This window comes from Zoogloea sp. (assembly GCF_023150065.1).
Taxonomy (GTDB): Bacteria; Pseudomonadota; Gammaproteobacteria; order Burkholderiales; family Rhodocyclaceae; genus Zoogloea.
Map to the genome: position 1 here is coordinate 55,756 of NZ_JAKLLN010000001.1, position 56,251 is coordinate 112,006.

General features: G+C 67.2%; 51 protein-coding genes and 1 tRNA gene (2 of these 52 running past the window's edge). 37 read left to right on the forward strand and 15 right to left on the reverse strand.

The features are described from left to right. Positions 1-1,077, forward strand: the 3' portion of a protein-coding gene (gene guaB, locus L6Q67_RS00265) for an IMP dehydrogenase (RefSeq protein WP_296563422.1). The gene continues 384 nt to the left of window position 1, outside the view; 1,077 of the gene's 1,461 nt are visible here — the last part of the coding sequence; its start codon lies off the left edge, out of view; its stop codon occupies positions 1,075-1,077. 160 nt (positions 1,078-1,237) lie between these two features. Continuing rightward, entirely contained in the window at positions 1,238-1,957 is a 720-nt protein-coding gene (locus tag L6Q67_RS00270) for an ABC transporter ATP-binding protein (protein ID WP_296563425.1), read from the forward strand. 9 nt (positions 1,958-1,966) lie between these two features. On the opposite strand, the gene hpnE is transcribed toward L6Q67_RS00270, so the two are convergent. From hpnE to hpnC, 3 genes are read right to left on the reverse strand one after another with little or no spacing between them, the layout of a single operon-like run. After that, positions 1,967-3,292 carry a hydroxysqualene dehydroxylase HpnE gene (gene hpnE / locus L6Q67_RS00275; protein WP_296563428.1) on the reverse strand — a complete coding sequence of 442 codons (1,326 nt, stop codon included), beginning with the start codon at positions 3,290-3,292 and terminating at the stop codon, positions 1,967-1,969. Next, the gene (gene hpnD, locus L6Q67_RS00280) at positions 3,289-4,125 is read right to left on the reverse strand and encodes a presqualene diphosphate synthase HpnD (protein ID WP_296563430.1); all 837 of its coding nucleotides are present in this window, start codon (positions 4,123-4,125) and stop codon (positions 3,289-3,291) included. Before hpnD ends, hpnE begins: the two co-directional genes overlap by 4 nt. A 5-nt stretch (positions 4,126-4,130) precedes the next feature. Continuing rightward, positions 4,131-4,952, reverse strand: coding sequence for a squalene synthase HpnC (gene hpnC / locus L6Q67_RS00285; protein ID WP_296563434.1), 822 nt, complete (start codon positions 4,950-4,952; stop codon positions 4,131-4,133). Between the two features lie 78 nt (positions 4,953-5,030). Between hpnC and L6Q67_RS00290 the strand changes: the two genes are divergently transcribed. The 3 genes from L6Q67_RS00290 to L6Q67_RS00300 are packed head-to-tail and all read left to right on the forward strand — an operon-like array spanning position 5,031 to position 9,240. Continuing rightward, on the forward strand, positions 5,031-5,684 hold the full coding sequence (locus L6Q67_RS00290; protein WP_296563437.1) for an ABC transporter ATP-binding protein: 654 nt from the start codon (positions 5,031-5,033) through the stop codon (positions 5,682-5,684). Beyond that, positions 5,681-8,173 carry an FtsX-like permease family protein gene (locus tag L6Q67_RS00295; RefSeq protein WP_296563439.1) on the forward strand — a complete coding sequence of 831 codons (2,493 nt, stop codon included), beginning with the start codon at positions 5,681-5,683 and terminating at the stop codon, positions 8,171-8,173. The genes L6Q67_RS00290 and L6Q67_RS00295 overlap by 4 nt, the downstream gene beginning before the upstream one ends. Further along, entirely contained in the window at positions 8,173-9,240 is a 1,068-nt protein-coding gene (locus tag L6Q67_RS00300) for a lipocalin-like domain-containing protein (RefSeq protein WP_296563442.1), read from the forward strand. Before L6Q67_RS00295 ends, L6Q67_RS00300 begins: the two co-directional genes overlap by 1 nt. A 114-nt stretch (positions 9,241-9,354) precedes the next feature. Here the strand turns inward: L6Q67_RS00300 and L6Q67_RS00305 are convergent, their stop codons facing one another. Beyond that, a complete protein-coding gene (locus L6Q67_RS00305; protein ID WP_296563444.1) occupies positions 9,355-10,506 on the reverse strand; it encodes an ABC transporter substrate-binding protein in 1,152 nt (383 codons plus the stop codon). A 226-nt stretch (positions 10,507-10,732) separates the two neighbouring features. Here L6Q67_RS00305 and clpB point away from each other — a divergent pair, with 226 nt between their 5' ends. From clpB to L6Q67_RS00395, 18 genes are all read left to right on the forward strand, one after another. After that, a complete protein-coding gene (gene clpB / locus L6Q67_RS00310) occupies positions 10,733-13,312 on the forward strand; it encodes an ATP-dependent chaperone ClpB (protein ID WP_296563446.1) in 2,580 nt (859 codons plus the stop codon). Positions 13,313-13,491: 179 nt separating this feature from the next. Beyond that, a complete protein-coding gene (locus L6Q67_RS00315; protein WP_296563449.1) occupies positions 13,492-14,439 on the forward strand; it encodes a dialkylrecorsinol condensing enzyme in 948 nt (315 codons plus the stop codon). Then, the gene (locus L6Q67_RS00320) at positions 14,429-15,565 is read left to right on the forward strand and encodes a beta-ketoacyl-ACP synthase III (protein WP_296563452.1); all 1,137 of its coding nucleotides are present in this window, start codon (positions 14,429-14,431) and stop codon (positions 15,563-15,565) included. Before L6Q67_RS00315 ends, L6Q67_RS00320 begins: the two co-directional genes overlap by 11 nt. Next, positions 15,565-15,960, forward strand: coding sequence for a hypothetical protein (locus L6Q67_RS00325; RefSeq protein ID WP_296563455.1), 396 nt, complete (start codon positions 15,565-15,567; stop codon positions 15,958-15,960). Before L6Q67_RS00320 ends, L6Q67_RS00325 begins: the two co-directional genes overlap by 1 nt. Next, positions 15,957-16,943 carry a BtrH N-terminal domain-containing protein gene (locus L6Q67_RS00330; protein WP_296563460.1) on the forward strand — a complete coding sequence of 329 codons (987 nt, stop codon included), beginning with the start codon at positions 15,957-15,959 and terminating at the stop codon, positions 16,941-16,943. Before L6Q67_RS00325 ends, L6Q67_RS00330 begins: the two co-directional genes overlap by 4 nt. Further along, the gene (locus L6Q67_RS00335; protein ID WP_296563463.1) at positions 16,943-17,872 is read left to right on the forward strand and encodes an ABC transporter ATP-binding protein; all 930 of its coding nucleotides are present in this window, start codon (positions 16,943-16,945) and stop codon (positions 17,870-17,872) included. Before L6Q67_RS00330 ends, L6Q67_RS00335 begins: the two co-directional genes overlap by 1 nt. Next, on the forward strand, positions 17,872-19,041 hold the full coding sequence (locus L6Q67_RS00340) for an ABC transporter permease (RefSeq protein ID WP_296563467.1): 1,170 nt from the start codon (positions 17,872-17,874) through the stop codon (positions 19,039-19,041). Before L6Q67_RS00335 ends, L6Q67_RS00340 begins: the two co-directional genes overlap by 1 nt. 7 nt (positions 19,042-19,048) lie before the next feature. Then, a complete protein-coding gene (locus L6Q67_RS00345) occupies positions 19,049-19,318 on the forward strand; it encodes a phosphopantetheine-binding protein (RefSeq protein ID WP_296563470.1) in 270 nt (89 codons plus the stop codon). After that, the gene (locus L6Q67_RS00350) at positions 19,315-20,391 is read left to right on the forward strand and encodes a beta-ketoacyl synthase N-terminal-like domain-containing protein (RefSeq protein WP_296563473.1); all 1,077 of its coding nucleotides are present in this window, start codon (positions 19,315-19,317) and stop codon (positions 20,389-20,391) included. Before L6Q67_RS00345 ends, L6Q67_RS00350 begins: the two co-directional genes overlap by 4 nt. Further along, the gene (locus tag L6Q67_RS00355) at positions 20,388-20,993 is read left to right on the forward strand and encodes a hypothetical protein (protein ID WP_296563475.1); all 606 of its coding nucleotides are present in this window, start codon (positions 20,388-20,390) and stop codon (positions 20,991-20,993) included. Before L6Q67_RS00350 ends, L6Q67_RS00355 begins: the two co-directional genes overlap by 4 nt. Then, positions 20,986-22,017, forward strand: coding sequence for a methyltransferase (locus tag L6Q67_RS00360; RefSeq protein ID WP_296563478.1), 1,032 nt, complete (start codon positions 20,986-20,988; stop codon positions 22,015-22,017). Before L6Q67_RS00355 ends, L6Q67_RS00360 begins: the two co-directional genes overlap by 8 nt. A gap of 110 nt (positions 22,018-22,127) precedes the next feature. Beyond that, positions 22,128-22,610: an OmpA family protein gene (locus tag L6Q67_RS00365; protein WP_296563481.1), complete on the forward strand. Its 483-nt coding sequence runs from the start codon at positions 22,128-22,130 to the stop codon at positions 22,608-22,610. 93 nt (positions 22,611-22,703) lie between these two features. Next, the gene (locus L6Q67_RS00370; protein WP_296563485.1) at positions 22,704-24,125 is read left to right on the forward strand and encodes a PLP-dependent aminotransferase family protein; all 1,422 of its coding nucleotides are present in this window, start codon (positions 22,704-22,706) and stop codon (positions 24,123-24,125) included. Positions 24,126-24,211: 86 nt separating this feature from the next. Then, positions 24,212-25,570 (forward strand): cytochrome c oxidase accessory protein CcoG, encoded by a 1,359-nt coding sequence (gene ccoG / locus L6Q67_RS00375; protein WP_296563488.1) that lies wholly within the window; start codon positions 24,212-24,214, stop codon positions 25,568-25,570. A 36-nt stretch (positions 25,571-25,606) separates the two neighbouring features. Continuing rightward, complete coding sequence (locus L6Q67_RS00380; protein ID WP_296563491.1) at positions 25,607-27,283, forward strand: nitrite/sulfite reductase; 1,677 nt, start codon at positions 25,607-25,609, stop codon at positions 27,281-27,283. Continuing rightward, a complete protein-coding gene (locus tag L6Q67_RS00385) occupies positions 27,280-27,774 on the forward strand; it encodes a DUF934 domain-containing protein (protein ID WP_296563494.1) in 495 nt (164 codons plus the stop codon). The genes L6Q67_RS00380 and L6Q67_RS00385 overlap by 4 nt, the downstream gene beginning before the upstream one ends. 75 nt (positions 27,775-27,849) lie before the next feature. Beyond that, positions 27,850-28,638 (forward strand): hypothetical protein, encoded by a 789-nt coding sequence (locus L6Q67_RS00390; protein WP_296563498.1) that lies wholly within the window; start codon positions 27,850-27,852, stop codon positions 28,636-28,638. Further along, positions 28,635-29,621 carry a hypothetical protein gene (locus L6Q67_RS00395; RefSeq protein ID WP_296563500.1) on the forward strand — a complete coding sequence of 329 codons (987 nt, stop codon included), beginning with the start codon at positions 28,635-28,637 and terminating at the stop codon, positions 29,619-29,621. Before L6Q67_RS00390 ends, L6Q67_RS00395 begins: the two co-directional genes overlap by 4 nt. Positions 29,622-29,642: 21 nt before the next feature. Here L6Q67_RS00395 and L6Q67_RS00400 read toward each other — a convergent pair whose 3' ends face one another. From L6Q67_RS00400 to L6Q67_RS00435, 8 genes are all read right to left on the reverse strand, one after another. Further along, positions 29,643-31,832, reverse strand: coding sequence for a bifunctional diguanylate cyclase/phosphodiesterase (locus L6Q67_RS00400; protein ID WP_296563503.1), 2,190 nt, complete (start codon positions 31,830-31,832; stop codon positions 29,643-29,645). Then, positions 31,832-32,605, reverse strand: coding sequence for an MBL fold metallo-hydrolase (locus tag L6Q67_RS00405; protein ID WP_296563505.1), 774 nt, complete (start codon positions 32,603-32,605; stop codon positions 31,832-31,834). Before L6Q67_RS00405 ends, L6Q67_RS00400 begins: the two co-directional genes overlap by 1 nt. A gap of 30 nt (positions 32,606-32,635) precedes the next feature. After that, positions 32,636-34,252 carry a PAS domain-containing methyl-accepting chemotaxis protein gene (locus L6Q67_RS00410; protein WP_296563508.1) on the reverse strand — a complete coding sequence of 539 codons (1,617 nt, stop codon included), beginning with the start codon at positions 34,250-34,252 and terminating at the stop codon, positions 32,636-32,638. Positions 34,253-34,467: 215 nt separating this feature from the next. Beyond that, positions 34,468-35,100: a response regulator transcription factor gene (locus L6Q67_RS00415; protein ID WP_296563510.1), complete on the reverse strand. Its 633-nt coding sequence runs from the start codon at positions 35,098-35,100 to the stop codon at positions 34,468-34,470. After that, the gene (locus tag L6Q67_RS00420; protein WP_296563513.1) at positions 35,097-36,683 is read right to left on the reverse strand and encodes a PAS domain S-box protein; all 1,587 of its coding nucleotides are present in this window, start codon (positions 36,681-36,683) and stop codon (positions 35,097-35,099) included. Before L6Q67_RS00420 ends, L6Q67_RS00415 begins: the two co-directional genes overlap by 4 nt. Before the next feature lie 53 nt (positions 36,684-36,736). Next, a complete protein-coding gene (locus L6Q67_RS00425; RefSeq protein ID WP_296563516.1) occupies positions 36,737-37,654 on the reverse strand; it encodes a response regulator in 918 nt (305 codons plus the stop codon). 185 nt (positions 37,655-37,839) lie between these two features. Continuing rightward, positions 37,840-38,484, reverse strand: coding sequence for a response regulator transcription factor (locus L6Q67_RS00430; RefSeq protein ID WP_296563519.1), 645 nt, complete (start codon positions 38,482-38,484; stop codon positions 37,840-37,842). Beyond that, positions 38,481-40,412, reverse strand: a complete 1,932-nt coding sequence (locus tag L6Q67_RS00435) for an MASE4 domain-containing protein (RefSeq protein WP_296563522.1) — start codon at positions 40,410-40,412, stop codon at positions 38,481-38,483. Before L6Q67_RS00435 ends, L6Q67_RS00430 begins: the two co-directional genes overlap by 4 nt. Before the next feature lie 325 nt (positions 40,413-40,737). On the opposite strand from L6Q67_RS00435, the gene L6Q67_RS00440 reads away from it, so the two are divergent. Both L6Q67_RS00440 and L6Q67_RS00445 read left to right on the forward strand, forming a co-directional pair. Next, positions 40,738-41,643 carry a lytic transglycosylase domain-containing protein gene (locus L6Q67_RS00440; protein ID WP_296563526.1) on the forward strand — a complete coding sequence of 302 codons (906 nt, stop codon included), beginning with the start codon at positions 40,738-40,740 and terminating at the stop codon, positions 41,641-41,643. 71 nt (positions 41,644-41,714) lie between these two features. Further along, entirely contained in the window at positions 41,715-43,148 is a 1,434-nt protein-coding gene (locus tag L6Q67_RS00445) for an aldehyde dehydrogenase family protein (RefSeq protein WP_296563533.1), read from the forward strand. A gap of 93 nt (positions 43,149-43,241) precedes the next feature. Here L6Q67_RS00445 and L6Q67_RS00450 read toward each other — a convergent pair. The 3 genes from L6Q67_RS00450 to trxA form a co-directional block, all read right to left on the reverse strand. Further along, positions 43,242-43,326, reverse strand: a tRNA-Leu gene (locus L6Q67_RS00450). A 177-nt stretch (positions 43,327-43,503) separates the two neighbouring features. Then, complete coding sequence (gene rho / locus L6Q67_RS00455; protein ID WP_296563536.1) at positions 43,504-44,763, reverse strand: transcription termination factor Rho; 1,260 nt, start codon at positions 44,761-44,763, stop codon at positions 43,504-43,506. A gap of 172 nt (positions 44,764-44,935) precedes the next feature. After that, on the reverse strand, positions 44,936-45,262 hold the full coding sequence (trxA, locus tag L6Q67_RS00460; RefSeq protein WP_296563546.1) for a thioredoxin TrxA: 327 nt from the start codon (positions 45,260-45,262) through the stop codon (positions 44,936-44,938). A gap of 338 nt (positions 45,263-45,600) precedes the next feature. On the opposite strand from trxA, the gene fdxA reads away from it, so the two are divergent. From fdxA to leuD, 12 genes are all read left to right on the forward strand, one after another. Further along, positions 45,601-45,924: a ferredoxin FdxA gene (fdxA, locus tag L6Q67_RS00465; RefSeq protein ID WP_296563549.1), complete on the forward strand. Its 324-nt coding sequence runs from the start codon at positions 45,601-45,603 to the stop codon at positions 45,922-45,924. A 231-nt stretch (positions 45,925-46,155) separates the two neighbouring features. Beyond that, positions 46,156-46,602 carry a CBS domain-containing protein gene (locus L6Q67_RS00470; RefSeq protein ID WP_296563552.1) on the forward strand — a complete coding sequence of 149 codons (447 nt, stop codon included), beginning with the start codon at positions 46,156-46,158 and terminating at the stop codon, positions 46,600-46,602. A 224-nt stretch (positions 46,603-46,826) separates the two neighbouring features. Next, on the forward strand, positions 46,827-48,509 hold the full coding sequence (locus L6Q67_RS00475; protein WP_296563556.1) for a long-chain-fatty-acid--CoA ligase: 1,683 nt from the start codon (positions 46,827-46,829) through the stop codon (positions 48,507-48,509). Between the two features lie 282 nt (positions 48,510-48,791). Next, positions 48,792-50,456, forward strand: a complete 1,665-nt coding sequence (gene ilvB / locus L6Q67_RS00480) for an acetolactate synthase large subunit (RefSeq protein WP_296563558.1) — start codon at positions 48,792-48,794, stop codon at positions 50,454-50,456. 19 nt (positions 50,457-50,475) lie between these two features. After that, a complete protein-coding gene (gene ilvN, locus L6Q67_RS00485; protein ID WP_296563561.1) occupies positions 50,476-50,811 on the forward strand; it encodes an acetolactate synthase small subunit in 336 nt (111 codons plus the stop codon). 80 nt (positions 50,812-50,891) lie between these two features. Next, entirely contained in the window at positions 50,892-52,031 is a 1,140-nt protein-coding gene (aroC, locus tag L6Q67_RS00490; protein ID WP_296563564.1) for a chorismate synthase, read from the forward strand. A gap of 85 nt (positions 52,032-52,116) precedes the next feature. Continuing rightward, complete coding sequence (locus L6Q67_RS00495; RefSeq protein WP_296563567.1) at positions 52,117-52,359, forward strand: YdcH family protein; 243 nt, start codon at positions 52,117-52,119, stop codon at positions 52,357-52,359. Between the two features lie 73 nt (positions 52,360-52,432). Further along, positions 52,433-53,590 (forward strand): MFS transporter, encoded by a 1,158-nt coding sequence (locus L6Q67_RS00500; RefSeq protein WP_296563568.1) that lies wholly within the window; start codon positions 52,433-52,435, stop codon positions 53,588-53,590. A 23-nt stretch (positions 53,591-53,613) separates the two neighbouring features. Then, complete coding sequence (locus L6Q67_RS00505) at positions 53,614-54,456, forward strand: M48 family metallopeptidase (RefSeq protein ID WP_296563573.1); 843 nt, start codon at positions 53,614-53,616, stop codon at positions 54,454-54,456. Positions 54,457-54,490: 34 nt separating this feature from the next. Next, entirely contained in the window at positions 54,491-55,900 is a 1,410-nt protein-coding gene (gene leuC / locus L6Q67_RS00510) for a 3-isopropylmalate dehydratase large subunit (RefSeq protein ID WP_296563591.1), read from the forward strand. Between the two features lie 16 nt (positions 55,901-55,916). After that, positions 55,917-56,054, forward strand: a complete 138-nt coding sequence (locus tag L6Q67_RS00515; protein WP_367171612.1) for an entericidin A/B family lipoprotein — start codon at positions 55,917-55,919, stop codon at positions 56,052-56,054. Beyond that, positions 56,055-56,251: the beginning of a 3-isopropylmalate dehydratase small subunit gene (gene leuD, locus L6Q67_RS00520; RefSeq protein ID WP_296563593.1), read on the forward strand. Its footprint extends 442 nt past the window's final position; only the first 197 of its 639 coding nucleotides appear in the window; it begins with the start codon at positions 56,055-56,057; its stop codon lies beyond the right edge, outside the window.

Sequence of the window (56,251 nt, forward strand, 5' to 3'; positions counted from 1 at the left end):
ATCGGCATCGTCACCAACCGCGACACCCGCTTCGAGACCAATCTCGATCAGCCCGTCTCCGCCATCATGACCCCCCAGGCCCGTCTGGTCACGGTCAAGGAAGGTGGCAGCCTCGATGAAGCCCGTGCCCTGATGCACAAGCATCGCCTCGAGCGCGTGCTGGTGCTCAACGACGCAGGCGAGCTGGCCGGCCTCATCACCGTCAAGGACATGATGAAGTCCACCGAGCACCCGCTCGCCGCCAAGGACAGCCTGGGCCGCCTGCGCGTGGGCGCTGCCATCGGCGTGGGCGCCGGCACCGAAGAGCGTGCCGAGCTGCTGGCCGAGGCCGGTGTGGACGTGATCGTCGTGGATACCGCCCACGGTCACTCGCAGGGTGTGCTCGACCGGGTCAATTGGGTCAAGAAGAACTTCCCGCAGGTCGAAGTCATTGGCGGCAATATTGCCACGGCGGCGGCGGCCCTGGCGCTGGTCGAAGCCGGCGCCGATGGCGTCAAGGTCGGCATCGGCCCGGGCTCCATCTGCACCACCCGCATCGTTGCCGGTGTCGGCGTGCCGCAGATCACCGCGGTGGACAACGTGGCCACGGCGCTGGCCGGTTCCGGCGTGCCGCTGATTGCCGACGGCGGCATCCGCTACTCGGGTGACATCTCCAAGGCCATCGCCGCGGGGGCCAATGTGGTCATGCTGGGCGGCCTGTTTGCCGGCACCGAAGAGGCGCCGGGCGAGACCGTGCTGTTCCAGGGCCGTTCCTACAAGTCCTACCGGGGCATGGGTTCCCTGGGCGCCATGCAGCAGGGCGCGGCCGACCGTTACTTCCAGGAGAACGACGGCAACGTGGACAAGCTGGTGCCCGAAGGCATCGAAGGTCGCGTGCCCTACAAGGGCGCCGTGACGGCGGTGATCCACCAGCTGATGGGCGGCCTGCGCGCTTCCATGGGCTACGTGGGCTGCGCAACCATCGACGAAATGCGCTCCCGCGCCGAGTTCGTCGAGATCACCTCGGCCGGCATCCGTGAATCCCACGTCCACGACGTGCAGATCACCAAGGAAGCACCGAACTACCACGTGGATTGAGGCATTTAGGTCTCGTGGCAGGCAAAGGGCAGCCTTCGGGCTGCCCTTTGTACGTCCGGGTTGCGTCCTGGCGTCATCCGCCGGTTGTCGGCGGTGGGCATCATGACGAGGATCCCGGCGTTTCGCTGAACCTATTGCCCTGGGCACACTCCACATCACCATGCTGACCCGAACCTCCCAAGACTCCACCTCTGCCGCCGCCGCCCTCGATCCGGTGGTCGAGGTGAGCGGCCTCTCCCGTGCCGTTGCCGCCGATGACGGCAGCACCCTGCGCATTCTCGACGACGTGTCCTTCCGCATTCTGGCGGGTGAGGCGGTGGCCATTGTGGGTGCCTCCGGCTCCGGCAAGTCCACCCTGCTTGGCCTGCTGGCCGGGCTGGACGAGCCGAGCGGCGGCAGCGTGACGATCCGCGGCCAGAATCTGTTTGCCCTCGATGAAGACGGGCGTGCGGCCCTGCGTGGCGCCTGCGTCGGCTTCGTCTTCCAGTCCTTTCAGCTGCTCCCGGCGCTCACCGCGCTGGAGAACGTGATGCTCCCCCTGGAGCTGGCCGGTCGCGGCGATGCCCGCAAGGAGGCTGAGCTGTGGCTGGGGCGGGTCGGGCTTGGCGCGCGTCTGGGGCACTATCCGCGCCAACTGTCGGGCGGAGAGCAGCAGCGGGTGGCGGTGGCCCGCGCCTTTGCGCCCCAGCCGGCCCTGGTACTGGCGGATGAACCCACCGGCAACCTGGACGTGGCGACCGGCGATGCGGTGATCGAACTGATGTTCTCCCTCAATGCCGAGGCCGACACAACGCTGGTGCTGGTGACCCACGACAACGCCCTGGCCGCCCGCTGTGGCCGGACGCTGCGCCTGGCCGGGGGGCGGCTGGTGGAGGGGTGAGGGAGGGCCTCAGCCCATCAGCAATGAGCCTTCCTTCAGCCCGCAGCGTTTGAGGATGCTGCGGGCTGTGCCAACGCCACTGCGCACGGCGGCCTCGAGGGTGGCGGGGTAGGAAGAGTCCACGTAGTCGCCGGCCAGCCAGATGCCCGGCTCCGGTGTGGCGGCAGCGGGCCGGACCAGGCCCGGCGTGCACGCAAAGGTGGCGCGCTTTTCGGTAATGGTCTTTGACCACCTGAGCGGGGGCAGGGGGCCCAGTGCATGCTGCAGCTCGGCCACCAGCGCGATCTCGAGCGCCTCCCGGCCGATCTCCTGGTGTGCTCCCCGGGCGCTGATCACCACCCCCACCAGGCCTTCCGGGCCGCCGAGGGCTGCCCGGTCGAAGGCCCACTGACCGTATCCACCGTCCAGACCGATCATCGGCTCGGGAAATTTCACCGGCCCTTCGAAGGCCAGCCAGCTGGTGACGATGGGCTCGTGGTGCAGGGCGTCGATGCAGGCCACCACCGGGGCCATGGCCGGCAGGCCGGCCACCAGCGGGGCGACGTGATAGGGCGCGGTGGCGATGACCACCTGATCGTAGCGGGTGGACCAGGGGTCACCGTCCAGCCGATAGCCACCCTCATGGGCTTCGATGGCCTTGATGGGCTCGGCGGTGCGCACCTGATGGCCGCGCATGGCCAGCCAGCGGGACGCGGGTACCGGAAACAGCTCGGAGAGATCGACCCGCGGGATCAACAGGTCGGAGGCCGAGGCCGCCGCGGCCAGGCTGTCTTTCAGAACGGTGGCGAAGACCTGGGCCGAGGCCTGATCCACCGGCGTATTGAGGGCCGCCACGCACAGGGGTGCCCAGATCAGGCGCGTGAGGGTGTCGGTCTGGCCGCTGTCCGCCAGCAGCCGGGAAACCGGCCGGTCGGGCTCGACGCGGTAGGCCTGGCGTTTGAGCTGGCTCATCAGACGGGCCATGGCACGCTTGTCGGCCCAGCTCAGGCCCTTGGCCCGCAGCAGGCCGATGGCCAGGTGCAGCGGGGCGGGCAGAGGGGCGGCGCGGAGTTCGCACAGGCCGGGGTAGACCAGGGCCAGGCGCCGTGTTTCCAGGACGTTGGGGCGCACCCCCACCAGGCGCAGCATGCGCAGGGTTTCGTCGTAGGCGCCGAGCAGGATGTGCTGGCCGTTGTCCAGCCCGTAGTCGAGCTTTTCGACCACCCGGGCGCGGCCGCCCAGGGTGCGGGAGGATTCAAACAGGCTGACCCGCGCGCCGCCCCGGGCCAGGGTGACGGCGGCCGCGAAGCCGGCGTAGCCGCCACCGATGACGGCCACCTGGGGCGTGGCGCTCATCCCTTGAACCAGGTGGTGCCGGCCAGCCAGATCTTGCGCAGCGGGGTGAGGGAGGTGCGCCGGTCGAGCACCAGGAAGCCGTCGGCCTCGATCTCGTCGAGCAGGCTGCGATAGATGGCGGCCATGATCAGACCCGGGCGCTGGGCCTTGCGGTCTTCGTCGGGCAGCTGGGCAAAGGCCTGGTCGTAGAACTGGCGGGCCCGGGCAGCCTGGAACTGCATCAGCTCGCGGAAGGCGTCGGAGTGCTGACCGTCGAGGATCTGCCGCGCCGGCACATTGAAGCGCTGCAGTTCGTCGATGGGCAGGTAGATGCGGCCACGCCGGGCGTCCTCGCCCACGTCGCGGATGATGTTGGTGAGCTGGAAGGCCAGGCCCAGATCATGGGCGTACTTGAGGGTCTGGCGGTTGGTGTAGCCGAAGATCTCGGCCGACAGCAGGCCCACCACGCTGGCCACCCGGTAGCAGTAGAGGTGCAGGGCCTTCCAGTCCAGGTAGCGGGTCTGCTGCAGGTCCATCTGCATGCCGTCGATGATCTCGAGCAGCTGCTCCCGGGGCAGGTTGAAGCGCTTGCCCACGTCCTTGAGGGCCTGGCCGACCGGGTGCTGGGGCTCGCCGTCAAAGATCTGCGCTACCTGGTGGCGCCACCAGTCGAGCTTGGTCTGGGCGATCTGCATGTCGTGGCATTCGTCCACCACGTCATCCACCTCCCGGCAGAAGGCGTAAAGGGCCGTGATGGCCTGGCGCCGCTCGGGGGGCAGGAACATGAAGCTGTAGTAGAAGCTGGAGCCGCTGCTGGCGGCTTTTTCCTGGCAATAGGCGTGGGGGTCGCTCATGGGAGTCACCGTGTGGCGGCGCGCCAGGCGAGGCGCAGCCAGTCTTTCTTGCCGAGCTTGGGCCGGCGTGCAAACACGTCGTAGCCGTTGGCTTCGATCCTGTCGAGGATGGCGAGCCCGCCCTGGACCACCAGGCGCAGCTCCCAGCCGATGCGGCCGGGCAGGCGTCGGGCGAGGGGGGCGCCTTCGTTCATCATCTGGCGGGCGCGCTGGATCTGGAAGTCCATCAGCGCGGAAAAGTTGTGGGTCACCTGGCCGCCGGCGATACAGGCCTCGGTGACGCCGAAGCGCTCCATGTCAGCCTGGGGCAGGTAGATGCGCTGCTTCTGCCAGTCCACCGCCACGTCCTGCCAGAAGTTGATCAGCTGCAGGCTGGTGCAGATGCGGTCGGACAGGGCCAGGTTGTCGGGGCTGTCGGCCTTGTAGAGGCATAGCAGCAGCCGGCCCACCGGGTTGGCGGAGCGGCGGCAGTAGTCGCAGAGCTCGGCAAAATCAGCGTAGCGGGTCTTGCCCACGTCCTGGCTGAAGGCGTCGAGCAGGTCGCGGAACAGGCCGGCCGGCAGCTTGAAGGCCCGCATGTTGCGCCCCAGGCGCTCGAAGATCGGCACCAGGCTGGGGTCGTCAAAGGGGCGCTGTTGCTCGATGGCCAGCAGGGCCCGGCGGTAGTCGTTGAGGCGCGCCAGGCGCATCACCGGCACGGCATCGCCTTCATCGGCGATGTCATCGGCGCTGCGGGCAAAGGCATAGATGGCCTCGACTGGCTCGCGCAGGTGCGCGGGCAGCAGAAAGGAGGCCACCGGGAAGTTTTCGTAGTGGTCGACGGGCATGGGCGCGCGGAGTATACCCTGCGCGGGTTAAGGCGCCGACCTTGGGAACCGACTGTTCCCGCTCTCCTCTGATACGCCATGCTCGAAATACAAAATCTGTCCCGCCACTTCAATGGTCGCGTGGTGCTGCGGGAGGTGTCACTGCAGCTTCAGCCCGGTGAATATGTGGCCATCGTTGGTGAATCGGGGGTGGGCAAGTCCACCCTGCTCAATCTGGTGGCCGGCCTGGACCGGCCCGATGGCGGCCGCCTGTGCCTGGACGGGGAGGACTACGGCCAGCTCGACGAGGATGCCCTGACCCGCCTGCGCCGGGACAAGCTGGGCTTCGTCTTTCAGGCCTTTCATGTGCTGCCCCACCTGACGGTGAGTCAGAACGTGGCCCTGCCCCTGTGGCTGCAGGGCCTGGATGCGGCCGCGGCGGCAGTGCCGGCCAGCCAGCTGCTCGACGCGGTGGGCCTGGCGGAGCGCGCCGACAGCTGGCCGCGGGAGCTCTCCGGCGGCGAGATGCAGCGCGTCGCCATTGCCCGGGCCCTGGTGCATTGCCCGCGTCTGGTGCTGGCCGACGAGCCTACCGGCAACCTGGACCCGGCCAACGGCGGCAAGGTGCTGCAACTCCTGGCCACGCGCATCCGCGAGGCCGGCGCCATCGGCATCCTGGTCACCCATTCCCTCGAGGCGGCGGCTACCGCCGACCGGGTGCTGCGACTCACGCCGGAAGGCCTGTGCCCATGAGGCTGGCCCCGGTGTTCCTCGGCTCCCTGGCCCGGCGCCGTATGGCCACCCTGTTCTCCCTGGTGGCCATCGTGCTGGGCGTGGCCCTGGGCATGGCCGTGCAGGCCGTGCACGAGGCCGCCCTGAGCGAGTTCGGCCGCGGCCTGCGCACCCTGGCCGGCCAGGCCGACCTGCAGGTGCTCGGCCCGCGCGGGGGCTTCGACGAAGCGCTCTATCCCCTGCTGGCCGCAGCCCCGGAAGTGGCCGACGCCAGCCCGGTGGTGGAAGTCGATGCCCGCCTGGCGGGGCGGGAAGAAAGTCTCAGCATTCAGGGTGTGGATCTGTTCTCCCTGGCCCGGGTCACGCCCCGGCTGTTGCCCCGGGCGGCCGACGAGGGCGAGCGCTTCGCGGCGCTGGCCGACGACGCCCTGTTCCTCACCGAGGGCGCGCGCCAGGCCCTGGGCGTCAAGGTGGGGGAGGTACTGCACTTCCAGGCCGGCGCGGGCCGGCTGGCCCTGCGGGTGGCCGGCGATCTCCCCGGGCTGGACGACGGGCAACGCCTCGCGGTCATGGACATCGCCGGCGCCCAGTGGCATTTCGGCCGACTCGGGCGCTTGACCCGCATCGACCTGCGCCTGCGCGAGGGTGTGGCGCCCGAGGCGGCCCGCGCGGCCCTTCAGGCCCGGCTGCCGGCCGGGGTGGTGGTGGCGCTGCCCGAGGCGGCTGAGGACGAGGCCGCCAACCTGTCCCGGGCCTATCGGGTCAATCTGACCCTGCTGGCGGCCATTGCCCTGCTCACGGGGGGCTTCCTGGTGTTCTCGGCCCAGGCTCTTTCCGTGGTGCGGCGGCGCACCGAGTTTGCCTTTCTGCGGGCCGTGGGCCTGGCCCGGCGCACCCTGTTCGGCTGGCTGCTGGCCGAGGGGGCGGTGGTGGGGCTGCTTGGCGGGCTGCTCGGCGTGGCCCTCGGCCATGCCCTGGCCTGGGGCGCGCTGGCGGTACTGGGCGGCGATCTGGGGGCCGGCTACTTTTCGGGGCTCAGCCCGCGACTGCAGTTCCAGCCCGGGGTGAGCGCGCTGTATGTGCTGCTGGGCATGGTCGCCGGTCTGGCGGGCGCCTGGCTGCCGGCCCGTGAGGCCGCCACCGTCTCGCCGGCCCGGGCCCTGAAGGCCGGCGACGAGGCCAGCGTGGGCGGCGGGCAGGGCCATCCGCGCCTGGGCCTGGCCGTGCTGGTGGCAAGCCTGCCCGCCTGCCTCATTCCACCGCTGGAGGGGCTGCCCCTCGGGGGCTATCTGGCGGTGGCCTGTCTGCTGGCCGGCGGCGTGTTGCTGCTGCCGGCCCTGGCCGCCGTGCTGGCGCGCCTGCTGCCTCAAGACGGCCCCGTTTCTGCGCGTCTGGCTGCCGCTCGCCTGTCGGCGGCGCCGGGCCACGCGGTGGTGGCGGCTGCCGGGGTGCTCACCAGCGTGGCCCTGGCGGTGGCCATGGCCATCATGGTGGCCTCCTTCCGGGATTCGGTGGACCAGTGGCTGGGCCAGATCCTGCCTGCCGATCTTTATGTGCGCGCGGGCCGGGCCAGCGGCAGCGGGCATCTGGATGAGGCCCTGCAGGCCCGCATCGCCGCGCAGCCCGGCGTGGGCCAGGTGGACTTCATCCGCCACGACACCCTGCGCCTCATCAGCGGCCAGCCGCCCGTGGCCCTGATCGCCCGCCCGGTGGCGGCAGACGGCAGCGACCTGCCCCTGGTGGCGCGGGCGGGCGGCGCGGGCACGCTGCCGCGCGTCTGGATCTCCGAAGCGCTGCAGGATCTCCTGGGCTGGTGGCCGGGCCAGCAGGTGGCGCTGCCCCTGGCCGGCCGCAGTGTGCCGGTGGCGGTGGCCGGCGTGTGGCGCGACTACGCCCGCCAGACCGGCGCGGTGATGATCGGTCTGGCCGACTACCGGCAGCTCACGGGAGACAGGCTGGCCAACGATGCGGCGGTGCATCTGGCCTCCGGCGTCCGGGCGGACGATATTGCCGATGCCCTGGCCAGCCTGGCTGGCCCCGGCGCCCTGGAGATCGCCCGGCCCGGTGAGATCCGCGCCATCAGCCTGCGTATCTTCGACCGAACCTTCGCCGTCACCTACCTGCTCGAGGCAGTGGCCGTGGCCATCGGCCTGGCCGGCGTGGCGGCCAGCTTTGCAGCCCTGGCAGCGGCGCGGCGACGGGAGTTCGGAATGCTCCGCCACCTGGGCCTGACCCGTCGCCAGATCGGCGCCATGCTGGCCCGGGAAGGGGCCCTCGCCGCGGGGGTGGGGGTGCTCGGTGGCATGCTGGTCGGCGGGGCCATCGGCCTGGTGCTGATCGAGGTGGTCAATCGCCAGAGCTTCCACTGGAGCATGGACCTGCACGTGCCCTGGCTGTCCCTGCTGTTCTTCGGCGCCGGGCTGGTGGCCCTGGCCGCGGTGGCGGCGGTGCTGGCCGGCCGGCAGGCCATGGGGCAGAGCGCTGTGCTGGCCGTGCGGGAGGACTGGTGATGCAGCGCCGCCGCTTTCTGCTCGCCCTCGCCGGCCTCGCTGCCGCACCCGCCGGCGCCGTGGAGTTTGCTCCGGTGCTGCCCGGCCGTCGCCTGGCCTTCCCGGCCGATCACGGTGCCCACCCGGATTTCCGCACCGAATGGTGGTACGCCACCGGCTGGCTCAAGCTCCCGGACGGCAGCCCGCTGGGCTTCCAGGTCACCTTCTTCCGGGTGCGCACCGGCCTGGGTGAAGGCAACCCCAGCGCCTTCGCCCCGCGCCAGCTGGTGCTCGCCCACGCCGCCATCGCCGACCCGCGCCTGGGCCGCCTGCGCCACGACGAACGTTCGGCCCGCGTCGGCCCGGGCCATGCCGGCTTCGACACCGGCACCACCCGCGTCTGGCTGGGCGACTGGCGCTTCGAACTGGGCCCCGGGGGCTACCACGCCCGCGTCCAGGGCGCGGATTTTGCCTACCAGCTCGACCTGCAACCCGACGGCCCGCCGCTGCTGCAAGGGCAGGCCGGCTTCAGCCGCAAGGCCGCCGACCCGCGCCACGCCAGCTACTACTACAGCCGCCCCCAGTTACGGGTCAGCGGCCAGCTTACTCTCGACGGCACCGCCCAGCCGGTCACCGGCCAGGCCTGGCTCGACCACGAATGGTCCAGCGAACTGCTCCCCGAAGGCGCCCAAGGCTGGGACTGGATCGGTCTCAATCTGGACGACGGCAGCGGGCTGATGGCCTTCCGTCTGCGCGACGCCACCGGCAAGGCCCTGTGGTCCTCCGCCACCCTGCGCCCCGCCGGCCAGAGCGGGCAGGTGCTGCCACCCGAGGCCGTGCATTTCACCCCCCTGCGCCAATGGCACTCCCCCCGTTCGGGCATCGACTGGCCAGTGGCCTGGCGGGTGCAGGTGGGTAGGCGCCTGCTGGAGCTGCAGCCTTTGATCGATGACCAGGAACTCGACAGCCGACGCTCCACCGGGGCGATCTACTGGGAAGGGGCGGTGCGGGCGCTGGAAGGCGGGCGCGAGGTGGGGCGGGGGTATCTGGAGATGACGGGGTATGGGAAGCGGATTCGGGTGGGGTAGGGCGGGGAATGCTGCGGCCTGAGCTTCGTCTGGAAGCGGAACGGCGCAATTAGCAGACCATCATCCCTCGATGAAGATAAAAGGAGCATTGGGCGCTTGCGCTAGCCTTGATGCTCAGAACATCAGCCTGCACCCCCGCCCGACAATACTGATATCCACAAAGTTCGACCCGGTGTGCCGGGTGGGGGAGAAGTCCACCGTGTAGCCGCCCACGTCGTAGCCCTTGAGCCCATCGAGGGCCTGGACGAGTTTGGGGCGGGTGGGGGTGGGGCCGGCGCGGCGGATGGCTTCGAGGACGACCCGGGTGGTGACGTAGGCTTCCAGGTGGAAGATGCTCGGCCGGGTGCCGGGCTCGCCGAATTTGGCCATGTCTTCATGGAAGCGCCGGACGACCGGGATGGCGCTGTTGCCGAGGTTGGGCATGACCTGGGAGATGACTACGCCGCGGGTGGCTTCTTCGCCGGCCACCTGGCACAGGGTCTCGGCGTTGCCGTACGAAGCGGTGGCGAGCTGGGCGGGCAGGCCGCCATTGCCGCTCCGGTAGGCCTTGAGGAATTCGCCGGCCAGCTGGGCGGGGATCACCATGTAGATGATGTCGGGCTTGGCGGCGACCAGGGTCTTCACGGCGCCGGGGAGGTCGGCCTTGCCACCCAGGGGCAGGGCGACCCGGGCGACGATCTGCTGGGATCTGCCGCGGAACAGGGATTCGAGGGTGTTCAGGCCGGCGGTGCCGAAGGGGATGTCGGCATAGGCCACGGCGACGCGCTGCTGGCCGGTGGTGGTGGCGTGTTCGGCGAGCTTGCGGTATTGCTCCAGATCGCCGGCGCGCACGTGGTAGACGTAGGGATTGACGGGGGTGCGCAGGGGTTCGGCGCCGGGGATCACGCCTATGACCGGAAACTTCTGGGTTTCGGGAAACTGTTCGGCCAGCAGGCGTGTCATGGCCGGGGAGCCGACGGTCATCAGCGCGGCCAGGGCGTCGGAGGCGGCGGCTTCGCGGAAGCGGGCGAGGGCGGTGTCGGCCTTGTACTCGTCGTCCAGGTTGCGCAGCACCAGCTGCTTGCCGTGGATGCCGCCAGCGGCGTTGGCGGCCTTCAGGGCCACGCGGATGCCGGTGTTGTATTCGCTGGCTTCCCGGGTGGCGGGGCCGCTGAGGGGGGCGACGTGGGCGAGGGCGATCTCGCCGGCAGCGGGGGCGGCCTGGGCGAAGGCTAGGCTGGCACCCAGCATGCCTGCACGGAGCAGGGCGCTGCGGATTCTTGTCATTGTCTCGTCTCCTTGGGGCGCACGGAGCCCGGGCGTGGCGGGCGATGGCGGCGGGGCTGGCGGATGCCCCTGTTGTTGTCGGACAGCCCCGCATCATACTTTTGTTAAAGACATTTGCGTATGCCGCCGGGCGGGCCGGCAGATGCCCCGGCGGCATTCACCGCCTTCGACTTGAAAGCCCGGTTTCACCCCCCATGTAGGCCTCAGACCAGAATCCGGAGGCCTTATGCGCTACGACAAGTTCACTACCAAGTTCCAGCAAGCCCTCAGCGAAGCCCAGAGCCTCGCCGTGGGCAACGATCAACAGTTCATCGAGCCCCAGCACCTGCTGCTGGCCTTGCTGGCCCAGGATGACGGCAGCACCGCGTCCTTGCTGCAGCGGGCCGGGGCCAATGTGGGCGGCCTGAAGGCGGCGCTGATCAAGGCGCTGGAGCGCCTGCCCAAGGTGCAGGGGCACGGCGGCGACGTGTCGGTGGGACGCGATCTGGGCAACCTGCTCAACCTCACCGACAAGGCCGCCCAGCAGCGCGGCGACGAGTTCATCGCCAGCGAGATGTTTCTGCTGGCCTTGGCCGACGACAAGGGCGAGACCGGCCGCCTGCTGAAGGAAAACGGGCTGACCAAAAAGGCGCTGGAGCAGGCCATCGACGCCGTGCGCGGCGGCCAGAATGTGGGCAGCGCCGATGCCGAGAGCCAGCGCGAGGCCCTCAAGAAGTTCTGCGTGGATCTCACCGAGCGCGCCCGCCAGGGCAAGCTCGACCCGGTGATCGGCCGCGACGACGAGATCCGCCGCGCCATCCAGATCCTGCAGCGCCGCACCAAGAACAACCCGGTGCTGATCGGCGAGCCGGGCGTGGGCAAGACGGCCATCGTCGAGGGCCTGGCCCAGCGCATCGTCAATGAGGAAGTGCCCGAGACCCTGAAGGGCAAGCGCGTGCTGGTGCTCGACATGGCCGGGCTGCTGGCCGGGGCCAAGTACCGGGGCGAGTTCGAGGAGCGCCTGAAGGCGGTGCTCAACGACATCGCCAAGGACGAAGGCCGCATCATCCTGTTCATCGACGAGATCCACACCATGGTGGGCGCCGGCAAGGCCGAGGGCGCCATCGACGCCGGCAACATGCTCAAGCCGGCCCTGGCCCGCGGCGAGCTGCACTGCATCGGCGCCACCACCCTGGATGAATACCGCAAGTACATCGAGAAGGACGCCGCCCTGGAGCGCCGCTTTCAGAAGGTGCTGGTGGATGAGCCGACGGTGGAGTCCACCATCGCCATCCTGCGTGGCCTGAAGGAGCGCTACGAGCTGCACCACGGCGTCGAGATCACCGACCCGGCCATCGTCGCCGCGGCCGAGCTGTCCAACCGCTACATCACCGACCGCTTCCTGCCCGACAAGGCCATCGACCTGATCGACGAGGCGGCGGCGCGCATCAAGATGGAGATCGACTCCAAGCCCGAGGTGATGGACAAGCTCGAACGCCGCCGCATCCAGTTGGAGATCGAACAGCTGGCGGTGCAGAAGGAGAAGGACGAAGCCTCCCAGAAGCGCCTCGGCCTGATCGAGGAGGAGATTACCCGCATCAAGAAGGAGTACTCCGATCTGGAGGAAATCTGGAAGGCCGAGAAGTCGGCGGTGCAGGGCTCCGCCCACATCAAGGAAGAGATCGACCGCATCAAGGCCGACATCGCCCGCCTGCAGCGGGAAGGCAAGCTCGAGAAGGTGGCCGAGCTGCAGTACGGCCAGCTGCCCCAGCTCGAAGCCCAGCTCAAGAAGGCCGAAGCCAGCGGCGACGCCAGGCCGGCCAACAAGCTGCTGCGCACCGAAGTGGGCGCCGAGGAGATCGCCGAGGTGGTGTCCCGGGCCACCGGCATCCCCGTGTCGAAGATGATGCAGGGCGAGCGCGACAAGCTGCTGAAGATGGAGGCCCACCTGCACAACCGGGTGATCGGCCAGGACGAGGCCGTGCGCCTGGTGTCGGACGCCATCCGCCGCTCCCGCGCCGGCCTGTCGGACGAGAACCGGCCCTACGGCTCCTTCCTGTTCCTCGGCCCCACGGGCGTGGGCAAGACCGAGCTGTGCAAGACCCTGGCCGAGTTCATGTTCGATGCCGAGGATCACCTGATCCGCATCGACATGAGCGAGTTCATGGAGAAGCACTCGGTGGCCCGCCTGATCGGGGCGCCTCCGGGCTATGTGGGCTACGAGGAGGGCGGCTACCTCACCGAGCAGGTGCGGCGCAAACCCTATTCGGTGATCCTCTTCGACGAGGTGGAGAAGGCCCACCCGGACGTCTTCAACGTGCTGCTGCAGGTGCTCGACGACGGCCGCATGACCGACGGCCAGGGCCGCACGGTGGACTTCAAGAACACCGTGATCGTGATGACCAGCAACCTGGGTTCGCAGATGATCCAGCAGATGTCCGGCGATGATTACCAGATCATCAAGCTGGCGGTGATGGGTGAGGTGAAGACCTACTTCCGGCCCGAGTTCATCAACCGGATCGACGAAGTGGTGGTCTTCCACGCCCTCGACGAGAAGAACATCGCCTCCATCGCCCGCATCCAGCTGGGTTACCTGGAGAAGCGTTTGGCCAAGCTCGACATGCACCTGGACGCCAGCGATGCAGCCCTGACCGAACTGGCCCGTGCCGGCTTCGATCCGGTCTTCGGCGCCCGTCCGCTCAAGCGCGCCATCCAGGAGCACATCGAGAACCCCCTCGCCAAGCGCATCCTGGAAGGGCAGTTCGCCGCCAAGGATACGATCCGGGTGGACTGCGACAACGGCAGGATCGTGTTCACCAAGGTCTGATCGCCGGCCTTTGAATACGCCGCCGCCCGGTCTCCCCGGGCGGCGGCGTGGCTTTGGGGCGCCGCGGGGCGGCGGCAAGATTGCCGGCTGACATGCCCAGGCAATAGAATGCGGCTATTGAAACGCGCCCTCAGATCTCCCCAGTGTCGAACGAATCGCATCACGCTGCACCCAGGCCCATGAAGCGTGCGCTGGTCGTCGTTTACACACAGACGGGCCAGCTGTCCGCCATTGCCGAGCGCCTGATCGAACCCCTGGTGGCCGAGCCCGGCATCGCACTGCGGGTGGCGCAGCTCCAGCCCCGGGCGGCGTTTCCCTTTCCGTGGCCGTTCTTCCGCTTTCTCGATGCCTTTCCCGAATCGGCGCTGATGCGCCCCGGCGAGATCGCACCCCTTGAACTCCCCGCCGACGAATCCTACGACCTGGTCATCCTGTTCTACCAGGTGTGGTTCCTTGCCCCCAGCCAGCCCGTGGCGGCCTTCCTCCTCGGTGACGAGGGCCCCCGCCTGCTGCGCAACAAGCCGGTGGTCACGGTGGTGGCCTGTCGCAACATGTGGATGATGGCCCACGACCGGGTCCGGGCACGGCTGGCCGAGATCGGCGCCCGGCACCTGGACAACGTGGTGCTCACCGACCGCGCCCCCACCCTCGCCACCCTGCTCACCACGCCCCTGTGGTTGCTCACCGGGCGCCGCCAGCCGGTGCCCTGGCTGCCCGCCGCCGGCGTGGCCGAGGACGACATCCGGCGCAGCATCCGCTTTGGCCGGGCGCTGCGCGACGCCCTGCTGGACGATCGGGAGCAGGGCACGGCGCCGCTGCTGTCCGGGCTTGGCGCCGTTCAGGCCCGCCCCGAGCTGCTCGTCAGCGAACGGGCCGGCAGCCGCAGTTTCCGCGTCTGGGGTACCCTGCTGCACTGGGCCGGGCGGCCTGGCGCCTGGCAGCGCCTGCCCCTGCTGGCCTTGTACCTGGTCTTCCTGGTGGCCATCATCCTGACGGTGGTCCCGGTCTCCCTCGCCTTACAGGCGTTTTTGCGTCCCTTCCTGCGCCGCCATCTCGACGCGGTGAAGGCATCCTACGAGCAGCCCTCGGGCTCCGGCCTTGAACGCCTTGCCCACTATGATTTCTGACGTCTTCATCACCGGTTCGGCCGCCTATCTGCCCCTCGAGCCGGTTCCCAACGAGCGCATCGAGTCCATCCTCGGCATGGTCGGCGGCAAGCCCTCCCGGGCGCGGCGCATCGTGCTGCGCAACAACGGCATCAAGACCCGCCACTACGCCCTCGACCCCCTCACCCGGGAGCCGGTGATGACCCACGCCCGGCTCACCGCAGAGGCCATCCGCGCCCTGGGCGATGTCGGCCCGGTGGATTGCCTGGCCACCGGCACTTCCCATGCCGACCAGCTCCTCCCCGGGCATGGGGTGATGGTCCATGGCGAGCTGGGCTGGCCCCAGCTGGAGGTGGTGTCCCTGGCGGGCATCTGCCTGTCGGGTACCGCCGCCCTCAAGTACGCGGCCATGAGCGTGGCCTCCCGCAGCGCCCGGCGCGCCATCGCCACGGGTTCGGAGCTGGTCTCGCCGGTCATGCGGGCGAGCCATTTCGAGGCCGAAAGCGAACACCTGGCCCGGGAGATGGAGGCGCGCCCCGAGATCGCCTTCGACAAGGAATTCCTGCGCTGGATGCTCTCCGACGGGGCCGGCGCCCTGCTGCTGGAGCCGACGCCCCGGCCGGGGCAGGTTTCGCTCCGGGTGCACTGGATCGAGCTGTTCTCCAACGCCCACCGCCTGCCCGCCTGCATGTATGCCGGCGCCGAGAAGGAATCCGACGGCGGCCTGCGGGGCTGGGTGCGTTTCCCGGTGACCGACTGGGCCTCCCGTTCCATCTTCTCCCTCAAGCAGGATGTCCGGCTGCTCAACGAACACGTCGCTCCGGTCACCCTCACGGATCCCATCCACGCCCTCCAGGCCCGCCATGGCCTCCGCCCCGAGGACGTGGACTGGTTCCTGCCCCATATCTCGTCCCTGTATTTCGCCCCCATCCTCGAACGCACCCTGGCGGACATCGGCTTCCCCATCCCCACCTCCCGGTGGTTCACCAACTTGGTGGACAAGGGCAACACGGGTTCCGCCTCGCCCTACATCATGCTCGACGAGCTGATGCGCTCCGGGCGCATCCGCCCGGGCCAGAAGCTCCTGCTCTACGTGCCCGAGAGTGGGCGCTTCTCCAGCGGCTTCGTCTTCCTGGAGGCGGTCTGATGGACGTGCAGGACGTGCCCCAGGATGGCAACGCCACCCTCGGCGGCCATCGCAAGGCCGTCTATGCGCGGGGCGCGGGTGGCACGATTGTGGCGGTGGAGTCCGCCGGCTGGGAGGCCGAAGAGATCGTCACCCTCCAGGCCGTGGATGTCTTCGATGCTTACACCGAGGCGGCCCGGGCCCGGGTCGTGGCGGGCCAGTCGTCGCCCCTGGAATACTGGATGTACGCCCGCCGCATGGACATCGCCACCTTCGCCCAGAGCTGCGGGGTGTGGCGCTGGCGCATCCGTCGCCATTTCCGTCCAGCGGTGTTTGCCCGGCTGTCGCCGGCGCTGCTGAATCGCTACGCCGCCGCCCTGGGCATCGCCCCGGAAACACTGCGGGCCTTGCCATGAGTGCGGACTTCCAGCACCGCCACGCCGCCCACTGCGAAAGCGGCACGGTGGCCAATCTCCTCAACCACCACGGGCTGCCCATCGGCGAGCCTATGGCCTTCGGTCTCGGCGGCGGCCTCAGCTTCGCCTACCTGCCCTTCGTGCGCATCCAGGAGATGCCGCTGATCGCTTACCGGGTGCCGCCCCGGGCGATCATCCGGGGGGTGCGCAAGTCCCTCGGGGTGCGCTTCCGCATCGAGCGCTTTGCCAGCGTCGCGGCCGGCGAGGCGCGCCTGGATGCGCTCCTCGATCAAGGGCAGGTGGTGGGCCTGCAGACCTCGGTTTACTGGCTGCCCTATTTCCCCGAGGACATGCGCTTCCACTTCAACGCCCACAACCTGGTGGTTTACGGGCGGGAAGGGGACGAGTACCTGATCAGCGACCCGGTGGGTGAGCACCCGGTGCGCTGCCACCGGGACGACCTCAACCGGGCCCGCTTCGCCAAGGGCATGCTCGCCCCCAAGGGCACCCTGTACTTTCCCGTCGATGTGCCCGGGCGGGACATCCAGCCCAAGGCCATCCGCCAGGCCATCCACCGGGTTGCCTGGAGCATGCTGGCGCCGCTGCCCATCTTTGGCGCAGGCGGAATCAAAGGCCTGGCCCGCAGCCTGGCCAGGCTCGATCGCACCCGGCCGGACAGCCTGCGCCTGGTAGGCCACATCGTGCGCATGCAGGAGGAGATCGGCACTGGCGGCGCCGGCTTCCGCTTTCTCTACGCGGCCTTCCTCCAGGAGGCTGCCCAGCACGCGGAGCGCCCGGCCCTGGGCGAGTTTGCCGAGCGCCTGATGGACATCGGCGACGCCTGGCGGGCCTTCGCCCTGGCCGCCGCGCGCATGGTGAAAGGGCGCGACCCCTTTGATCCGCCGGCCCTGGCCGAACACCTTTTTGCCCTTGCGGCGGCCGAGAAGGGCTTCTTCACCGAGCTGAAGGCCGCGGTGTCCTGATGCTGCAGGTCCGCGGGCTCCACTATCGCTATCCGGCAGCGGCGGCGCCGGCCCTGGTGGATTTCAGCCTGGAAGCCCGGCGCGGCGAGATCCTCGGCCTGCTCGGGCCCAACGGGGCCGGCAAGTCCACCCTGGTGGCCCATCTGGCCGGTCTGCTTCAGGCCGATGGCGGGCAGATCGAGGTGGATGGCGAAGCCCTTGCCGCGCTGCGCCGCCGCACGCCCGGCTGCATCGCCATCGCGCCCCAGGACTTTGCCTTCTATCCCATGCTGAGCGTGGCCGAAAACCTGCGCTGCTTCGCCGCCGCCAGCCGCCTGTCCGGCGCGGCAGCCCGGCAGGCCATCGCCCGGACCCTCGCCGCCACCCGCCTCGAAGACTTTGCCGGCACCCGCGCCGAGCACCTCTCCGGCGGGCTCAAACGGCGCCTCAACCTGGCCATCGCCCTGCTGCCCACCCCCGCGCTGCTGGTGCTGGACGAGCCGACGGTGGGCGTCGACCCCCAGTCCCGGGCCTTCCTGCTGGACACCGTGCGTGCCCTGGCGGCCTCGGGCATGGGGGTGATCTACGCCAGCCACTACATGGAGGAGATCGAAGCGATCGCTGATCGCGTGGTGATCGTCGACCACGGCCGGGTGCTCTGCCAGGGGAGCCTGGCCGAACTCCTGGCCCAAGCCCGCGGGCATGTGGAGCTGCAGCTCGAAGTGCCCCTCGATGCCGCAGCCCTGAAGGCCCTGGCCGGTGAGATCGACGGCCGGCTGGAGGTGGCCGGCGTGCACCTGAAACTCGAGCTCGCCGCCGACGCCTCGCCGGTGGCGGCGCTGGCCCGCATCGAAGCCCGGGGAGGGCGCATCCGCGATGCCCGCTTCGGGCGTCACAGCCTGGAGCGCCTGTTCATGCGCCTGACCGACACCCGGCTGCGGGATCACTGATGCTGCGTGCCCTGATCCGCAAGGAGCTCCTCGCCCTGCTGCGCGACCCCCATGCCCTGGCGGCCCTGTTCGTGATGCCGGCGGCCTTCATCGTGATCATGTCCCTGGCCCTGCAGAACCTCTACGCGCCCCCCCTGCGGCAACTCGCCTATGCCATCGACAGCGCAAAGGACAGCCCCGCGGCCCGGCGCATTAGCGCCACCTGGGCAACGGCCCACGGCAGCCCCAGGCCCCTGCCGGCCACACCCGGCGAGGTCGACGAGGCCCTGCGCCAGGGGCGCCTGGCCTATGTGCTGACCCTCGACGCCAGCCTGGCCGACGCCCTGGGCGAGCTCGATCCGCCCCGCGCCCCGGTGGTCCGTCTGCGGGTCGAGCCGGGCCTCGATCAAGGCGCTTTCCGTACCCTGCAGGCCGAACTTGCCGGCGCCGTGGGTGAGCTGCGGGCGGCCCTGTTGCAGGCCAGCCTCACCGGCGAGAGCCCCCGGGGCAGCCAGTCCATCCTGCCCTTCATGGCCGTCGAGCAGCTGGGCCGCGCCCTGCGCCCGGTCAGCGCCGTGCAGCAGAACGTGCCGGCCTGGCTGGTCTTCGGCATGTTCTTCGTGGTCACCGCCATCAGCAGCCTCTTCGTGCAGGAGCAGCACAGTGGAGCCCTGGCCCGTCTGGCGGCGCTGGGCGTGCCCGAGCGTATCCAGATCCTCGCCAAGGCCTTGCCCTATGTGGGCATCAATGCCATCCAGGCAGCCCTGATGCTGACGGTGGGCTGTGCCCTGATGCCGCTGCTGGGCGGCGAGGCCCTGTCCCTGGCGGGCATCCACTGGCCGGCGCTGCTCATGATGCTGGCCGCCACCAGTGTGGCTGCCATCGGTTTTGCCCTGCTGCTCGCCTGCCTGGTCCGGACCCACGCCCAGGCCAACACCCTCGGCCCCCTGTGCAATCTGCTGATGGCCGCCCTGGGCGGCATCATGGTGCCCACCTTCGTCATGCCCGGGCTGATGCAGCAGCTGGCCCGCCTGTCGCCCATGAACTGGGGCCTGGAAGGGCTGCTCACCGTGCTCCTGCGCCACGGTGATGTGGCCGAGGCGGCCCCCTGGGCCCTGCGTCTGGCCCTCTTCGGCATCCTCGGGCTGGCCCTGGCGAGCCGGCTTTTTTCCCGCAGAATCACGCCCTGAATACACCATGCACACCCCCGACCCCGCTTTCATCCAGGCCCTGAAGCAGCTGATCCTGGAGGCCGCCGACAAGACCGAGCCCGCCGGTGGGCTGGCCGACGACGAGATCCTCTTCGGCCCGGACTCGCGCCTGCAACTGGACTCCCTCGACGCCCTGCAGGTCTCCATGGCCATCCAGAAGCGCTACGGCGTGCGCATGCCCGACAGCAAGGAGACCCGCCGCGCCCTGGCCTCCCTGTCCACCCTCGCCGCCCACCTGGCCGAACGCCTGTCGTGAGTGTTGCCGGCAGCTACCTGCAGGGGCGTGGGCTGGCCTGCGCCCTGGGGCTGGACCTGCCCCGTGCGCTGGCCCGCCTGGCCGCCGGTGGCGTGCGCCCCGCGATGTTTGAGAGTGCCCCGGATGCCTTCTTTCCGGCCTTCACTATCCCCGATGCCGATCCGGACTGGCACGCCCGCGGTCGCCGGCTGGTGCGTGCCGCGGTGGCGGAGTGCGGCCCGGTGGACCGCAGCGCGCCGCTCTTTCTGGCGTCCTCGTCCCTCAACGTGGGGGCGCTTGAACAGGGCTCGCCCTTCCTGCCCGACTGCCAGCGTTTCGCCGAGGACGTGGCCGGATGGCTGGACTGGCGCGGGCCGGTGTTCTGGGTGTCCACCGCGTGCACCTCGTCCATCGTGGCCCTGCTCAGCGCCCACCGCCTGATTGGCGCCGGGGAGGCGGATTCGGCCCTGGTGCTCGGGCTGGAGCTGACCAACCGCTTCAGCAGCGCCGGCTTTGGTGCCCTGCAGCTCCTCGATCCGCAGGCGCCGCGCCCCCTGGCGGCAGATCGGGCCGGCCTGGTGCTCGGCGAGGCCGTGGCGGCGGTCTGCCTCGGGCGCAAGACGGCCCGCTGGCGACTGCGCGGCGGCGCCAACCGGGTCGATGGCAGCAACCCGGCCGGGGCCTCCCGCCATACGGTCGAGCGCATGGTGCACGCTGCCCTGGCGGATAGCGGCATCGGCGCGGCCGAGGTGGATCTGATCAAGCTCCAGGCCGCCGGCAGCCCCCACAACGACGCGGAAGAGATCGCCGGGCTCAAGGCGGTCTTTCCCTGTCTGCCCGCGCTGGGCACCCTCAAGGCCAGCATCGGCCACACCCTGGGCGCCGCGGGCGCGGCCGAGCTGGCCCTGCTGACGGCCTGCATCGACGCCGGGATATGGCCCGAGCCGCCGGGCTGTGCGCCCGATCCCGATCTGGCGGTGGCCCTCGCGCCCCGTCGTCCGCCACGGCTGCGTTTCATCCTCGCCCAGATCCTCGGCTTTGGCGGTGGTCATGCAGCCCTGGTGCTCGAAGACTGCCAGGAGAGCCTGTCATGAAGCTTTGGCGCATCGTCGGCCGTCACTTTGACGATCCGCCCCCGGACGACTGGCGCCAGCGCCTCGCCACCCGCCTGGGCGAGCGCCCGCGGCGGGTGGGGGCGTGGGTCGAGCTGGCGCTCTACGGTGCCCTCCAGTGTCTGGACGACGCCGGTGAGGCCGGCCTGCCCGACGCGGCCCTGCTCAGCCTGTCCACCCTTCACGGCCCGGACATCGCCCTGCGGGCGGCCCTGGCCGAGGCCCATGACGGCCTGCCCCTGCCCATCGGCTTTCTCACCAGCCAGCCGGGCCAGGCGCTGCCGGCCCTGGCCCGCTACCTGAACTGGCACGGGGAGGGGCGCTGCCTGTCCAGCCGTGCGCCGGCCCTGGCGCTGCAACTGGCCTGCATCGAGGCCGGCCCGGCGGGCCTGCTGGCCGGCTGGGTGGACGAGGACGGGCCCGGCCGCAGCCTGTGGTTGCGGCTGCTGCCCGAGCCCGGCCCGGCGCCAACCCTGGTCGGCGGCGTGTTCGAGACCCTGGCCGATCCGGCCGTGACCCACCTGGCCCTGACCGGTGCGCAACTGCACCTGGGCCGTTCACCCCTGGAGCGCGCCCATGGCTGACGACTTCATCAGCCCCGAATACATCCTCAGCATCGGCACCGGTTTCAGTGCCGCCAAGACCCTGCTCAGTGCGGTGGAGCTGGACGTGTTCACCGCGCTGGCCCGCCAGCCCGGCAGCGCCGCCGACCTGGAGCAGCGTCTGGGCCTGCACCCCCGCTCGAGCCGCGATTTTCTGGATGCCCTGGTGGCCCTGGGCTTCCTGGAGCGCCAGGACGGCATCTACACCAACACTCCGCCGGCGGCCCGCTATCTCGACCGGGAGAGCGAGTCCTGCATCGCCGCGCTGCTGGAGATGGTCAATCAGCGCCTCTACCTCTACTGGGCCAATCTCACCGATGCCCTCAGAACCGGGGCGCCGCAGAACGAGCTGAAGCAGGGCGGCGAGACCCTGTTCTCGGCCCTCGCCGCCGATCCACACCGGCACCGCCAGTTCCTGAGCGCCATGACGGCCCTGTCGCGGGGGGCCAACCAGGCCATCGCCCGCAAGTTTCCGTGGGGCAATTACACGCGCTTCGTCGACCTCGGCACCGCCCAGGGCGATCTGGCTGCCCAGGTGGCCATCGCCCATCCCCACCTGCGTGGCACCGGCTTCGACCTGCCCACGGTCGCCCCCATCTTTGGCGATCACACCACCCGTCTGGGGGTGGCGGAGCGGGTCGGGTTCATGGCCGGAGACTTTTTCCGTGATGCACTGCCAGCCGCCCAGGTGATCGTGATGGGGCACATCCTGCATGACTGGGACCTGCAGGAAAAACGCTTCCTGATCGCCAAGGCCTACGCGGCCCTGCCGCCCGGCGGCGCCCTGATCGTGTATGAAGCCATGATCGACGACGCCCGGGAGAGCAGCGTCCAGGGGCTGCTGATGAGCCTTACCATGCTGATCGAGACCCGGGGCGGGTTCGACTACAGCGCGGCGGACTGCATCGGCTGGATGACGGAGGCGGGCTTCCAGGGCTGTTACCGGGAGAGGCTGACCGGGGCGGATGCCATGGTGGTGGGCTTCAAGGGGCAGGCTATTCCATGATCGTGAATAGCTTTTTAACCTTTCCTTCGCGCATCCCGCGGAGTACGCCCGATTAAGCCGGTATACTTGCAAGGTTTGATTTCAACCTTGACCTAGAAAGGAATTTTCCTATGCAAGAAGACGACGACAACCAGAACCTCGTACTGGGCATCCTGTTCGGCATCATCGCCCTGGTGATCGGCCTGGTGATCGGCCTGACCGTTTACGTCACCGGCCAGACCAATACCAAGACTGCTCCGGTTGCCGCCGTGGCCGAAGTGCCCGAGATCGCCGAAGTGGGCGAAGCCCTGGCGAAGCTCTACTTCGACTCCGGCAAGGCTGATCTGCCCGCCAATGCCGCCGATGAAGTGGCCAAGGTCGTCGCCAAGCTGCAGGAAGATGCCAGCAAGATCGTGCTGATCTCCGGCTACCACGACGAAACCGGTGGCGCCGCCGTCAACGCCGAAGTGGCCAAGGCCCGTGCCGTGGCCCTCAAGGACGCCCTGATCGCTGCCGGCGTGCCGGCCGACAAGGTGGCCATGCGCAAGCCCGCCGTGACCCTGGGTGGCACCGATGCCGCCGAGGCCCGCCGCGTGGAAGTGCGCGTGCAGTAAGCAGGACACTGCGCTGTGCCAGAAAAGCCGGGCTTGCCCGGCTTTTTGCATTATGGGGCGGCCCATCGGCGTGGGCTGCTACCATCGCCCCCCATGAGTCTCTACCAGACCCTCGCCGAAGACACCGCCCGGCTGATCGCCGAGGGCGTGCTGCGCCCCGGAGACCGGCTGCCCTCGGTGCGCCAGACCTGCCGCATCCACGGCATTGCCCCGGTGACCGTCACCCAGGCCTATCACCTGCTGGAGAGCCGGGGCCTGATCGAGGCGCGGCCCAAGTCGGGATACTTCGTGCGTGCCCGCCTGGGGCAGCGCCTGCCCGAGCCGGAGATGAGCCGCCCGGTAGGCCATTCCACGGCCCTGGAGGTGAGCGACTTCATCTTCGAGATCCTCGATAGCGTCAAAGATCCGGCCGTGGTGCCGCTGGGCTCCAGTTTCCCGAGCCCGCGGCTGTTCCCCCTGGACAAGCTGGGGCGTTTCCTGGCGGCCGCGGCACGGCATCTCGACCCCCTGTCGACGGTCACCGATCTGCCGCCGGGCAACGACGAGCTGCGCCGCCAGCTGTCCCTGCGCTACCTGGCCCAGGGGGCCCGGGTGTCGCCTCAGGAGATCGTGGTCACCTCCGGGGCCATGGAGGGGCTCAACCTGTGCCTGCAGGCGGTGACCCGCCCGGGCGACCTGATCGCCATCGAATCCCCGACCTTCTACGCCGGCCTGCAGGCCAGCGAGCGCCTGGGGCTGAAGGTCATCGAGATCCCCAGCCACCCCCGGGAGGGCGTCAACCTGGCCGCCCTGGAGGATGCCCTGCGCCATCACCCGGTGAAGGCCTGCCTGCTGATGCTCAACTACGCCAACCCCACCGGCAGCCGGGTGCCCGACGCTCGGCGCCAGGCGCTGATTGAACTCCTCGACCGCCACGCGGTGCCGCTGATCGAGGACGACGTGTATGCCGAGCTCTACTTTGGCGCCGGGCCGCCCCTGTGCAGCAAGGCGGTGGACCCCAACGGCCGGGTGATGCACGTGTCGTCCTTCTCCAAGTGCCTGGCGCCGGGCTACCGCATCGGCTGGGTGGCGGCGGGGCGCTACGCCGGCCTGATCCAGCGCCAGAAGCTGTCGACCAGCCTCGCCACCACGGTGCCGGTGCAGATTGCCCTGGCCGAATACCTCAAGCATGGTGCCTACGAGAACCACCTGCGCCACCTGCGCCGCACCCTGGCCGCCCAGGAGGCCGCCCTGGTCGAGGCGGTGGAGGCGTATTTCCCCGTGGGTACGCGCCTGGCCCGGCCCGAGGGGGGCTACTTCCTGTGGGTCGAGCTGCCCCGGCGGGTGGATGCCCTGGCGCTGCACCGCCAGGCGCTGGCCCAGGGCATCAGCCTGGCTCCGGGGCCGATCTTTTCGGCCAAGCGGGAGTTCGGGCACTGCATCCGCCTCAACTTTGGCCACCCCATCGACGAGCGGGCCCGGGAGGCCGTGAGGGCCCTCGGCCAGCTGCTGGCGGAGCAGGGCGCTGGGGCGTAAATCTGTGTCTATGAAAAACGATACAGGCTGAATCTGTTTCCATTTTCATCCGGGTGATCTACTCCTTCCCCAGGAGGAAAGCCCGAATGAACAAGCCAGTCAGCAAGGTCCGCGAGGCCAAGCTCGAGTTGTACCGCAAGAAGGGAAAGATCCACGCCCGCGAGGTGAAGGGGCGCTTCAACACGCTCCGCTGGGGCATGGTGTGGTTCACCCAGATCATTTTTTACGGGGCCTGCTGGCTCCAGTGGGATGGGCGCCAGGCCCTGTGGTTCGACATCCCCCACGAGAAATTCCACCTCTTCGGCCTGGTGCTGTGGCCCCAGGACGCCCTGCTGCTGGCCATCGCCCTGATCCTGGCGGCCACCGGCCTGTTCCTGGTCACGGCCCTGGCGGGGCGGCTGTTCTGTGGTTTTGCCTGCCCGCAGACGGTCTATACGTCCATCTTCATGTGGATCGAGACCCGCGTGGAGGGCGACCATCTGGCCCGCCTGCGGCTCGACCAGGCGCCCATGGGGCTGCGCAAGCTGGGGCTGCGGGCCGCCAAGCATGCTCTGTGGCTGCTGTTTGCTGCCTGGACGGGGATCAGCTTCGTCGGCTATTTCACCCCGATCCGTGAGCTCCTGCCGGCCCTGGCGGGCTGGAGCGTGGGGCCCTGGGAGGGCTTCTGGGTGGTGTTCTACGCGCTGTTCACCTACCTCCAGGCCGGCTTTGCCCGGGAGGCGGTGTGCCAGCACATGTGCCCCTATTCCCGCTTCCAGGGGGTGATGTTCGACGCCACCACCCGTACGGTGAGCTACGACGCCGGCCGGGGCGAGCCCCGCAAGGGCAAGGGCGGCGGGGATTGCGTGGATTGCGGCATCTGCGTGCAGGTGTGCCCCACCGGCATCGACATCCGTGACGGCCTGCAGTACCAGTGCATCAACTGCGGCCTGTGCGTGGATGCCTGCGACGAGGTGATGACCCGCGTGTCCAGGCCCCTGGGCCTGATCCGCTTCGCCTCGGAGCAGGAGCTGGCCGGCCAGCCCCGGCGCGGCGGGCGCCCCCGCCTGGCGGTGTATGGCGGCCTGATCGGCGTCTTTGTGGCCCTGGGGGCCTGGACGGCGACCCAGCGCTCGCTGCTGCTGGTGGATGTGCTGCGTGACCGGGGCAGCCTGGCCCGGGAGGCCAGCGACGGCCGCATCGAGAATGCCTACACCCTCAAGCTGGCCAACCTGGCCGAGATGCCCCGGAGCTTCGAGGTGGAGGTGAGCGGCCTGCCGGGCATCGAGCTGGTGGGGGCCCGGCGCTTTGCCGGCGAGGCCGGCAGCATCCGCGCGGTGCAGGTCACGGTGGCGGCGCCGGCCGATGCGGGGCCGGCGGGCGCCCGGCCGATCACCTTTCAGGTGCGTGCCACCGACGACCCGGCGACCCGGGTCACCGAGAAGAGCACCTTCGTCCTGCCCTGACCCCGATCCCCGACCCCCTGAACTGCCGAGATCACCATGTACCGATACAAGCAAACCGACCAGCGTCTGGTGGAAGACCGGGTCGCCCAGTTCCGCGACCAGATGACCCGCTTTCTGGACGGGCGCCTGGGGGAGGACGAGTTCCGCCCCCTGCGCCTGCAGAACGGCCTTTACGTGCAGCGCCACGCCCCCATGCTGCGGGTGGCGATTCCCTACGGCACCCTGGCGGCCTATCAGCTGCGCACGCTCGCCGACATCGCCCGGCGCTTCGACCGGGGCTACGGCCACTTCACCACCCGCTGCAACATCCAGTTCAACTGGGTGCGCCTGGAGGAGGTGCCAGACATCCTGGCCGAGCTGGCCGCGGTGCAGATGCACGCCATCCAGACCTCGGGCAACTGCATCCGCAACATCACCACCGACCCCTTTGCCGGGGTGGCGGCCGACGAGCTGTTCGACCCGCGGCCCTACTGCGAGATCGTGCGCCAGTGGTCCACCCTGGCGCCGGAGTTCCTGTTCCTGCCGCGCAAGTTCAAGATCGCCTTTGCCGGCGGGGCGGAAGACCGGGCCGCGGTGCGCTTCCACGATATCGGTGCCGTCGCCCGGGTGGCCGACGATGGCCGGATCGGCTTCGAGATCTTCGTTGGCGGCGGGCTGGGGCGCACGCCCATGGTGGGGCGCTCCATGCGCGACTTCCTGCCCCGGGAGGAGCTGCTCAACTATTTCGAGGCCATCCTGCGGGTGTACAACCGCCATGGCCGGCGCGACAACAAGTACAAGGCGCGTATCAAGATCCTGGTGAAGGACCTCACCCTGGAAGGCTTCGTCCGCGAGGTGGAGGACGAATGGGCGTGGACCCGGGGTGGGGCGGGCTGCATCAGCGACGCGACCTTCCGGGAGATGGAGGCCTTCTTTGCCCGACCGGCGCCTGAGCCCGCCAGTGACGACGACTCCGCTTATCTCGCTGCGCTGGCCGGCAACCGGGCCTTTGTCCGCTGGGTCGAGCGCAATGTCTCCGCCCATCGGAAGCCGGGCCACGCCATCGTCACCTTGTCCCTCAAGAAGACCGGCGTGCCCCCGGGCGACGCCACGGCCGAGCAGATGGACGGGGTGGCCGAGCTGGCGGAGCGCTTCAGTGCCGGCGAGATCCGCGTCAGCCACGAGCAGAACCTGGTGCTGCCCCACGTTGCCCGGCGGGATCTGCCGGCCCTGTGGGAGGGGCTGCGGGCCCTCGGGCTGGCGACGCCCAACATCGGGCTGCTCACCGATCTGGTGTGCTGCCCCGGGGGCGATTTCTGCTCCCTCGCCAATGCCCGCTCCATTCCGGTGGCGGCGGCCATCCAGCAGCGCTTCGATGATGCGGATTACCAGTTCGACCTGGGGCCGCTGGAGCTCAACATGTCGGGCTGCGTGAATGCCTGCGGCCACCATCACATCGGTCACATCGGCATTCTCGGCGTGGATAAGAACAACGAGGAGTGGTACCAGGTGACCCTGGGCGGTCGGGAGGGGAGCAGGGCGGCCCTGGGCCGGGTGATCGGCCCGTCCTTCGCCGCCGGGCAGATTCCGGACGTGATCGCGCAGCTGCTCGAGGTGTATGTCGGTGTCCGCCATGAGGGCGAGATCTTCATCGATGCCCTGGAGCGGGTCGGCCTGGAGGCCTTCAAGGCACGGGTGTACGGGAGCGAGCGGGCACAGGGAGCCGAGGCATGAGCACCCTGATCCGTGACGGCAAGGTCGTTGATGAACACTGGGCGTGGGTCACCGCCGATATGCCGGAGCCGCCTGACGGGCCTGCGCCGCAAGGGCGCGTGCTGCTGCCGCTGGCGCTGTGGCTGGCCCGGCCGGCCCCGCTGCCCGGGCGGCACACCGGCGTTTGGCTCGGCCCGGACGACGCGCCGGAGGCCTTGCTCCCCTGGCTGGCAGATGTGCCCGTGGTGGCCATCCACTTTCCGCTCTTCACCGACGGGCGGGGCTATTCCCTGGCCCACCTGCTGCGCCGGCGCCATGGCTATACCGGCGAGTTGCGGGCGGTGGGGGATGTGCTGGTGGACCAGCTCGCCCTGATGGCCCAGTGCGGTTTCGACAGTTTCAGCCTGCGGGCCGACCAGCCGCCGGCTGCAGCCCTGGCTGCCCTGGCCGGCGGGCTCCGCTCGCCCTGGCCATGCCCTGATTTGAAACAGCGTCGCGAGGTGGGGCTGTAACACTTGTTCATAGTCTGAACATGGTGCATCGCGACATTCACGGTCTGCTGCAGTTTGTGGCGGCTGGCACGGCCCTTGCGCATCTTCGGGACGCGCTTCCCCTGCCGGGAGCGTTTCCCGAGGGAGGTGAGCATGGTGGATGGGCTGGCGTTGTGGAAGCAGTTGCTGCAGGTGCAGGAGCCCTGGGTTGTCCAGGCCTGTCGTGCGGACGAATTCAACCGCTGCATGGCCGTGTGGATCGGCGTGGAGGCGCCGCGCAGCTGGTTTGGCCTGGGCCGCCCACGGGTGGTGGAAGGGGGCCCCGAGGCCACCTGGCGGCATACCGGCTTTGGCGGCTGGCGGGTCCAGGTGCATGTGCGGGTGCCGGCGGGCAGCGAGATGCCGCGCCACCCCTGGGCCGGCGAGGCTGGCATGCCCTTCACCCGTGCCCTCGACCGGCAGATCATGTCCCTGCTCAACGAAGGAGTGGGCATGAACGGTGTGTGCGCCATCCTGGACCTGCCGATGGCCGAGGTGTGGCGCTATCGCTACGCCCTCGATCGGGGGCAGCATGCGCTGAACGGGGCCGAGCCGGCGCCGCTGGCTGCAGCGGAGCCTGGCCCTGGCGGTGCCCCGGCGGCCTCTGCCAGCCGGGTGCCGGACCTGGATGACCCGGTGTGGCAGCGCCTGATGGACGGCACCCTGCCCCTGGACGTGCGGGTGCTTGGCCTGCAGCTACTGCTGTCCCGCACCCGCAGCCAGGTTGCGCTGATTGCCGATGAGGAGGTGCGGCGCATGAAGCTGCGCGACCTCCACCGCTATTTCGTCAAGAACGAACGCATGCTGGTCCACGAGCTGCGCCAGCTGCTGCCGGAGGCCGCATGAGCGCCGTGGAGAACGGCCTGATGGGGCCGGACGAGGCGGCAGTGCTGATCCGCTCCGGCCACTTCCTGATGATCGCCGGCGACGAAGCCCTGCTGCGCAGCCTGCCTGCCGGCAACTGGATTGGCGGCACGATTCCCTACTTCATGGGCAGTGACGGGGGGCAGGTGAGCCGCGAGCGGCTCTTCGTCACCCGCATCCCGGTGGATGCCGGCGCGCCGGAGATCCGCTGCTATGACATCACCAGCATCGATCATGTGTGTGCCGACGGCCCGGCCAACGGCTTCAGCCTGATCATCATCCCGGCCTTCTCGGCGATCCATTCCCTGTATGCGCGCAAGGCACCGGGCTTTGAGGACATGTTCATCAAGCCGATGGTGGGCTGGGTAGCGGGCTGCCACCTGGATGATCTGGGGCGGGCCCAGCCGCGGGTGGTGAGTGGCCCCGGCCTGGACTTCGACGCCGAGCGGGCGGTGGTGATGCATGTGCCCCTGCCCGAGACCCGTTATGCCCACGTGCACATCCACAACCGCATGGAACAGGGGAGTGGAGAGGAGCTGCGCTTCCCGGAGACCGGCCTGTCTGCCGGGCTGTGTACGGTGGATGGGGTCGAGACCTCCTTGGCCGCCTATCTGGATGCGCGGAAGGCGGACCTGCGTCTGCCACTGGTGGCCGACTACGGGGGGGCGTCGGTGAACGTGTCCATCAAGGGGGTGGATCGGGCGGCCGGGCGGGTGGACTTCTATGCGCCGGTCTTCGATGACGTGGGCTATCGGCTCGCCGCGCCGGTGGATTTCGGGGCGGACCCGCAGCCGCCGACGGCGGGTGCGTCGGCGCTGTGGTCGTGCAACTGCATCCTCAACTACCTGTACTGCGGGCTGGAAGGCCGCCCCGGGGGGGCGCCGGGCGGGCCGATGACCTTTGGCGAGATCGCCTACCTGCTCCTCAACCAGACCCAGGTCTTCCTGGAGATCGAGGCGCTGTGAGCACCGGCCGCCGCCTGGCGGCTAGGTCATGGCCGAGGCGGGAATGCCCAGGTGGAAGCCCTGGGCATAATCCACGCCCATGCTGCGCAGGGCCTGCAGGATGTCCTCGGACTCGACGAACTCGGCGATGGTGAGGATGCCCAGCTCCTGGCACAGGCGGGTGAGGTTGTGCACCAGGGTGCGGTCGATCCTGGAGCGGACGATGTTCTTCACGAAGGCACCGTCGATCTTCACGTAGTCGAAGCTCAGCTCGCGCAGGTAGTGGAAGGAGTTGTAGCCGCTGCCAAAGTCGTCGAGGGCGAACAGGAAGCCCTTCTTGCGCAGGTCGCTCAGAAACTTGCGCATGTGGGTCATGTCGCCGATGGCGTCCCGCTCCAGGATCTCGAAGACGATCACGCTGGGCGGTATGTCCAGCTCGGTGCATAGCTGCTCGGCGTAGCCCAGGATGCCGCGGCCCTGGATCTCCTGGGCCGACAGGTTGATGAACAGGCGGAAGGGCGGCTTGTTGGCATCGAGTCGGGCGCGGGCGGCGTGCAGGGCCTGGGCGATGATGGTCCGGTCCAGGTCGCGGCCGAGGCCGTATTTTTCGATGGTCTCGATGAAGGCCCCGGCCGACAGGGTGCGCCCGTCGGTCTCGATGATGCGGGCCAGGGTCTCGTAGGCGAAGGGCTCACCGGTCTTGCAGTCGAAGATGCGCTGGTAGTAGGGCACCACGCGCCCGTCGCGCAGGGAGGCGCGCAGCTTCTCGGCGTAGTCCCGGGTCAGGCGGCTGGCCTTGACCCGGTCGCCCACCGATTCAAGCGTGCCGATGCCGTCCTTGCCCAGCTCCTTGGCCCGGTACAGGCCCAGGTCCACCCCGGCCATCAGGTCGGAGATGCTGTGGGCGTCCCCGGGGTAGGTGACGACGCCGATGGAGGTGGTGATGTGGAAGTCCTTGCCATCGTCGCCACTGAAGGTCATCTGGCGCAACTCGGTGCGCAGCTTCTCGGCCACGGTGAGGGCGCCCTCGACACCGGTCTCCACCAGGATGATGGCGAACTCGTCGCCGCCGATGCGGGTGGCCAGGTCGCCGTTGCGCATGGACTGCTTCATCCGGTCGGCGACCTGCTGCAACACCCGGTCGCCGCAGGGGTGACCGTAGGTGTCGTTGACGTCCTTGAAGTCGTCCAGGTCGAGCATGAGGATGGAGAATTCGTGCTGGTGACGTTCCGAGCGCCCCACCTCGTAGCCGAGGATCTCGTTGAAGTAGCGGCGGTTGTGCAGCCCGGTGAGGGGGTCGTGGGTGGAGTAGTACTCCAGTTCCGAGAGGGTGCGGTTGAGGGCCTTGCTGGAGCCCACCACCATCACCATCACGGCGAGGATGGAGTGGATGACGCTGCTCTCCTGGGGGGTCAGATCCTCCAGGGAGGCGTAGGCGATGCCCAGCAGCCCGGCGAGGTTGGAGGCCTCGATGTCGGGCACCGGCACCGTGATCATGCGGATGTTGTCGATCTCGCCCACCGGGCGGTTCGCGTCCCGGGCCACCTGGAATTCCTCGATGTCGAGGGGGACATCTGCGGGCAGCCGCAGGTGCGCCACCATGTCCCGGGCCAGCTTGCTGCGGGCGGCGGCGCGCACGTCGTCCGGAAAACTGCCCATGTAGTAGACGTACAGGGACAGGACGTTCTCTTCGGCGAAGGCGATGAAGAACACGTCGAAGGGAAAGAAGGCATGGAAGCCCAGCAGCACCTCCTGGACGAAGGCCTTCCACTGGGTGACCTTCTCGTGGGACAGGACGATGGTCTCCAGTACCTGGCTCTGGCGCTCCAGCAGATCCTTTTCGATCAGGGTGCCGGCCAGGCTGTGGGAGGTGCGGTTGAACTCGAGCATCACGTGCTGGAGGTCGCTGGCGTTCTTGTGCCACTGCCGGCGGCGCTCGTCCACCAGCACGTCGAGGGTCTTGTCGAGGCGCTCGCAGCGGGCGACGGCCCGTTCGAGGCCGGAGACGATATGGCTGCGGGTGTCGGGGGCGATGTCCAGGCTGGCGATGCGCCGGATCGAGTCGCGCAGGCCCTGGAGGAGCTCGTCGTGGGTGTCGCGGGTCAGTTCGGTGATGCTGGAGGCGAAGCGTCGGCTGCGGGTCTGGCTTTCGAACAGGGCGGCAAAGCTCTCAAGCACCCGCTGGCGCATCTCTTCGTGACCATCGGGCACCTGCAAGGCGGCAGGTTTCATCAGCGTTCACCCTTCCGGAAGCGGCCGGCCGAGACCATCAGGTCAACGCCGCATTCCAGCTCCCGGAACCACGCCAGGAAGGCGGGTACCGCAGCACCGCGATAGACCGGGCCGTGCTGGGGGGCGATCATCTGGATGTCCAGCTCCGACACGGCCTCGACCCACAGCCGGGCAGCCCGGTTGGAGGCCATGTAGCGGCGGTGGAAGCCCTCGATGTAGGGCAGGTGGGCGGCGAAGTCGTCCACGAAGGGGTCATCGTTTCCGACGGGCATCATGGCGGCGCCGATGTCGCCGGTGAACAGAATGCGCGACACCGGGTCGTAGACGTTGATCTGGCCTTCGGAGTGGAGGAAGTGGGCGGGGATCAGGTCCAGGGTGAAATTCGGGGCCACCTCGCAGCGCATGCCCTCATCGGGTACGCCGATGAAACGCTCCATGGAGCGCAGGCCGTAGTGGGGCAGGAAGCGCAGCCAGATGCGTGACACGTAAACCGGTGCGTCGCTGAGTTCGAGCCAGGTGGCGATGCCGCCGACGATGTCCGGGTCCTGGTGGGACAGCATGATGGCCTTGAGGCTGTCGGGGCCGATGTAGCGGAGCAGTTCGGACAGCACCCGCGGCATTACGCCGAAGCCGCCCGGGTCGAGGAGGACGCCGTGTTCGCCGTGGGCGACCAGGTACTGGTTGGAGCGGATGCCGTCTTCTTCGCCGGGCTCGCTTTCGTTCAGCAGGATGAACTTGTGATGTTCCGAACTGAACAGGGTGATGTTGCGCATACGACTTTCCTTCGGTGAATCTCTTTGACGTCAGTGAATCCTGAACCCGCCGATCAGGTCTTGCAACTTGCCTGAGGTGTCGAGGAGTTCGTGGGCGGCCCGGGTGGCCTGCTGGGCCGCGTCCATGTTGCCTTCGATGAGCTGGGAAATGCGCTCCATGTTGCGCGCCACATCCTCGCTGGCCTCTGTCTGCTCGATCGTGGCGGCGGAGATATTGAGGGACATGGCAGTCACGTCGTCGGCGGCTCGGGTCACACCGTTGAGGCTCTCGGCGCCGCTCTGCAAGTGGCCGATGGTGGCTTCCACCTCGCGCCGGGCGGTGGCCATGGCATCCACGGCCCGGGCGGTGACGGACTGGATCTCCGCCACGGTGGCGGCGATGTCGCGGGTGCTCGATGCGGTGCGCTCGGCGAGGGTGCGTACCTCGTCCGCCACCACGGCGAAGCCGCGCCCCTGCTCGCCGGCCCGGGCGGCCTCGATGGCCGCGTTGAGGGCCAGCAGATTGGTCTGGCCGGCGACCTCGGTGATCACCTGGGTGATGTTGCCGATCTTGTGGATGGAGCCGGACAGGGTGTTGATGGCGTCGCTGGAGTCGGCCACGGCGCTCACCACCCGCTGGGTCATGTGAACGGTCTGGCCGATGCGGGCGCTGCCGGCCTCGATGAGCTGCTGTGCCTCCCGTGCCGCGTGGGAGGTGTTGCCGGCGCCATGGGCCACTTCGCGGACCGAGACGCTGAGCTCTTCGGTGGCGGTGGCAACGCTCCTGGCGCTTTCATGCTGCAGGGTGGAGCTCTCCCGGACCAGGGCCGTCTGGCGCTCCAGGTTGATGCAGCGGGTCTCGATGGTGGCCGCGGCGGCGGCGATGTCGTCGAGCATGGCCAGCAGGTGCACCTGCATGCCGCCCAGCTGGCAGAAGAGCAGGCCGGTCTCGTCGCGGCTGGATACGTCCACGTCGTTGGTCAGATTGCCTTCGGCGATCTGGTTGAAGAACTCGGTGACCCGGGTGAGAGGGCGGTTGAGTTTGAGGGAGAAGTAGATGCCCACCGAGACCGCGGCCAGAGTGCTGAGCAGGGCCGCTCCGCCGACCAGCAGGGCGCGCTCGGGGGTCAAGGCCCCGGCAAAGGAGGCGACCGTGATGCCCGCCGACAGCAGGGCCATGCCGCCCATGATGGCCCACAGGCGGGTGCTGAAGGAGAAGCGCCCGAGCAGGCCCGGGTTGATGGTCGGAAAGCGCGCCTGCTTGTCGCGGATTTTCCGGTATAGGGCTTCTGCCTCACGCACCTGCTCGCGCCCGGGCTCGGTGCGCACGGACATGAAGCCGATGGTTTCGCCGTTGCGGCGCACTGGTACGACGAAGGCCTTGACCCAGTAGTAGTCGCCGTTCTTGCAGCGGTTCTTGACCAGGCCGTGCCAGGGCAGGCCGCTCTTGATGGTGCCCCACAGATCGGCGAAGGCCTCCCGGGGCATGTCGGGGTGGCGCACCATGTTGTGGTGGCTGCCGATGAGCTCTTCGCGGCTGAAGCCGCTGATGTTCACAAAGGCATCGTTGGCGTGGGTGATGACGCCGTTCAGATCGGTTCTGGAAACCAGGTAGCGGCCAGACGGAAAGGGGATTTCGATCTGGGTGACGGGCAGATTGGTCTTCACGCTTTTCCCTCTGGTATGGCCGGTGGAGGCGTGTCGTGCGCAGGCGTCCCCGGGGGGCCGCCCATCGCCTGCCGACAGGAGCGGATCGACTACATGGAGGCGCGTCCTTTCACCGGAAGCCAGACAATCTGGCCCAGCGGAGAACATAGCAATTACGGCCCGTGGCGTATGTCAGGAATTCCTGAATCTGCAGGGCCCGGCCGGCCTGCGGCGGCTCAGCCCTTGCCGATGCCGTGGAGGATGGCGTAGCGGATCAGGTCGGCGTTGTTGTCAATGCCCAGCTTGTCCATCAGGCGCATCTTGTGGGTGCTGACGGTCTTCGGGCTGAGATGGAGACGGTTGGCGATGTCGCCCAGGGCTTCGCCGGCGGCGATGCCTTCGAGCACCTGGCGCTCCCGTTCCGAGAGGGCGTGGTCGGGGGTGGCCCAGGCCTGGCCCGCGTCAAAGCCGTTGCCGGGGGCGAGGGCCGGGTCGATGAAGACCTCTCCGCCGGCCACCCGCCGGATCCCGTCGAGGAGCACCTCCGGTTCGCTGCCCTTGGTGACGTAGCCGCGGGCGCCGGCCTTGAGGGCGCGGGCCACGATCTGCCCTTCGTTGTGCATGGACAAGGTCAGGATGGGCAGCGTGCCGTAGCGCAGGCTGAGGCTGCGGATGAGTTCGATGCCGGCCAGACCGGGCATGGCCATGTCGAGGAGCAGGAGGTCGACGGCGCCGGTCTGCAGCCGCTCGGGGATCTCCTCGCCGCGGGTGGCCTCGCCGACCACCACGATGTCGAGGGTGGTGGCGATGATCTGCTTCAGGCCGGTGCGCACGATGGTGTGGTCATCGGCGATGAGGACGCGGATCATGGCCGTACGGCGCCGGGCAGGGGGATGTCGATGGAGACGGTGGTGCCCTGGCCGGGGGCACTGTCCACCCGCAGTGTGCCGTTGAGGGCCAGCACGCGCTCGCGCATGCCCAGCAGCCCGAAGCCCTCCCGGGGGGCGCCGGCGCTCGTGTCGAAGCCCTTGCCGTTGTCGCGGATGCACACATGCAGCTGCCCGTCGGCCTCGTGCAGGGTGATGTGCACGGCGCTGGCGGCGGCATGGCGGGCCACGTTGGTGAGGGATTCCTGGACGACCCGGAAGGCGACGGTGGCCGGCAGATCGCCCATGGGGATCTCCTCGTTGCCGATCTCCAGTTCGCAGCGGATCTCCGAGCGGAGCTGCAGATCTTCGGCCAGCCACTCGATGGCCGGCACCAGGCCCAGGTCCAGGGCGGCGGGGCGCAGGTTGCTGGCGATCTGGCGGACCACGTCCATGGTGCCGTCGGCCAGGGTGCGCATCTCCTCTGCGATGCGGAACAGCTCCGGGTTGTTGCCAAAGCCCAGGCGCAGCAGGGAGATCTCCATTTTCAGGGCGGTCAGGCGCTGCCCGAGCTCGTCGTGGATCTCCCGGGCGATGTGCTTGCGTTCATCTTCGAGCAAGGACTTCTGGTGGCTCGACAGTTCGCGGAGCTGCCGGCGCGACTCGATCAGTGCCAGTTCGGTGCGCTTGCGTTCGGTGATGTCCTGCAGGGTGCCGCACATGCGCGGGGGCGTGGTGCCCGTGCCGGCTATCGGTTCGCCCTGCAGATAGACGAAGCGCTCGCTGCCGTCGGCACATTGCATGCGGCCGTCCATGGAGAAAGGCTCACCGCTGGCCAGGGCGGTGTTGAAGGCCTGGCGAATGGCGGATCTCTCGTCCGGGTGGAAACAGGCAATCAGTGCGTCGTGGGTCTGCGGTGCCTTGGCGGGTGGCGCGCCGAACAGGTGGGTGATCTCCTCGGACCAGCGCAGCACACCGCTGCCGGTGTCCCACTCCCAGTCGCCGATACGGGCGATGTGCTGGGCGTGGGCGAGGCTGGCGCGGCTGGTACGGAGGTCCCGTTCGATCTGTTTCTGGGTGTCGATGTCGAGCATCTGCCCCACCGAGTAGGCTACCTTGCCGTGCTGGTCGACGACCTGGGAGACGACCATCAGGGCCCACACGACCCGCCCGTCCTTGCGCACATAGCGCTTCTCCTGCTGGAAGGTGGGCAGCTCGCCATTGACCAGGCGGATGCGGGCGCTGACGTTTTCGGCCAAGTCGTCCGGGTGGGTGATCTGGTGGTAGGACATCTGCAGCAGCTCGGCCTCGGTGTAGCCGACGAAGTTGCACATGGCCCGATTGACCTTGATGTAGCGTCCGCTCAGGTCGGCAACGGCCATGCCCACGGCCGCCGAGTCGAAGGTGCTCTGGAAGAATTCCTTGCTGATCCGCATCTCCTCGCGGGCGTGGCGCTGCCTGGCGAAGCTGGCGAAGGCACCACCGGCGAAGGCGGTGAGCAGCAGGCCGATGGTCAGAGGCGCGGTGAGGGAGAGCGACGACAGGGCATCCATACGGGGGCGGTGGGAGGGGCGACTGACCGGCACTATAGCCGGGTCCGTGGCTCCCGCAAAAACATCGCCCCCCTTCGGAATGCCGCTCAGGCCCGGCTGTTCAGGCAGGCCAGCAGGGTGGCATACAGGGTGTCGGGCTCGACCGGCTTGGACAGGAAGGCGTCCATGCCCGCGTCGCCGCATTGCCGGCGGTCGTCGTCGAAGCTGTTGGCAGTCATGGCGACGATGGGAGTGTCCCGGTTGAGGGACGTCATGCGGATCTGGCGGGTGGCTTCGAGGCCGTCCATCAGGGGCATCTGCACGTCCATGAGGATCAGGTCGAAGCGCCTGCTGCGGCTCATCTCCAGGGCTTCGAGGCCATTGTTGGCCACCTCGGTCACGAGCTCGACGGCACCGAGCAGATCCCGCGCCACCTCCTGGTTGAGCAGATCGTCCTCGACGATGAGCACCTGCTTTCCGGCATGCAGCCGGAGCAGGTGGTCCTCTGCGTCATGGCCGGCGGAGGGGGCGCCGTCGATGCGCAGCCAGGTGGTGAACCACAGGGTGTTGCCGGTGCCCGATACGCTGAACGCGCCAGCCGTTCCGCCCAGGAGTTCAGCAAAGTCGCGGGTGATGGCCAACCCCGGCGCGATGGCGTTGTCGGCCACTTCAAAGCGCAGCAGCATCCGGTTCCAGGCCTTTTCGAGGATGTGACAGCGCAGCCGGATGCGACCTCTCCCGGTGGCCAGCACGGCCTTGCCGGCGTAGTCGAGCAGCGCCAGGCTGAGGCGGGTGGCGTCGCCGATGAGGGGCTGGTCGATGTGGGAGGGCTCGACGATGATTTCCAGCCCTTTGCGCGCTGCCTCGGGCTGGATCGTCGCGGCGATGTCGGCGAGGAGTTCGTCGATGACCAGGCTGTGTTCCGCCGGAGGCGTCTGCAGCGGCTGCCCGGTGTTCTGCGGGTGGGTGCGGTGGCTGGCTCCGGGGGCGGGCGGAGGGGGAGGGGCTTGGGTGAGCGTGTTCATGATGCGGGGCAGGGGCATCCTGGTGAGGACGTGGCCCAGTGCCTGGCTCGTCCTGTGCGCCGGGAGTCTGCTTTTCCGGGTTGGGAATGCCCTCAGTCTAGGGATCTCCCGGATGATGACAATTCCGCCTTCAGGGTAGGGGGACTACCTGAAAACCGGTATTTTGATGTCGTCGGGTTGCCGCTTTATGCCGATATCAGGCCGGCACGGACGGCGTAGCGGGTGAGCTCCGCGGTGGTGCGCAGGCCCAGCTTGCCCTTGATGTTGCGGCGGTGAACCTCGACGGTGGCAGCGCTGATGTCGAGGCTGCGGGCAATGTCGGTGCCCCGCTGGCCACTGGCCAGGAAGTGCAGGATCTCCTGTTCCCGGGGGGTGAGCAGGCTGAGGGGCGGGGTCTCGCAGGGGGCGTCCGGCTGGATTCCGTCGAGCATGGTGTCCAGCACGTCGGTGCTCAGAAAGCGGCGGCCAGCCGCCACGGCACGCAACGCGCCGAGCAGTTCGTCCAGCCCGGCGGACTTGAGCACGTAGGCCATGGCGCCGGCCTTGAGCATCTCGTCGACGAAGACTTTTTCCGCATGCCCGGTGAGGGCCACGATGCGCACCTTCGGAAACAGCCGGCGCACCTGGGTGGCGACTTCGATGCCGTTGCGGCCAGGCAGGCTGATGTCCAGCACCAGCAGGTCGGCCACGGTCCGGGCGAGGGCGCTTGGCACGTCTTCGCCGCTGCCCACTTCTCCGGCGATGACGATGTCGGGCTCGCTGGCGAGCAGGCCGCGCAGGGCCTCACGGAACATGCGGTGATCGTCGGCGAGGAGGATGCGCATGCTCATGGCTGGGGGTTCCCGTGGTGGGCGTGCTGCGGGCAGGGCAGGGTGATCGTCACGATGGTGCCCTGATCGGGGGCGGACTGGATGTGCAGGCTACCACCCAGATGGGTTACCCGCTCGCGGATGCTGATGAGGCCGAAGCCCGTGCTGCCCGACAGGGCGATTTCCAGGTGGTCCATGCCGGCCCCCTGGTCGCTCACCTGCAGGATGAGGTGCCCATCATCGAGGCGGGTTTCAACGATGGCAAACAGGGCCCGTGCATGTTTGAGCACATTGATCAGCAGTTCCCGCGTGGCCCGGAACAGGATGGCCGCCTGGGAGGCATTGAGGGGCTTGGGCTGCCCGTCGTCGATGGCTTCGACGGTGAGATCGTAGGTGCGCTCCATTTCGCTGGCGAGCCAGGCCAGGGCGGGAACAAGGCCCAGCCGGTCGAGCACCGGCGGGCTGAGCTGGCTGGTCAGGGAGCGGATGCGGGTGCTGGCGTCGCTGAGGGCCAGATCCAGCTGCAGGGCCAGGTTCTGCCGTGCGTCGCTGTCGTGGCTGCGGCCCATGGCTTCGAGCTTCATGCGTGCCACATGGATGAGCTGCCCGATGTCGTCATGGAGATCCCGGGCGATGGCCCGGCGCTCGCCTTCCTCGGCCAGGGTGGCGTCGGAGGCCAGCTGCCGGAGCTGTCGGGTGCGTTCGGCAATGCGCAGCTCCAGGTCCTCCTTGGCGGACAGCAGCGCCTGTTCGGCTTCCTTGCGCTCCTTGTTGTTCACCACCACGCTGCGGGTGCGCAGGGCGGGGGTCCCGGGCGTTCCCACCAGGTTGGCACTGACCAGCACCGGCAGGTACCGGCCGTCCTTGCCCCGAAGCTCGAGATCTAGGTCATGTACGGCGCCGCTGTGCAGGAAGGCGGGGAAGTTGAGATCGAAGGTGGCCTGCGAGGCCGGGCTGAGCAGATCGCGGATATGGACCCGGCCGATGAGCTCTTCCCGGCGGTAGCCGAGCATGCGCAGTTCGGTGTCGTTGATGGCCTGCACGATGCCGTTCTCGTCCAGGGAGTGATAGCCGCAGGGGGCGTTGTGATAAAGGTCGGCGATCTCTTCACCTTGCCGACGGATCTCCCGCTGGGCGGCCAGCATGGTCACGTGGTCGCGCAGTGCATTGACAAGCAGCGCCCCGAGCAGGATGGAGGAGGAGAGGAGCCCATACAGCCGGCCAGCGTAGAAACCCAGGTCAAAACGCCCGGCGTTGAGCAGGGCCGACAGGGAGATGTCGAGCAGCCAGGCCCACATCACCACCAGCAGCCACAGGCTCAGCTTGGAGCGCCGATGCTGGCGCCACGCCAGGCCCAGGGCCACCAGCGTGGTGAGGCAGACGCTCCCGATCGCCAGTCGCATGCTGTCGGTGTAGCCATTGCCGGCCATGATCGCCGGCAGCCTAGCACTCCCCAGGGTGGTGAGCAGGATGGCGCCTAGTGCGAGCAGGGGCACGGCGCCTATGGCGGCGGGGAGGAGGAGGGGCGGCAAGGCGCTGGCGCGGGTGTTTTCCAACTGGCAGTAGGCAATGACGCACAGGGGAAAGCCGGCATGCCAGATCATGTACAGCCAGGCCGTGGTCTGGGGGCCGGCACCCAGCAGACCGCTTTCCGACAGCAGGCCGGGGAAGGTGAGCATATGCACCGTGGCCAGAATGCTGGTGAACAGGTAGCCACAGCCGAGCACCAGCAGGGGCAGCGAGCGGCGCACGAAGCACATGCCCAGCAGCAGCACCGCGGTGACCAGATCATTGATCGCCATGGCGGTCTGGTACATGCCGATGAAGGCTGGTTTGGCTGGCAGGCGTACCTGGGCAAAGAGGGCTGCCCCGACAAAGAACAGGCTGGAGAGCCCGATGAAGATCCACGCCAGCCGGCATTCCCGTCGGCTGGGGAGGGTATCCAGCAAGAATGGCGCGATCTGTTGCGGGCCGTGACTGTCGGTGATGTCCGTTGGCGGCGGTGGTGGGCTCAATGTGGCGGGCATGGCGTGGCAGGCAGGGTGGGCGGGTCGGACCACGGCAGTCTGACTTCACTATAGGCAAGCAGGCCGTCATTGCTGACGGCAATCTCGGGGCATGCGGCTGCCCGCGGGCGAAATGTGAAATTCATCGCATTATTGCTTCGAAGCCTCCGTGCCGTGCGGGTTTAGCACCGCCAACGGCGAGTCCGTCACGGCAGTGCAGCATGGGGGCGGGCATGATGCGGGCTCTGATTCCATTGCCCCGTACCTCATGTTTGCTTTCCGCCTGTCCCGTTTCCGCCGCCACGCCCTCGTCGCCCTGCTGGCCTTGCTGGCCGCTGGCGTCCAGGCCGCCGGGCGCGATGCGGGGCCGTCGGAGGCACCAGAGTGGAGCGACGAGCCGCCGGCCCTGGCGCGCCTGCTGGAGAGTGGCTACCGGGCCGAGGCTGGCCGCCAGCCCGGCGTGGCGGCCGCCCACTACTGCGCTGCAGCGCGGGATGGCAGCGTCGAGGGCCAGTACCGCCTGGGTCGTCTGTACCTGCTGGGGCAGGGCGTTGCCCGGGACAGCCAGGTGGGCACGACGCTGCTGTCGATTGCCGCCCAGCGGGGGCACGAGAAGGCCCAGGGCCTCGTCAGCCCCCTGGCGGCGGCCGAGAAGCTGCCCGATTGCCTCATCACCGGCAAGGCGCCGGAGGTGCTGGTGGCGGCGGACAGTGGCGAGGCTGTGCCCCACGAAGTGGTGGACCGCTTTGTCCGGGCGCTGCCGGCGGACAAGCGCCGTCACGCCCAGATGGTCCAGAAGCTGGCACCCCGCTTCAGCGTGGACCCGCGCCTGGCTCTGGCCATCGTGCGTACCGAATCCAATTTCGACGCGACGGCGCGCTCCCCCAAGAACGCCCTCGGCCTGATGCAGCTGATCCCCGACACCGCCGAGCGCTTCGGTGTGCGTGATGCCCTCGACCCGGAGCAGAACATCCGCGGTGGCCTGGCCTACCTGCGCTGGCTGCTCCAGCATTTCAAGGGTGACGTGGCCCTGGCCGCGGCGGCCTACAACGCGGGCGAGGGTAACGTGGCCCGCTACAAGGGGGTCCCGCCCTTTGCCGAAACCCAGGAGTACGTGCGCCGGGTGCTGGCCTTCTACCGGGCGCCGCGGCACCCCGAAACCATGCGGGGCTGAGCAGCGCTTCACGCTACCCGTCCGTTTCCTGTACTTTCTCTCCGTTTCCATAACAACAGAGGACGGAGAGCATGCCCCACCATCAGCAGTTTTATATTGGCGGCCAGTGGGCCGACCCGGCCGGTACCGCCCGGCTCGACGTGATCAATCCCGCCACCGAGGCCGTCGTCGGCAGCATTGCCCTGGGGGGGCCGGATGACGTGTCCCGCGCCGTGGCAGCGGCCCGGGCGGCCTTCCCGGCGTTTTCCGCCACAACCCGGGAGGCGCGCCTCGATCTGCTCCAGCGCATCTGCACGGCCTACAAGGCGCGGTACGAGGACATGGCCCGGGCCATCTCGGCTGAGATGGGTGCGCCATTCAAGCACCTGGCCGGCAGCGCCCAGTCGGGCTCTGGCCTGGCTCACTTCAAGGCGGCGGCGGCTGCCCTGGCGGATTTCTCCTTCGAACACAGTCGTGGCGCGACGCGCATCCTGCGTGAGCCCATCGGCGTGTGCGCGCTGATCACTCCGTGGAACTGGCCGGCCAACCAGATGGCCTGCAAGGTGGCGCCAGCCCTGGCCGCCGGGTGCACCATGGTCCTCAAGCCCTCCGAGCTGGCACCCCTTTCGGCGATCATCCTGGCCGAGATCCTCCACGAGGCCGGTGTGCCGGCGGGGGTGTTCAACCTCGTCAACGGTGATGGTCCCGGCGTCGGTGCGCCCCTGTGCGCCCACCCGGACGTGGATATGGTGTCCTTCACCGGCTCCACCCGGGCCGGCAAGCTGGTCATGAAAAGCGCCGCCGATACCGTCAAAAAGGTGGCCCTGGAGCTGGGCGGCAAGTCCGCCAACATCCTGCTCGACGATGCGGACTTTCCCCGTGCGGTGAAGCAGGGCGTGCTCACCCTGATGACCAACAGTGGCCAGAACTGCAACGCGCCGTCCCGCATGCTGGTGCCCGAGGGGCGTCTTGCCGAGGTGGAGGAGATCGCCGCCGCTACGCTGACCCGGGTGGTGGTGGGAGATCCGGCTTTGGACAGCACGACGATGGGGCCGCTGGCCAACCGGGCCCAGTTTGAACGGGTCCAGGCCTTGATCGCCGGCGGTGTCGCGGAAGGCGCAAAGCTGGTGGCCGGTGGCCCCGGACGACCGGAGGGGGTGGAACGGGGCTTCTTCACCCGGCCGACGGTCTTCAGCGGCGTAACGCCGGCGATGACCATCGCCCGGGAGGAGATCTTCGGTCCGGTGCTGTCCATCCTCACCTACAAGGACGAGGAGGACGCCATCTGCATCGCCAACGACACGGTGTATGGCCTGTCGGGCTATGTGTCCTCGTCAGACCTGGGTCGGGCGCGTTCGGTGGCCCGGCGCCTGCGCACCGGCAACGTGCATCTCAACGGCGCACCCATCGATCTGGCGGGGCCGTTCGGGGGCTACAAGCAGTCTGGCCTGGGGCGGGAGTGGGGGGCGTTCGGCATCGAGGAGTTCCTCGAGGTGAAGGCGATCCTGGGCTACGGGGACGATTGAGGTCTGGCGTTCGCAGGCGCGAAGGCCGGAAACAGCAAAGCCCCTGATGTCAGGGGCTTTGTGCTGCGGCGTGTGGCCAGGTGAAACTGCTGATGGTGCGGGGCAAGGGACTCGAACCCTCACGCCTTGCGGCGCTGGAACCTAAATCCAGTGCGTCTACCAATTCCGCCAACCCCGCATCCAGCGGCGCGCATTGTAATGGCAGGCTGATCCGAGGGCCAGCCTTTTGTGCTGGCGCGGTGGCGGGGATTCGTTGCCGGGGCTGCGGTGGCCGTAAACGGCACCGCCCGGGCTGCACACCGGGAGAAAGCTCCGTGCGCAGCCCGGGCGGGGGCGACAGCCATGGGTAGCGGGATCAGCCGCGGCGCATGGCGTCGAAGAACTCACCGTTGTTCTTGGTCGCCTTGATCTTGTCGAGCAGGAACTCCATCGCATCGATGTCATCCATGCCGTACAGCAGCTTGCGCAGCACCCACACCTTTTGCAGCACGTCGGACTTGAGCAGCAGCTCTTCGCGACGGGTGCCCGAGCGGTTGACGTTGATGGCGGGGTAGACCCGCTTCTCCGCCATGCGCCGGTCCAGGTGGATTTCCATGTTGCCGGTGCCCTTGAATTCTTCGTAGATCACATCATCCATGCGGCTGCCGGTGTCGATCAGGGCGGTGGCGATGATGGTCAGCGAGCCGCCTTCCTCGATGTTGCGGGCGGCGCCGAAGAAGCGCTTCGGCTTTTGCAGGGCGTTGGCATCCACACCACCGGTGAGCACCTTGCCGGAGGCCGGCACCACGGTGTTGTAGGCGCGGGCCAGGCGGGTCAGGGAGTCGAGGAGGATCACCACGTCACGCTTGTGCTCGACCAGGCGCTTGGCCTTTTCGATGACCATTTCGGCCACCTGCACGTGGCGGATGGCGGGCTCGTCGAAGGTGGAGGCGACGACCTCACCCTTCACGGAGCGTTGCATTTCCGTCACTTCTTCAGGGCGTTCGTCGATCAGCAGCACGATCACCACCACATCCGGGTGATTCGAGGTGATCGAGTGGGCGATGTGTTGCAGCATCACCGTCTTGCCGCTCTTCGGCGGGGCCACCAGCAGGCCGCGCTGGCCCTTGCCGATGGGGGAGATCATGTCCACCACCCGGGAGGTGATGTTCTCTTCGGCCCGGATATCCCGTTCCAGCTTGAGGCACTGGTTGGGGTGGAGCGGGGTGAGGTTTTCGAAGAGGATCTTGTGCTTGGAGGCCTCGGGCGGCTCGAAGTTGACCTTGTCGACCTTGACCAGGGCAAAGTAACGCTCGCCGTCCTTGGGGGTCCGGATCTCTCCCTCCACGGTATCGCCGGTATGCAGGTTGAACCTGCGGATCTGGCTGGGCGATACGTAGATGTCGTCGGTGCCTGCCAGGTAGGAGGTGTCGGGGGAGCGCAGGAAGCCGAAGCCGTCCGGCAGAACCTCCATCACGCCATCACCGTAAATCGGCTCGCCTTTCTTGGCGCGGTTCTTGAGCAACGCGAAGACCAGTTCCTGCTTGCGCAGGCGGTTGGCGCCTTCGATGTCGTTGGCAATGGCCATTTCGAGCAATTGGCCGACGTGGAGAGACTTGAGCTCCGAGAGGTGCATGGCAGGCAGCGGTGGGAGAGAGATTGGGACGGGTGTGGGGGATATGGGAACAGCAGGACTACGGCAAGTACGGCAGCAGATGTGCTCGAACTGTGTAGCGGCGCCGGGCTTGCCGGGTGGTTCGCCCCGAGGGCGCCGCTAAGTAACGACTACTTGAAGGAGAGTATGCCGATTACAGGTGGCTGTCAATGAAGGCCGCGAGCTGCGACTTGGACAGTGCACCGACCTTGGTGGCCTCGATATTGCCGCCCTTGAACAGCATCAGGGTCGGAATGCCGCGGATGCCGTACTTGGCAGGCGTTTCCTGGTTTTCATCGATGTTCAGCTTGGCAACCTTGAGCTTGCCGGCGTATTCCTTCGAAACTTCGTCGAGGATGGGGGCAATCATCTTGCACGGACCACACCACTCAGCCCAGTAATCTACCAGCACGGGGCTGGTGGACTGCAGAACCTCCGCTTCGAAGTTCGCATCGGTGACGTAATGGATATGTTCGCTCATGATTCCTCGCTTCAGGGGATTTTATAGATGTCGCCGCGGGTGGGGAGCATGTTCCGGGTGGCCGGAACCCCGCAACTCGGGCAACAAGACGATAGATGGCGGGATGCTAGCGAATAATCACGGGCAAGAAAAGCGCTTTTCTCGCCGGTGCCCTTGACATGTGGTAACGGTGGCACACTTGGAACATTTCTGGACAGGGGCTGTCTCGCTTTTGGGGCGCGGCTGTCCTGCATCCTCTCGAGTCTGCCCAATGGGGTATATTGCGGCCCCTCTACACTTCACATGTTTTGTCGTTGCCCGGGCGGGCGACGGCAATTCAAACAACAGGAGCGCGCCCGATGACTTACGTCGTTACTGAAAATTGCATCCGCTGCAAGTACACCGACTGCGTGGACGTGTGTCCGGTGGATTGCTTTCGCGAAGGCCCCAATTTCCTGGTGATCGACCCCGACGAGTGCATCGATTGCACCCTCTGCGTGGCGGAATGCCCGGCCGAGGCGATTTTTGCCGAGGACGACGTTCCGGCCGGGCAGCAGGCCTTCATTGCCCTGAACGCGGAGCTTGCTGCCAAATGGGTGCCGATCGTCGAGCGCAAGGAGCCTCCGGCCGATGCCGACGACTGGCGCGGTGTGGCGGACAAACTCAAGCACCTCGAGCGCTGATTCCGGGTTGCCGTCGGCTTCTGCCTGGCGTCCGGGGCAAGCCTCGCGCTTGAGCGTTGCAGCATCTGCACTTGTCGGTGTGCTGGTATTCGAGTCCGGAGCGCACGGGTCTATGGCGCTGGAGTAGGGGTATATCCTGATTTTTCGAGGCTTTGCGCCCCTGCCTCCAATCGAATACCATCACGGGCAGTAATGATTCCGGCGGATACGCGCCTCGAAAAGGAAAACAAAATGCTGGTCAGTGAAATTCTCGCAATCAAGGGCAAGGTGCTGTTTACGGTTGCCTCCAACAAGACGCTTGCCGAGGCGGTTGCGGTGATGACGGAGCAGGATGTCGGGTCCCTGGTGGTTTTCGACAAGGGCCGCATGGCCGGTTTGTTGACCTTCCGCGAGGTGCTGGTGGCGACCCAGAAGGCGGGTGCTGAATGGCAGACCCTGTCTGTCGTCGACGCCATGTTGAAAGACCCCGTGGTGGCTGCGCCGAACATGGAGATGGACGAGCTGCGCCGCCAGATGGTCGAACATCACCAGCGCTATCTTCCTGTAATGGAAGACACCATGCTGATGGGGGTCGTGTCCTTCCATGACGTGGCAAAGGCCGTGCTGGAGGAGCAGAGCTTCGAGAATCGCATGCTCAAGAATTACATCCGCAACTGGCCTGCCGAGGATCAGGCCTGATCAGCGTCGGTTTCAATGGTTTTACGGTAGCAAGCAGGGTGTTCCGCTAAGGGGGCGGATACCCTGACAAAAAGGCGTTCGAACGCCGGTCGAAAAGTACGTTGGAAGCCGTCACCGTCTCGGTGTCGGGCCGCCTGGGGAGGGCGGGTCTCCGGTCTGACTCCCGTCGTGCGCGACGGGGCAGGCTGGTGAGGCCTTGAACCAACTACAAAGGAGACAGAAGCATGAAAAAAATATGGCTTGAAAGCTATCCCCCTGGTGTTCCGGCAGAAATCGACACGAACCAGTTTGCATCCCTGGGTGATCTGTTCGACAAGAGTGTCGCGAAGTATGCCGAACACACGGCCTATATCAACATGGGCAAGTCGATCACGTATGCCGAGCTCGACCTTCTTTCACGTCAGTTCGCGGGCTATCTCCAGGGTGAGTTGAAGTTGGCCAAAGGTGCCCGGGTGGCACTGATGATGCCCAACTGCCTGCAATATCCGATCGCCATGTTTGCCGTGCTGCGGGCGGGATTCACCGTGGTCAATGTGAATCCGCTGTACACCGCCCGGGAACTGGAGCATCAGCTTCGCGATGCCGGCTGCGAGGCCATCGTGATCATGGAGAACTTCGCCCACACTCTCGACGAGGTGATCGCGCGTACTTCGGTGCGTCACGTGGTTGTCACCGGGTTGGGTGACATGCTGGGTTTTCCGAAATCCTTGCTGGTGAATCTGGTGGTGCGCCATGTGAAGAAAATGGTGCCGGCCTGGAGCCTGCCTGGGCATGTGGGCTTTCGCGATGCCCTTGGCCGTGGTTCGGCCCACGGTCTGAAAGCCGTGAGCATGACCCACGACGACCTCGCCTACCTCCAATACACCGGGGGCACCACGGGGGTGGCCAAGGGGGCGATGCTGACCCACGGCAACATCGTTGCCAACCTGCAGCAGGCCCATGCCTGGATCAGCCCTTGCGTGCGGGAAGGGGAGGAGGTGATCATCACGGCACTGCCGCTTTATCACATCTTCTCGCTCACCGCGAACTGCCTCACCTTCTTCAAGATCGGCGCCAGCAATGTGCTGATCACCAATCCCCGGGACATTCCGGCCTTTGTCGCTGAACTGGGCAAATATCCGTTTACCGTGATTACGGGCGTGAACACCCTGTTCAATGCCCTGCTCAACAACCCTGAGTTCGAGAAGCTTGATTTTGGCACGCTCCGGGTTGCCCTCGGCGGCGGAATGGCGGTGCAGCAGGCCGTGGCAGATCGCTGGAAGAAAGTGACCGGCAAGCCCCTGGCAGAGGCTTACGGCCTCACCGAAACTTCCCCTGCCGTCTGTATCAATCCCCTTGACCTGCCCGAATTCAACCACTCCATCGGTCTGCCCATCTCTTCTACCGACATCAGTCTGCGTGACGATGACGGATACGAGGTTTCCATGGGCATCCCCGGGGAGCTGTGTGTGAAGGGGCCCCAGGTCATGAAAGGCTATTACAACCGGCCCGAGGATACCGCGCGCGCTTTCACGCATGACGGCTACCTGCGCACCGGGGATGTGGCGACCATCGATGATGATGGCTTCGTGCGTATCGTCGATCGCAAGAAGGACATGATCCTGGTGTCGGGCTTCAACGTTTATCCGAATGAGGTGGAGGACGTGGTGGCAACCCACCCCGGTGTGATGGAGGTGGCGGCGCTAGGCGTGCCTGACGAGCATTCCGGTGAGGCGGTGAAGATCTTCGTTGTCCGCAAGGATCCTGCGCTGACGGCAGAGGCACTCATTGCGCATTGCCGGGCAGGTCTGACCGGTTACAAGGTGCCGCGCTTCGTCGAGTTTCGGGAAGAGTTGCCGAAGAGCAACGTGGGCAAGATCCTGCGTCGCGTACTGCGTGACACGCAGCACGCTGCGGAGCACGCATGAGCCATGTCGGAAAAATAGCGCTTGTGTTTTCGGCCTGTTGTGCGAATAATTCAAGGCTAGTCTTGTAGATGACCTCATGACCCTTTTCGCATTCGCCCTGCCTGTCGACGTCGTTGCTGTAGTACGCGTAGTAAGCGTAGGTGAGCGCGCGTCGTAAGGGTCCCCAGGTAGTCGATAAAGAATTTCAGACCCCCGCCGGCGCGCAACCGGCGGGGGTTTTGTCTTTTTGTTGCACCCCAGGCCCGGAAAGCGTTTCGGCTTCCAAGCCCCAAGGAGAAATCGATGATGCAAATGACTGGAGCAGACCTGATCGTGAAGCTGCTCGAGCGGCAGGGAATCAGCACCATTGCCGGTGTGCCCGGCGGTGCAGCCCTGCCGATGTACGACGCCCTGTCCAAGAGCGAGCAGATCCACCACGTTCTGTGCCGCCATGAGCAAGGTGCGGGCTTCATTGCCCAGGGTATGGCGCGTGTCTCGGGTCGCCCCGAGGTGTGCCTGGCGTCCAGCGGTCCGGGTGCCACCAACCTGATCACGGCCATCGCCGATGCCAAGCTCGATTCGATCCCGATGATCGCGCTGACCGGCCAGGTGCCCCTGTCGATGATCGGCACCGACGCCTTCCAGGAAGTCGACACCTACGGCCTGACCATCCCCATCACCAAGCATAATTTCCTGGTCCGCTCGGCCAAGGAACTGCTGACCGCCGTTCCCGCCGCCTTCCGCATTGCCATGTCCGATCGCCCGGGTCCGGTGCTGATCGACGTGCCGAAGGATGTGCAGAACCAGATGGTGAGCTTCGAGGAATACCCCAATGTGGTGGTTCCCGATGCCGCGCCCACCTTCGACATCGCCGCGATTGAAGAAGCCGCGAAGATGATCGAGTCTGCCGAGCGCCCCGTGCTTTACCTGGGTGGTGGTGTGATCCATTCGGGTGCCGCCCATATGGCCGTGACCCTGGCCGAGCAGGCCTCCCTGCCGACCACCATGACCCTGATGGCCCTCGGCGCCATGCCCATGGACCATCCCCTGTCCCTGGGCATGCTGGGCATGCACGGCGCCCGTTACACCAACTACGTGCTGGAAGAGGCCGACCTGCTGATCTGTGTCGGCGCCCGTTTCGACGACCGTGCCATCGGCAAGACCGCCGAGTTCTGTCCGAACGCCAAGATCATCCACATCGACATCGACCGCTCCGAGCTGCACAAGGTCAAGAACGCCCATGTGGCCATCGCTGGCGATGTGGGGCAGGTTCTGTCCGAGCTGCTGCCGCGCGTCAAGCCGCAACTGCGCAAGCGCTGGCTGTCCCACGTGGAGAGCCTCAAGGGCCGCTTCCCGCTGGCCATGCCGGGCATCGACAACCCGCGTTCGCCCTACGGCCTGATCCATGCCGTGGCCAACTGTCTGGACGACAACGCCATCATCACCAGCGACGTCGGCCAGCACCAGATGTGGGTGGCCCAGGCCTACCCCTTCCGCCGTTCGCGCCAGTGGCTCAACTCCGGTGGCCTGGGCACCATGGGCTTCGGCTTCCCGGCAGCGATCGGTGCTGCGCTGGCCGCGCCGGATCGCACGGTGGTGTGCTTCTCCGGTGACGGCAGCCTGAAGATGAACATCCAGGAGATGGCCACCGCCGCCCAGGAAAACGTCAACGTGAAGATCGTGCTGTTCAACAACCAGTCCCTCGGCCTGGTGCACCAGCAGCAGAACCTCTTCTACGGCAAGCGCATCATGGCGTCGCGCTATGAGCGTCCCACCGACTTCCTCAAGATCGCCGACGGCTTCGGCATGCGTGCGGTCGATCTGGATCCGGCACCGAACCCCCGCGCCACCCTTGCGGAGGCGCTCAACACCCCGGGCCCCTGCCTGATCCACGCCACGATCGACCCGAACGAATTCGTTTACCCGATGGTGCCGCCGGGCGCCGCCAACTCCGAGATGATCGGCTGAGCCCCGAGGAGAGAATACGATGTCCGAACAGAACACCAACCTTTCCGAATACATTCCCGACGTTCCCGAGCACGGCGGTTTTCACAAGGTCGTGCTGGAACTGGGAGTGGCCAACCACCCCGGCGTGATGAGCCATATCTGCGGCCTTTTTGCCCGCCGGGCGTTCAACGTGGAAGGCATCCTGTGCATGCCCGTCGGCAACGCCGAGACCAGCCGCATCTGGCTGCTGATCTTTGAAGACGAGCGGCTCGACAAGATGATCAAGCAGGTCGAGAAGCTCGAGGATGTGCTCTATGTGCGTCAGCACGTGGGGGAACACCCCGTCTTTGGCCGGCTTGACGAGTTCTTCCAGTAATCTGTCGGTTGTTCCCGCCGCCGGACCCGTGCCGGCGGCGTGCTAGATTCCCCTTTCTTCCTGTTTTCGCGAGTTTCCCCATGTCCGGTAATACGCTCGGCACGCTCTTCTGCGTCACTTCCTTCGGCGAGTCCCATGGCCCTGCTATCGGTTGCGTGGTGGACGGCTGTCCGCCGGGTCTGGCCATCAGCGAGGCTGACATCCAGGCGGAGCTCGACCGACGCAAGCCCGGCACGTCCCGGCATGTCACCCAGCGCCGGGAGCCCGATGCGGTGGAGATCCTGTCCGGCGTTTTCGAGGGGGTCACCACCGGCACCCCGATTGCGCTGCTGATCCGCAACCAGGATCAGCGTTCGAAGGACTACGGCAACATCGCCGAGAGCTTCCGTCCGGGGCATGCGGATTACGGCTACTGGCAGAAATACGGCATCCGCGACTATCGCGGTGGCGGTCGTTCGTCAGCCCGGGAGACCGCCGTGCGTGTCGCGGCCGGCGCGATTGCCCGCAAGTGGCTGCAGGAGCGTTACGGCATCGTGATCCGCGGCTACATGGCCCAGCTTGGCCCAGTGGCGATTCCCTTCGTGTCCTGGGACGACGTGGACGGCAATGCCTTCTTTGCTCCGAACCAGGCGATCGTGCCGCAACTCGAGAGCTACATGGATGATCTGCGCAAGTCGGGTGACTCGGTGGGCGCTCGCATCAACGTCGTTGCTACCGGCGTGCCGGTGGGCTGGGGTGAGCCGGTCTACGACCGCCTGGATGCCGACATCGCCCACGCCATGATGAGCATCAATGCGGTCAAGGGTGTGGAGATCGGCGCCGGTTTTGACAGCGTGTCCCAGCTGGGCACCCAGCACTCCGATGAAATGAGCCCCGAGGGCTTCCTGTCGAATCACGCGGGCGGTGTGCTGGGTGGAATCTCCACCGGCCAGGACGTGGTGGTGAGTATGGCCATCAAGCCGACTTCGAGCACACGCCTTGATCGGCACTCCATCAACAAGGCCGGTGAGCCGGTGGTGGTCAATACCCACGGCCGACATGACCCTTGTGTGGGTATTCGTGCCACGCCCATTGCCGAATCCATGCTGGCCATCGTGCTGATGGACCACGCCCTGCGGCATCGGGCCCAGAACGCCGATGTGGTGGGTACGACACCAAAAATTGCAGGTCTGGCCCCGCGCGGCGCCCAGGCGGTGCCGTCACCCCGGCCCAGGAGTTGATCGCAGTCAACTTTTCCCGGGCGTCTGCGGCGTAGAGTGGATTCACGAACTTTCGAAATCCAATGACAAAGCGGGAGATGACTGCATGGAGCAACACGATCTGAACCACGAGCTTCCGGAGTATCGCGAGCAGATTCACGCCCTGAAAATGTCCAACGGGCACTTCGCACGGCTTTTCGACGAATATCACGATGTCAATCGGCATGTGGTCCGCGTAGAGGTTCATGCCGAGACCGCTACCGACTTCGAGCTTGAAGACCTGAAGAAACGCAGGCTCAAACTCAAGGACGAGCTCTACGAAATGTTGAAGGGCGCGACCGTCAACTGATTTTTCGGCGGACGTCTGCAACGAAAAGAGCGCTTTCGGGCGCTCTTTTTCATGGCCGGGTAGAATCGCGCCGATGATTCCCTATTGGCGCCTGTCGGGCTACTACTTCTTCTACTTCGCTTTCATCGGCGCCTTTTCACCCTATTTCGGCCTCTATCTGCAGTCCATCGGCAGCTCTGCCGCACAGATTGCGGTACTGATGTCGCTGATGTCGGTAATGCGCATGCTCGCGCCGACCCTGTGGGGCTGGCTGGCAGACCGGCTGGGGGTGCGTACGCCCATCGTGCGTCTCTCGGCGTTTCTGTCGGTCATCGGCTTTGCCGGCTTTCTGATGACGGACGCCTATTTTGGCCTGTTTCTGAGCATGGCTTTTCTGTCCTTTTTCTGGAGTGCGGCGCTCCCTCTCGTGGAGACGCTGACCTTTGCCCACCTGAAGGGGCAGGCCAGCCGTTACGGCAATATCCGGGTGTGGGGATCGGTGGGCTTCGTGATCGCGGTGCTCGGGCTTGGCTATCTGCTGGATGATCTGCCGGTGCGGGCTTTGCTCTGGATCACCCTGGCCATGCTGGTGGGCATCTTTGCCTGTGCCATGACGATTCCCGAGGCGCGCAAGCCTGGTGTGCCCCAGCCGCCGGTGGCCTTGCGGGAGATCCTCCGTCGCCCCGAGGTGGGGGGGCTGCTGGCGGCATGCTTCTTCATGTCGGCAGCCCATGGTGCTCTTTACGTCTTCTATTCGCTGCACCTGGTCGCCCATGGCTACAGCAAGTCGCTGGTGGGGTGGATGTGGACGCTGGGCGTGGTCGCCGAGATCGCCGTCTTCATGGGAATGCCCCAGCTCCTGAAGGCCTTTTCGCTACGGGATCTGCTGGTGCTGAGTTTTGTTGCGGCGGTGCTGCGCTTTGTCTTGATCGGCTGGGGCGCGGATTCGGTGGCCGTGCTGGTGTTTGCCCAGGTCCTGCATGGCGCGACTTTCGGTGCCTACCATGCGGCGGCGGTGGCGGCGGTGAATCACTGGTTCGGTACCCAGCATCAGGCTCGGGGGCAGGCCTTGTATGGAAGCATCTCCTTTGGCGCCGGAGGCATGATGGGTGGGCTTGTCAGCGGCTACACTTGGGAGTCGATCGGCCCAGAATGGACCTATTCGCTGGGTTCCCTGTTCGCCCTGCTGGGCTTGATCGCGCTGCTTGGCTGGTGGAAAGATGAGGGGGGCGCCCAGGCGGGTGCCCGTTGACCTACGTGTAACCGGAAATAGAGATGAGCTCAGGATTCAGTTGGATGCGGGGCGTGGCCCCGGTGATTGTGACCGCAGCCCTTGTCAGTGCCTGCCAGACGGTGAATACCACCCATACCGGGGCCGTCGGCATCGAGCGCAAGCAGATGATGATGGTGTCGTCGGGAGAGATGGACAAGGCTTCATCCCAGAGCTACCAGAAGATTCTCCAGCAGGCGGGGCAGAAGAACGCCCTGAACCGGGACAAGGATCAGGTGGCGCGGGTGCGTGCCGTGGCGAGCCGTCTGATCCCCACTACCGGCGCCTTCCGCCCTGATGCGCCCCAGTGGCGCTGGGAGGTGAATGTCCTCACTTCGCCGGAACTCAATGCCTGGTGCATGGCGGGCGGGAAGATCGCGTTCTACTCGGGGATCATCGAAAAGCTTCAGCTCAGCGATGACGAGATCGCGGCGATCATGGGGCACGAGATCGCCCATGCGTTGCGCGAGCATGCCCGGGAGCGGGCCTCCCAGGCGATGGTGACCAACATCGGGGTGAGCGTGCTCGGCGCGGCCCTCGGGGTGGGGCAGGTGGGGACCGACCTGATCGGCTCCGTTGCCAAGGTGACTTTCGAGCTGCCCAACAGCCGCGAGCACGAGATCGAGGCTGATCGCATCGGCGTCGAACTGGCCGCCCGGGGCGGCTATGACCCGCGTGCCGCGATCAGCCTGTGGCAGAAGATGGGCAAGGCCAGCAGCGGGCAGCCGCCCCAGTGGCTGTCCACCCACCCTTCCAGCGAGAGCCGGCAGCAGGATCTGGCCCAGTACGCAGCCCGTGTGATGCCGCTCTATGAGCAAGCTACTCAGCACGCGAAGCCTGTGAAATAATTAAGGTTTCTCTGCCCCTACACGTCCTTCGCCCATGCAAGCGCAAACGCTTTACGAAAAACTGTGGTCGAGTCACGTGGTGCACGTCGAAGATGACGGTACCGCGCTGATCTACATTGACCGTCACCTCGTTCATGAAGTCACCAGCCCGCAAGCCTTTGAAGGTCTCAAGCTGGCTGGCCGCAAGCCTTGGCGTGTCGACTCCATCGTTGCGACGGCGGATCACAATACGCCGACAGATCATTGGGAAATGGGCATCCAGGATCCGGTTTCCCGCCAGCAGGTGGAAACCCTGGACAGCAATATCCGTGAGGTCGGCGCCCTGGCTTACTTCCCGTTCAAGGACGAGCGGCAGGGCATTGTCCACGTTATCGGGCCCGAGAACGGCGCCACCCTGCCGGGCATGACCGTGGTGTGTGGCGACTCCCACACCTCGACCCATGGCGCGTTCGCCTGTCTGGCCCACGGCATCGGTACCTCCGAGGTCGAGCATGTGATGGCCACCCAGTGCCTGCTGCAAAAGAAATCGAAGACCATGCTGGTCCGCGTGGACGGTCAGCTTGGCGCCGGTGTGACGGCCAAGGATGTGGTGCTTGCCATCATCGGCCGCATTGGTACGGCCGGCGGTACGGGCTACGCCATCGAGTTCGGCGGCAGCGCCATTCGCAGCCTGTCCATGGAAGGGCGCATGACGATCTGCAACATGGCCATCGAGGCAGGCGCCCGCGCCGGCCTGGTTGCCGTGGATGACCAGACCGTGGCCTATCTCAAGGACCGTCCCTTCTCGCCCCGAGGCGACCACTGGGAACGGGCGGTTGCCTACTGGCGCACCCTGCATTCCGATGACGGCGCCGTCTTTGATGCGGTGGTCGAGTTGAATGGCGCCGCCATCAAGCCGCAGGTTACCTGGGGAACGTCTCCCGAGATGGTCGCCGCCATTGACGGCATCGTGCCGGATCCGGCCCTTGAAAAGGACCCGGTCAAGCGCGAGGGTATGGAGCGGGCGCTTCAGTACATGGGGCTCAATCCGCGGACGCCGATCAACGCCATTGCCATCGACAAGGTCTTCATCGGTTCCTGTACCAACTCGCGCATCGAAGATCTGCGTGCCGCGGCCTTCGTGGCTCGCGGCCGTCGCAAGGCCGACAACGTCAAGCTGGTGCTGGTGGTGCCGGGTTCCGGTCTGGTCAAGCGGCAGGCCGAGGCGGAAGGCCTCGACAAGATCTTCGTCGCGGCGGGCTTCGAGTGGCGTGAGCCCGGTTGCTCCATGTGCCTCGCCATGAACGCCGACCGGCTTGAGCCGGGTGAACGCTGTGCCTCCACGTCGAATCGCAACTTCGAAGGGCGTCAGGGCGCTGGTGGCCGGACGCATCTGGTCAGTCCGGCCATGGCGGCCGCCGCCGCGATCGCTGGTCGGTTTGCCGACGTGCGCGAGCTGGCCTGAGCAGAAAGGTGCCCACATGCTTACCCATCTGCGTAGATTGACAGCGATGGCCGGCGTCATTGCCATGTTTGTCCTGACGGGCTGCAATACCGTCCAGGGCCTGGGCAAGGATATTGAAAAGGGTGGTGAAGCCATCCAGAAGGTAGCCAAGTAAATGAATCCCTTCCGTAAACTCGATGGTCTGGTGGCGCCCATGGATCGCGCCAATGTCGATACCGACGCGATCATCCCCAAGCAGTTCCTCAAGTCGATCAAGCGCAGCGGCTTTGGCCCCAACCTGTTCGACGAGTGGCGCTATCTGGATGTCGGACAGCCGGGGCAGGACAACTCCGGGCGGCCGCGGAATCCTGA

Excerpts from the sequence above, each read along its gene's own strand:
- L6Q67_RS00470 (WP_296563552.1), top strand. The coding sequence starts at position 46,156 with ATGCTGGTCAGTGAAATTCTCGCAATCAAGGGCAAGGTGCTGTTTACG.
- L6Q67_RS00370 (WP_296563485.1), top strand. The coding sequence starts at position 22,704 with ATGAGTCTCTACCAGACCCTCGCCGAAGACACCGCCCGGCTGATCGCC.
- ilvN (WP_296563561.1), top strand. The coding sequence starts at position 50,476 with ATGTCCGAACAGAACACCAACCTTTCCGAATACATTCCCGACGTTCCC.
- L6Q67_RS00270 (WP_296563425.1), top strand. The coding sequence starts at position 1,238 with ATGCTGACCCGAACCTCCCAAGACTCCACCTCTGCCGCCGCCGCCCTC.
- L6Q67_RS00395 (WP_296563500.1), top strand. The coding sequence starts at position 28,635 with ATGAGCGCCGTGGAGAACGGCCTGATGGGGCCGGACGAGGCGGCAGTG.
- L6Q67_RS00445 (WP_296563533.1), top strand. The coding sequence starts at position 41,715 with ATGCCCCACCATCAGCAGTTTTATATTGGCGGCCAGTGGGCCGACCCG.
- L6Q67_RS00335 (WP_296563463.1), top strand. The coding sequence starts at position 16,943 with ATGCTGCAGGTCCGCGGGCTCCACTATCGCTATCCGGCAGCGGCGGCG.
- L6Q67_RS00425 (WP_296563516.1), bottom strand. The coding sequence starts at position 37,654 with ATGAACACGCTCACCCAAGCCCCTCCCCCTCCGCCCGCCCCCGGAGCC.
- L6Q67_RS00290 (WP_296563437.1), top strand. The coding sequence starts at position 5,031 with ATGCTCGAAATACAAAATCTGTCCCGCCACTTCAATGGTCGCGTGGTG.
- fdxA (WP_296563549.1), top strand. The coding sequence starts at position 45,601 with ATGACTTACGTCGTTACTGAAAATTGCATCCGCTGCAAGTACACCGAC.
- L6Q67_RS00380 (WP_296563491.1), top strand. The coding sequence starts at position 25,607 with ATGTACCGATACAAGCAAACCGACCAGCGTCTGGTGGAAGACCGGGTC.
- L6Q67_RS00325 (WP_296563455.1), top strand. The coding sequence starts at position 15,565 with ATGGACGTGCAGGACGTGCCCCAGGATGGCAACGCCACCCTCGGCGGC.
- L6Q67_RS00330 (WP_296563460.1), top strand. The coding sequence starts at position 15,957 with ATGAGTGCGGACTTCCAGCACCGCCACGCCGCCCACTGCGAAAGCGGC.
- hpnE (WP_296563428.1), bottom strand. The coding sequence starts at position 3,292 with ATGAGCGCCACGCCCCAGGTGGCCGTCATCGGTGGCGGCTACGCCGGC.
- L6Q67_RS00405 (WP_296563505.1), bottom strand. The coding sequence starts at position 32,605 with ATGCGCAACATCACCCTGTTCAGTTCGGAACATCACAAGTTCATCCTG.
- L6Q67_RS00415 (WP_296563510.1), bottom strand. The coding sequence starts at position 35,100 with ATGATCCGCGTCCTCATCGCCGATGACCACACCATCGTGCGCACCGGC.
- ccoG (WP_296563488.1), top strand. The coding sequence starts at position 24,212 with ATGAACAAGCCAGTCAGCAAGGTCCGCGAGGCCAAGCTCGAGTTGTAC.
- L6Q67_RS00305 (WP_296563444.1), bottom strand. The coding sequence starts at position 10,506 with ATGACAAGAATCCGCAGCGCCCTGCTCCGTGCAGGCATGCTGGGTGCC.
- L6Q67_RS00495 (WP_296563567.1), top strand. The coding sequence starts at position 52,117 with ATGGAGCAACACGATCTGAACCACGAGCTTCCGGAGTATCGCGAGCAG.
- hpnD (WP_296563430.1), bottom strand. The coding sequence starts at position 4,125 with ATGAGCGACCCCCACGCCTATTGCCAGGAAAAAGCCGCCAGCAGCGGC.
- L6Q67_RS00340 (WP_296563467.1), top strand. The coding sequence starts at position 17,872 with ATGCTGCGTGCCCTGATCCGCAAGGAGCTCCTCGCCCTGCTGCGCGAC.
- L6Q67_RS00365 (WP_296563481.1), top strand. The coding sequence starts at position 22,128 with ATGCAAGAAGACGACGACAACCAGAACCTCGTACTGGGCATCCTGTTC.
- L6Q67_RS00505 (WP_296563573.1), top strand. The coding sequence starts at position 53,614 with ATGAGCTCAGGATTCAGTTGGATGCGGGGCGTGGCCCCGGTGATTGTG.
- L6Q67_RS00300 (WP_296563442.1), top strand. The coding sequence starts at position 8,173 with ATGCAGCGCCGCCGCTTTCTGCTCGCCCTCGCCGGCCTCGCTGCCGCA.
- aroC (WP_296563564.1), top strand. The coding sequence starts at position 50,892 with ATGTCCGGTAATACGCTCGGCACGCTCTTCTGCGTCACTTCCTTCGGC.
- ilvB (WP_296563558.1), top strand. The coding sequence starts at position 48,792 with ATGATGCAAATGACTGGAGCAGACCTGATCGTGAAGCTGCTCGAGCGG.
- hpnC (WP_296563434.1), bottom strand. The coding sequence starts at position 4,952 with ATGCCCGTCGACCACTACGAAAACTTCCCGGTGGCCTCCTTTCTGCTG.
- trxA (WP_296563546.1), bottom strand. The coding sequence starts at position 45,262 with ATGAGCGAACATATCCATTACGTCACCGATGCGAACTTCGAAGCGGAG.
- rho (WP_296563536.1), bottom strand. The coding sequence starts at position 44,763 with ATGCACCTCTCGGAGCTCAAGTCTCTCCACGTCGGCCAATTGCTCGAA.
- L6Q67_RS00355 (WP_296563475.1), top strand. The coding sequence starts at position 20,388 with ATGAAGCTTTGGCGCATCGTCGGCCGTCACTTTGACGATCCGCCCCCG.
- L6Q67_RS00475 (WP_296563556.1), top strand. The coding sequence starts at position 46,827 with ATGAAAAAAATATGGCTTGAAAGCTATCCCCCTGGTGTTCCGGCAGAA.
- L6Q67_RS00320 (WP_296563452.1), top strand. The coding sequence starts at position 14,429 with ATGATTTCTGACGTCTTCATCACCGGTTCGGCCGCCTATCTGCCCCTC.
- clpB (WP_296563446.1), top strand. The coding sequence starts at position 10,733 with ATGCGCTACGACAAGTTCACTACCAAGTTCCAGCAAGCCCTCAGCGAA.
- L6Q67_RS00385 (WP_296563494.1), top strand. The coding sequence starts at position 27,280 with ATGAGCACCCTGATCCGTGACGGCAAGGTCGTTGATGAACACTGGGCG.
- L6Q67_RS00440 (WP_296563526.1), top strand. The coding sequence starts at position 40,738 with ATGTTTGCTTTCCGCCTGTCCCGTTTCCGCCGCCACGCCCTCGTCGCC.
- L6Q67_RS00295 (WP_296563439.1), top strand. The coding sequence starts at position 5,681 with ATGAGGCTGGCCCCGGTGTTCCTCGGCTCCCTGGCCCGGCGCCGTATG.
- L6Q67_RS00400 (WP_296563503.1), bottom strand. The coding sequence starts at position 31,832 with ATGAAACCTGCCGCCTTGCAGGTGCCCGATGGTCACGAAGAGATGCGC.
- L6Q67_RS00430 (WP_296563519.1), bottom strand. The coding sequence starts at position 38,484 with ATGAGCATGCGCATCCTCCTCGCCGACGATCACCGCATGTTCCGTGAG.
- L6Q67_RS00515 (WP_367171612.1), top strand. The coding sequence starts at position 55,917 with ATGCTTACCCATCTGCGTAGATTGACAGCGATGGCCGGCGTCATTGCC.
- L6Q67_RS00500 (WP_296563568.1), top strand. The coding sequence starts at position 52,433 with ATGATTCCCTATTGGCGCCTGTCGGGCTACTACTTCTTCTACTTCGCT.
- L6Q67_RS00345 (WP_296563470.1), top strand. The coding sequence starts at position 19,049 with ATGCACACCCCCGACCCCGCTTTCATCCAGGCCCTGAAGCAGCTGATC.
- leuC (WP_296563591.1), top strand. The coding sequence starts at position 54,491 with ATGCAAGCGCAAACGCTTTACGAAAAACTGTGGTCGAGTCACGTGGTG.
- L6Q67_RS00315 (WP_296563449.1), top strand. The coding sequence starts at position 13,492 with ATGAAGCGTGCGCTGGTCGTCGTTTACACACAGACGGGCCAGCTGTCC.
- L6Q67_RS00360 (WP_296563478.1), top strand. The coding sequence starts at position 20,986 with ATGGCTGACGACTTCATCAGCCCCGAATACATCCTCAGCATCGGCACC.